Source organism: Kluyvera sp. (genome assembly GCF_965301105.1).
Window position 1 is genome coordinate 170,709 of record NZ_CBDKZX010000001.1, and the last position, 42,220, is coordinate 212,928.

Here is a 42,220-nt window from a genome sequence, read left to right on the forward strand (position 1 = left end):
CTGGTATGCGATGGGCGGCGTCTCCGGCCACGCAGGATTATTTTCGAATACCCATGATATGGCAGTGTTGATGCAGGTGATGCTCAACGGCGGCGGTTACGGAAAGGTGAAGCTATTTGACGCAAAAACGGTAGGCGATTTCACCCGCAGTTCAAAATCGGATGCTACCTTCGGCCTTGGCTGGAGGGTAAACGGCAATTCGTCGATGACCACCACTTTCGGCAGCTTAAGCAACCAACAGGTTTACGGCCATACCGGCTGGACCGGTACGCTGACGGCTATCGACCCGGTTAATCATATGGCGATAGTCATCCTCGGCAATCGCCCACACTCGCCGGTGGCTAACCCAAAAGCGAACCCCAATCAGTTCGTCAGCGGGCAACTGCCCATCGCCACCTATGGCTGGATTGTCGATCAGATCTATGGGGCATTGAAACAGTAAAGCGGCTTTGCAAAGGCATTCGAGACGCTACGCAGATTGACGAACGGCAGGATGATCTGCGTCGCGCATCGACGTAGAATTCGCCGCAAGCCGGGATTATCCGGTGAGGCGCAGTGTTGCGGGGGCTTGATCCCCGGTGGCGTTGTTGCTGGAAAGAGAAAACCCCCGCACATTGTTCGGTGTAAACCGGCAACATAACGGGGGCTAATCTTGAACCTCAACAATTCAAGGATAGCCGCGAACCGTTGCCATTGCAACCACAGGCGGCTGTATGACGCTAATGCAGTTTAGCGTTATTTTCTGGCACGATCTTGCCGCTCCTGTCATCGCTGGCGTTCTCGTTAGTGTGATTGTGAGCAGGTGGCGTAACCGGAAGTAACGCATTCTGATGGGCGTTATGATCCGCCACAATGGCAACATGCGCCCGAACCAGGCCGCAGGGGTAAACCTTGCGGCCTTTTTCGTCAACTTACGCCGTAATCTGCTCCATCGCCTGCAAAATACGCTTATCCGAAATCGGATACGGCGTCCCTAACTGCTGCGCGAAGAAGCTGACGCGCAGCTCTTCAATCATCCAGCGGATCTCCTTCACATCGTCATCCTCACGCCGTGACGGCGGCAGCTTGTTCAGCCACTGTTGCCATGACTGTTGAACACTCTCTACCTTCAGCATCTGCGCACGGTCGCGATGCGGGTCGACGGCCATTTTCTCCAGCCGTTTTTCAATTGCCTGCAGGTAACGCAGCGTATCGCCCAGGCGACGGAACCCGTTGCCGGTGACGAAACCGCGATAAACCAGACCGTTCATCTGCGCCTTAATATCCGACAGCCCCAGCGCCATGGTCATGTCCACGCGGCCTTTCAGTCGTTTGTTGACGTTAAATACCGCCGTGAGGATTTGCTCAACCTGTTTAGCAATCTCGACCACCGTCTCGTTAAGGTCGGCGCGCACTTTCTCATGCAGCGCGTTAAAGCCCGCTTCGGTCCACACCGGGCCGCCAGCCTCGTCGATCAGCTTATCGACACCGCAGGAGATGCAGTCATCAATCAGATCCAGCACTTTGCCGTAAGGATTAAAATACAGCCCCAGCTTGGCTTTGTTCGGCAACTTCTCGTGCAGATACTTGATCGGCGACGGGATGTTGAGCAGCAGTAAACGGCGCAGACCACGCCACATCGCCTGCTGCTGCTCCAGCTCGTTATCAAACAGCTTGATGGCGACACTGTCGCGTTCGTCCACCAACGCAGGCCAGGCTTTCACCTTATAGTTGCCACGCTTTTGTTCGTAGCGGTCCGGCAGGTCGCCAAAACTCCAGATATGCAGTCCATTCTGCTCGATACCATCGTCAGCCACCGCCGAGAGGGTCTCCTGCACTTTGCCCTTCAGTCCGTCCTTCAGCTCCTGCAAAGAGCGGCCTTCCTGAAGTTTTTTGTTTTTATCGTCCACCACGCGGAACGTGATTTTCAGGTGATCGGGCACCTGATCCCACTGCCAGGCGTCGCGGTCAACCGTCACACCTGTCATCCGTCGCAACTCACGCTCGAGCGAATCGAGCAGCGGTAACTCCAGCGGCGTGACGCGGCCTAAAAACGCTTCGGCATAGTTGGGTGCAGGCACAAAGTTGCGGCGCACCGGCTTCGGTAGCGATTTAATCAGCGCGATAATCAGCTCGCGGCGCAGCCCTGGGATCTGCCACTCAAACCCGGCCTCTTCCACCTGGTTTAACAGCGGCAGCGGAATATGCACCGTCACGCCGTCGGCATCTGCCCCGGGTTCAAACTGGTAGCTCAGACGCAGCTTGAGATTGCCCTGATGCCAGAAGTTCGGGTAGTCCAGCTTGCTGACCTGCTCCGCCCCTTCTTTGATCAGCATGCTCTTCTCAAAGTTGAGCAGATCCGGCGTTTCGCGGCTGGCCTGTTTCCACCACTTGTCAAAGTGGCGCGCGGAAATCACCTCATGGCTGATACGCTGGTCGTAAAATTCAAACATCGTTTCATCATCGACCAGAATGTCGCGACGACGTGACTTATGTTCCAGCTCTTCAATTTCGCTACGCAGCTTCAGGTTATCGCGGAAGAAAGCGTGACGGGTTTGCCAGTCGCCTTCCACCAGCGCGTGACGAATAAACAGCTCGCGGCACAGCGCCGGGTCAATCTGGCTGTAGTTGACCTTACGCGCGGCAACGATCGGCAGGCCATAGACGGTGACCTTTTCAGTGGCCATCACCGCGCCCTGCGCCCGCTCCCAGTGCGGTTCACTATAGGAGCGCTTCATCAAATGCTGGGCGACTGGCTCAACCCATTCCGGGTCGATGCGCGCAGCGATACGCCCCCACAGACGACTGGTTTCCACCAGCTCGGCAACCATCGTCCATTTTGGCGGCTTCTTAAATAACCCTGAGCCAGGGAAGATGGAGAAACGCGCGTTACGCGCGCCGGTAAACTCCTGTTTATCCGCGTCTTTCATACCAATGTGCGACAACAGGCCGGTTAATAGCGCGACGTGAATTTCACGGTATGCTGCCGGCTCGCTATTGACCGGAATGCCCAGCTCTTTCACCACCTGCCGCAGCTGGGTGTAGATATCCTGCCACTCACGCACGCGCAGATAGTTGAGGAAATCGAGCTTACACTGGCGGCGGAACTGGTTAGACGACAGCGCTTTCTGCTGCTCGCCGAGGTAGTTCCACAGATTAACGAACGCCAGGAAATCAGACTCTTTATCGTGGAAGCGGCGATGTTTTTCATCGGAAGCCTGCTGTTTGTCCATCGGGCGCTCGCGCGGATCCTGAATGGATAGCGCCGAGGTGATGATCATCGCCTCACGCACGCAGCCGTGTTTCTGCGCTTCCAGCACCATCCGCGCCAGACGCGGGTCGACCGGCAACTGACTCAACTGGCGGCCTAATGGCGTCAGCTTATAAGCGGTTTGCTGTTCGTCGGTGGTGATGGCGCTCAGCTCTTCCAGCAGACGCACGCCGTCCTGAATATTGCGTTTATCCGGCGCTTCGACAAACGGAAACGCCGCGATATCGCCCAGACCCAACGCGGTCATCTGCAAAATAACGGACGCCAGGTTGGTACGCAGAATTTCCGGGTCGGTAAACTCAGGGCGGGACAAGAAGTCGTCTTCTGAATAGAGACGAATACAGATCCCTTCAGAAACACGCCCGCAGCGGCCTTTACGTTGGTTAGCGGAAGCCTGCGACACTGGCTCAATCGGCAGCCGTTGTACCTTCGTACGGTAGCTATAGCGACTGATACGCGCAGTACCGGGGTCTATCACGTATTTAATACCCGGAACGGTCAGCGAGGTTTCCGCCACGTTGGTAGCCAGCACGATACGTCGCCCGCTATGCGGCTGGAAGACGCGGTTCTGTTCGCTGTTCGACAACCGCGCGTACAGCGGCAAAATTTCGGTATGGCGCAGATCGCGTTTGCTCAGCGCATCGGCGGTGTCGCGGATTTCGCGCTCACCGCTCATAAAGATCAGAATATCACCCGGGCTCTCCTGCCCCAATTCATCCACGGCGTCAAAAATCGCCTGTAGCTGATCACGTTCAGTATCGTCCGCCTCTTCCACGATCGGGCGATAACGCACTTCGACCGGATAAGTGCGGCCAGAAACTTCAATAATTGGCGCGTTGTTAAAGTGCCGGGAGAAGCGTTCCGGGTCGATGGTTGCCGAGGTGATGATCACTTTCAGGTCAGGGCGACGCGGCAGCAGTTCTTTCAGATAACCGAGCAGGAAATCGATGTTCAGACTGCGTTCGTGCGCTTCATCGATGATGATGGTGTCGTACTGCATCAGCAGGCGGTCCTGCTGAATTTCAGCCAGCAGAATACCGTCGGTCATCAGTTTGACCATCGTGTTATCGCTGACGTGATCGCTGAATCGCACCTTATAACCAATGCAGCCACCGGGTTCGGTTTTCAGCTCTTCAGCAATACGGTTGGCGACGGTTCGCGCCGCCAGACGACGCGGCTGAGTATGGCCAATCAGGCCTTTAATGCCGCGCCCCAGCTCCATACAGATTTTCGGTAGCTGAGTGGTTTTACCCGAACCGGTCTCACCGGCAACAATCACCACCTGGTTATCGCGGACCGCGTTGAGGATGTCCTGTTTTTTCTGGCTGACAGGCAGATTTTCCGGGTAGTCAATGACCGGGCGTGACGCTTCACGCAGCACAACCTTACCGGCAGCCTGTTCAATTTCCTGCGCCATCTCCTGGTAAATGGCCTGTTGAGCATCAGGATTTTTAACTTTCTTAACGCCATGCAGTCGACGGGCAAACCGCTGTTTATCCCGCAAGGTTAGCGCATCAAGGCGCTGACTAAGCATAGCGAAGGTTATTTTTTGTTGTTCTGTCATAGTCTTATTGGGCAGTACAGTGCCTGGAAAAACGCTTATCAAGTATCGCTCTATCATACCACATTCGGGCATTCTGAGCTTTGTTCAAAAAAACTGAATATAGAATTCGATATATTGCGCTATCCCTGTGGCAGGATTGTGAATAGAGTGTCACTAAGCAACAGGGCACAGCCCGTCAATCAAATATAAGGAATCACGTAATGAGCAAAGTATTAGTTCTGAAATCCAGCATCCTGGCAGGCTACTCTCAATCTGGTCAGCTGTCCGACTATTTTGTTGAACAGTGGCGTGAAAAGCACTCCGCAGATGAAATCACCGTACGTGACCTGGCCGCCAACCCGATTCCGGTACTGGATGGTGAACTGGTCGGCGCGCTGCGTCCGAGCGATTCCCCGCTGACTCCGCGCCAGCAGGAAGCGCTGAATCTTTCTGACGAACTGATTGCCGAGCTGAAAGCCCACGATGTGATTGTTATCGCCGCGCCGATGTACAACTTTAACATCCCGACTCAGCTGAAAAACTATTTCGACCTGATTGCCCGCGCTGGCGTCACCTTCCGCTACACCGAGAAAGGCCCGGAAGGCCTGGTGACCGGTAAACGCGCGATCATTCTGACCAGCCGCGGCGGCATCCATAAAGATACCCCGACCGACCTGATAACCCCGTACCTGAACGTGTTCCTGGGCTTCATCGGCATCACCGACGTGAACGTCGTCTTTGCTGAAGGCATCGCTTACGGCCCGGAAATGGCGACCAAAGCGACTGCTGAAGCCAAAGCAGCGATCGACAGCCTCGTGGCGTAATCGCCGTCTGACAGTCAAAAGCCCTGCACAAGCGCAGGGCTTTTTTTTGCCTTCCCGACAGCGTGCTACGGTTACTTTTTCTCGTAACGCAGGTAGCCTGCAATACCACCGCCGCCATCTTTCGGGTGGTGAACGCCGTCATGAACCTCCACACAGGCGAAATCAAACGGTGATACACCCTCAATACAGGCCACATTTACGCCATACTGCTGCGGATTCGAACGCCGCTGATGGAAGGTATAAATGCCGCACACCGAGCAGAAAAAGTGCGCCGCCTCACCGGTATTAAAACGATACTCGGTGAGTTTATCCTTCCCCCGTAGGATTTCGATTCCCGCCAGCGGCGCAGAAACGGCAACCGCCCCACGCATCCGGCAGTACGAGCAGTTACAGCGACGCACAGTGTTGAAGCCATCGCTCAATTCAACGGTAAACGCCACTGCGCCACAGTGACACTGGGCGGAAAGTTTGTTAGTCATCACGCCTCCCGTCAGCCTTTCGCGGCAATACCGTCAAGGGTCGCCAGCGTCTCAGCGGACAAGGTCAACTCCGCAGCCGCCATATTTTCCCGCAAGTGCGCCACCGACGAAGTGCCGGGGATCAGCAGAATATTCGGCGAACGGTGCAACAGCCAGGCCAGCGCAACCTGCATAGGCGTCGCGCCAAGCGAGTGGGCAACCTCATTCAACGTGGAGGATTGCAGCGGAGAAAAACCGCCCAGCGGGAAGAACGGCACATAGGCGATACCGTCACGCGCCAGCGCATCAATCAGCGCATCATCGCCGCGATGGGCAATGTTGTATTCGTTCTGGACGCAGACAATCGGCGCAATCTTGCGCGCTTCCGCCACCTGCGTCGGCGTCACGTTGCTCAGCCCGATATGCTTCACCAGCCCCTGCTGCTGGAGCTCAGCCAGCACGCTGACGCTGGCTTCAATCGAGCCTTCGCCCGGCCCATGACCATCGCCAATCATCACGCGCATATTGACCACATCCAACACGTCCAGCCCGAGATTACGCAGGTTGTCATGGACCGCCTGCTTGAGCTCTTCCGGGGAAAATGCCGGTAGCCAGGAGGCGTCATCGCCGCGGCGGGCGCCGATTTTGGTGACAATCGTCAGGTCGTCAGCATAGGGATGCAGCGCTTCGCGAATGATCTGGTTAGTGACGTGTGGGCCGTAGAAATCGCTCGTGTCGATATGATTAACCCCCAGTTCGAGGGCTTCGCGCAGCACGGAAATGGCCGCATGACGGTCTTTCGGTGGGCCAAAAACGCCGGGACCGGCAAGCTGCATCGCCCCGTAGCCGAGGCGATTAACAAATTGAGAACCAAGGGAAAACGTACCGTACTGAGTCATAACGTCCTGCCTGTAGCATCATGAAAGTGACAGACAGTATAGAAACGCTTTCCCGTTAGTAACTGTGCTTTTTATGCCATAACGACAAAAAAAGCTTATTGTCCTGCCACACTACGCTGGTGACGATTCATCAGCCAGAACACCGCTACGCCCGCCAGCACAATTCCAGGCGCCGAAGCTGCCATCACGCCGACGGTCCCGGTGCCCAGCGCCAGCATTTTTCCCGCCAGCAGCGGGCCGCTCATCGCCCCCAAGCGCCCTACTGCCACCGCGGTGCCAACGCCGGTGGCGCGGATTTCGGTGCGGTAGAACAGCGGCGCCAGCGCATAAAGCACGCTCTGCCCGCCGGTGGCGAACATCCCGGCCACGAAGCCTGCGGCCAGCATCATGCCGAACGAGCTGGCCGCACCAAGATAAATCAGCGATGCCAGCATGCCACAGTAGATCAGCAGCGACATTTTGATGGGGCTGAGTTTATCCATCAACGCCCCCAGCATCAGCGTACCGAGCGCCGCGCCGATTTGCAGGGCGAACATGACTCCGGCCGCCTGAGAACGGCTAAAACCCTGATCGACCAGCAGCATCGGCAGCCAGTTGATCAGCATGTAAACCACCAACAGCGTGAAGAAGTAGCACAACCACAACAGCAGCGTCGAAGAAGCGGTTCCGGAAGCGAAAATTGCCCGCAGCGGTGCGGGCGCCTCCTGCTGCTGGCTGCTGAACGCCTGTGACTCCGGCAGACGGAGCATCAGCAGCGGAACCAGTAACAGCGGCACCACGCCGCCGACCCAGAAGATCGTTTGCCACGCCTGCGTCAGGCCGCTAAAGCCCATCGCCGCCGCTAATGCCGCGCCAATCGGCACGCCGCAGTACATCAGGCTCACCGCCGTGCCGCGAAAACGCGGGCCTGCGGCTTCCGAAGTGAGCGCAATAAGGTTAGGCAGAGCGGCGCCTAAACCGGCCCCGGTCATAAAGCGGGCAAAGACCAGCGAGTGAAAATCCCACGCCAGCGCGGTGACGATGGAAAACAGACCAAACAGCACAACGGACCCCAACAGCACCTTCTTGCGCCCATGCCTGTCGGCGAGCATGCCACCGAACAATGCGCCCGGTAGCAAGCCGAGGATCCCGGCGCTGAAGATCCAGCCCATTTGCATTTTATCGAGTGAAAACGCCTGAGCGATGCCCACAGCGGCAATGCCCGCGGCCTGTAAATCCAGCCCTTCCATCAGGGCGACCAAAAAGCAAAGCCCGACGGTTTGCATCAGGCGAGCGGTGTTCGGCGGTGAGGAGACATGGGTAATATTCGACATAGTGCTACCTTCTGTAGAGTGCAGGTGTAAAGACGGCTGGTACATTGCCAGCCGCGTTTTTTTCTTTGCCATGCGTCCGGTCGATACATTGCCGACCGGATCGTTATCAGGCTTGCGCTTTCGCTTTCAGATCCAGCGCCACGTCGACGATCATATCTTCCTGACCGCCCACCATCCGGCGTTTGCCCAGTTCGACCAGAATATCTACCGCGCTCAGGCCGTAACGTGCGGCAGCCACTTCGCTGTGACGCAGGAAGCTGGAGTAAACACCGGCATAACCCAGCGCTAACGTCTCGCGATCGACGCGCACCGGACGGTCCTGCAATGGACGCACCAGATCGTCCGCCGCGGCCATCAATGCATACAGGTCGGTACCGTGCTCCCAGCCCTGCTTATCGGCCGCGGCGATAAATACCTCCAGCGGTGCGTTACCTGCCCCCGCGCCCATCCCCGCCAGGCTGGCGTCGATGCGGTCGCAGCCCTCTTCTACCGCCACCAGCGAGTTAGCGACGCCGAGGCTCAGGTTGTGATGCGCGTGCATACCGGTCTGGGTTTCCGGCTTCAATACCTCTTTCAGCGCGCGGAAGCGATCGCGGATGTCGTTCATGTTCATCGCGCCGCCGGAATCCACCACGTAGATGCAGGTCGCGCCGTAGCTTTCCATCAGCTTCGCCTGTTTTGCCAGGTTTTCCGGCGTTGTCATATGGCTCATCATCAGGAAACCCACGGTGTCCATACCCAGCTCACGGGCGTACGCAATGTGCTGTGCGGAAACGTCCGCTTCCGTACAGTGCGTCGCCACACGCACGACACGCGCCCCGGCCTGGTACGCATTTTTCAGATCGTGCAACGTCCCGATGCCCGGAATCAGCAGCGTGGCGATTTTGGCGTGCTGCACCACTTCCGCGGCGGCGGCAATCCACTCGATGTCGCTGTGCGCGCCGAAGCCATAGTTAAAGCTTGAGCCTTGCAGACCATCGCCGTGGGCCACTTCAATCGAGTCAACGCGCGCGTCGTCCAGCGCTTTAGCAATCTGGCGCATGTTATCGAGCGAATACTGATGACGAATCGCGTGCATGCCGTCGCGTAAGGTCACATCCGAGATATAGAGTTTTTTACCGTTCATGCGACTTCTCCTGCCACTTTCACCAGCGTTTCGGCCATTTTTTCTGCGGTCGACATTGCCGCAGAGGTCATGATGTCGAGGTTACCGGCGTAGGCCGGCAGATAGTGCGCCGCCCCTTCGACTTCCAGATAGACAGCGGTTTTCAGCCCGGAGAACTGCCCAACGCCCGGAATGTTGACCGGTTTATCCTGTGGAATCACTTCAAACTGGACTTTTTGTTTCAGTCGATAGCCCGGCACATAGGCCTGCACCGCCGCCGCCATCTCTTCAATCGACGCCTCAATCTCCGCCTGTGAAGCCGCTTCGCTCAGCACATAGACGGTGTCGCGCATCATGACCGGCGGCTCGGCCGGGTTGAGAATGATGATGGCTTTGCCTTTCGCCGCGCCGCCGACCACCTCAATCGCCTGCGAGGTCGTTTCGGTGAATTCGTCGATGTTAGCGCGCGTTCCCGGCCCGGCCGATTTACTGGAGATCGAGGCGATAATTTCCGCGTAGTGCACCTTCGCCACGCGTGAAACGGCGGCCACCATCGGGATGGTCGCCTGTCCGCCGCAGGTCACCATGTTGACGTTGCCCTGCGACAGATTTTTATCGAGGTTGACCACCGGCACGCAGTAAGGTCCGATGGCTGCTGGCGTCAGGTCAATCAGGCGAATCCCCGGTTTCGCCTTGCGCAACGCAGCGTCGTTTTTGACATGCGCGCCGGCGCTGGTGGCGTCGAAGACGATGTCGATGTCGGCAAACTCATCCATCGCCATTAAGCCGCTCACCCCTTCGTGGGTCGTGGCGACGCCCATTCGCGCGGCGCGGGCCAGACCATCGGAGTTCGGGTCGATCCCAACCATCACCGACATTTCCAGATGCTTGCCGTGGCGCAGGATTTTGATCATCAGGTCGGTGCCGATATTGCCGGAACCGATGATGGCGACTTTACATTTGCTCATGACTGACTTCCTTCTTGCTCTGAAAACGTCGCGGATACCGAGCCAATGCCCTCGATTACCGCCTCGAAACGATCGCCCGGCTTTATCGCCACCATCGGCCCCAGCGCGCCGGTGAGCACGATGTCACCCGAACGTAACGGCTCGCCCAGGCTGGCCATTTTGCGCGCCAGCCAGACGGCGGCGTTGAGCGGATGACCTAAGCATTCGCTCCCGCGACCGCTGGAAACTTGTTCATTGTTACGCGTCATGGTCATCGCGCAGTTTTTGAGATCCAGCGCGGCCGGACGCTGCGCCGGGCCGCCAACCACATACACGCCGCAGGAAGCGTTATCCGCCACGGTATCCACGAATTTGATTGACCAGTCACGCACGCGGCTGCCCACCACTTCCAGGGCCGGAACCACCCATTCGATGGCGTTGTACAACTCATCAAACGTGGTGTCGGCATGCGGCAGATCGCGCTTTAACACCAGCGCGATTTCCGCTTCAATTTTTGGCTGTAGAACGCGACCAAAGGGAATGGTTTCGTTATCGCCGTAACACATATCGGCAAACAGCGTACCGAAGTCCGGCTGGTCAACGCCCAACTGCTGCTGCACTTTCGGATGGGTTAACCCCACCTTACGCCCGACGATACGACGCCCTTGCGCCACCGCGTGCTCGACGTTAAGACGCTGAATGGCGTACGCCGCTTCCGCGTTATCAATACCAATCACCTCACGCAGCGGCTCAACAGCCACACCCGTCTGCTCGGCTTCACGCAATGCGGAAGCCAGCGAGGCCAGAGAATTTGTAGACATAGCGGCTCCTTATTGACGCGCGAGGAAGTTCAGCACCAGCTGGTTGAAGGCTTCCGCATGCTCCCACTGCGCCCAATGCCCGCAGTCGCGGTAAACGTGCAGTTCGGAACCGTTGATGCCGGAAAGCAGGCGCAGGCCCGCGTCCATCGGCACGAAACGATCGTTACGTCCCCATACCACCAGGGTCTGGGCCTTAATTTCCCCCAGACGCGGGCCGAAATCCGGGAACTGTTTCGGGTTGGCTTCCAGGCTCTTGATAAAGTTTTCCAGGTGATCGCGGCGCGACAGCATATTGTTCAGGCGCGCTTCAAACAGCGCCTCCGTCAGGTCGCTGGTGTCATAGACGAAAATACTCATCATTTTCTTGAGGTTTTCGATGGTCGGCTCACGGTACAGCCCGTTCAGCAGCTTGATACCTTCCGTCGGCATCGGGGTGAACAGGCTCATGCCGCCGGTGCCGCCGCCCATCAGTACCAGTTTGCCTACACGCTCAGGCCAGGTCAGGGTGAACGCCACAGCGCTGTGACCGCCCATTGAGTTCCCCAGCAGGTGAACTTTCTGGATATCTAACTGATCGACCACGCTTTTCAGAATGCGCGCATTCAGGTCAGAGCGAGAGCCGGTATTGACGATCGAATCGCTTTTGCCCCAGCCCGGGCAGTCCAGCAGGATCACGCGGTAGCCCGCTTCAACTAACGGGTCAATGTTGCGGCTAAAGTTGGCCCAGCCTGTGGCGCCCGGGCCTGAACCGTGCAGCAGTACGACCGTTTCATCGCCCTGACCGCAGTCGTTATAGTGAATGCGCAGCGTCTGTCCGGCTTCTTCAACGTTGAGGAAACGGCTGGTTGCGGCTTCGGTTTGAGGTTGATAGCTCATCATATTCTCCTGCTTAATCAATTCGTTGTGGTGGCGCTTAACGAGCCAAATCCGGCGATCCATTCAGGGATCGGGCGATAGTAACGGCCTTCCGTGCGGTAGCTGCCCATCGCGGAAAGCGTGGCGAACGCGGCGGCCCAGGTTTTCACTTCATGGGTCGATTTGCCGGCGATCGCGGAAAGTTCTTCATTGCTGATGGCGTCCAGTTCCGCCAGGCGGCCCTGCTCCAGCAGCGTCATAAACTGGTTGTCCCAAATCGGGTTCAGCGGATGCAGGGTTTTCTGGTCTTCCACAAAGCGTTCGGCAGCTTCAATCACGCGGCGCTGACGCAGTTCGCGCTCATCCGGCGGCAGTTGCTTGCCGCTGCCCAGCAGGCGGTCGCGCATATGGGCGTCGACTTTTGCCAGTTCAGGGACCGGCGGCTGATGCGACAGGCCGCCGGAGCCTAAAATCAGCACCCTTTTATTGAGCGTTGAGAGAAAACGGCCCATCGCTTCACCGAGCATGCGCGTGCGCTGGAAGCCCGGCAGCGGCGTGGCGACACCGTTGATAAACACCGGCAGCACCGGCACCTTGTCCAGCCCGCCGAGCAGCAGCTCCAGCGGCTGAGCAAACCCGTGATCGACCTGCATGCAGTAGGAGACGGCGAGATCGATGCCGCTTTTCATCACCGAATGGGCACAGGCTTCCGCCAGCTCCGTCGGGACCGGCAGCACGCCCGCGGCGGTGGAAAAATCGCCAATCGAGGTGGCGCCTACGCCTAAACAGAACGGGGGCATGACGTCATAGAAAAAGCCGTTGTAGTGATCCGGAGCGAACAACACCACCAGTTCGGGGTCAAACGCCGCAATACGCGCGCTGGCGGCGGCAATCACGCCGTCCACTTCATCCAGCACGTCCTGTGCCGGGTCGACATAGCCCACCAGCGGCGTGTGGGAGAGACAGTGGAGATAGGTATTCATCTCAGGCCACCTTTTCTTCATTAAGAGCCGATTCCACGCTCGTCAGCGCCATCACGTGAGCGAGCTGGTCAAGGGTTTTATTGAGGGTTTGCGGGATAGCCAGCGCGGCGACGAAACGGTCCGGACGCACCACCACCAGCGAAGCATTCTGCGCGGCAAACCAGGTTTTCAGGCGGTTCTGGGTATCGCCAAGGCGAATCACGCCGTCAAAATTGTCCTGCGGGGTACGAATCTGGACGTCCGGCACCACCTGGATAAAACAGGTTCCCAGCGCACGCCATTGCGCAATCTGACTCTCGCTCATCCCCCACAATGGGTTGCAGCCCCAGGCGATCACCGCGAACTTCGCGCCAATCACATCATCCAGCAGCACGACATCGCCGTTTTCGCGGGTCACTTTCGGTTGGATAAACATCTTGCCGACCGGAGACGCTTTCGCATCACCTTCCAGCAACAGCGCGCCTTCACGGTACTGTGGCATCGGCTTAAAGCGCATTTCGAGGAAGTAACGTTTCACCGGCGGAATGTAGTTCAGCAGCCAGGAGATACCGTCGCGTACGGTGCCATGCCAGCGTTTCGCCGGAGCCAGGACGTTACCGGCGGTTACGGAGAGATCGATCATCGCTTTGGCGTGGTCACGACGCTCTTGTTGATAGCTATCGAGCAGCGAATCACCCGCTTTGCCGTTCACCACCATCGCCAGTTTCCACGCCAGGTTAAAGGCATCGCGCATGCCGCTGTTGTAACCCTGCCCCTGCCACACCGGCATGATGTGGGCTGCGTCACCGGCCAGCAGGACGCGATCAACACGGAAGCGTTCGGCGATGCGCGCGTTGTGGGTGTAGACGCGCTGGCGGATCAGCTCTACGTTATCCGGGTCCGGCAGCACCTGACTGAGTAAGCGGCGCATGTTTGCCGGTTCGCTCAGCTGCGCTTCGGTTTCGCCCGGCATCACCATAAATTCAAAGCGACGTACGCCGTGCGGCAGCGCCGCCGAAACATAGGGGCGAACCGGGTCGCAGCACAGATAGATATGCGGCGTCGCCAGCGGGTCATTAGCGATGTCGATAACGATCCACTGGTTTGGTGCGGTTTTCCCTTCAAACGGCACGTTTAACGTGCGGCGGATAAAACTCGCGCCGCCGTCGCAGGCCACCAGCCAGTTCGCCTGCACGGTTTCACGTTCGCCATCCGGCCCTTTAAGATTGATCGTGACAGTGTCACCGTTTTGACTAAACGCTTCCAACTCGCGAGAGAACAGACAGCGGACGTTTGGAAAACGGCGCAGCCCCTGGTACATCACCTCATCCACCTGCGGTTGAATAAAGGCATTGCGGCGCGACCAGCCAAACTCGTCGGTCATCGGCTGAATGTCAGCAAAGCAGCGGCCTTTCGGTGTCAGAAAGCGCATAGCGTGCCACGGCGTGGTGTGCGGCAGCACTTTATCCACCAGCCCGACGGACTGCATGGTGCGCAGCGCTTCGTCATCAATACCGATGGCTCGCGGGTAGTCGATCAATTTATCCAGCTTCTCGACCACCAGCACCTCAACGCCCATCTGCCCCAGGTAATTGGCCATCATCAGCCCCACCGGGCCGGCGCCAGCAATAGCCACCTGAACCTGATGTTGAACGGCGGGTTGGATATCCGGATTGGATGTTGTCATTTTCAATACCTCACGACTCGGACCAGGCGCGTTTGTTGTGTTACAACACAAGCGCGCTTGTTAATTTGATGTAAAAATATTTTTATAATGAGCGCAGTATATGTCCGGGAATTTAGGCTACAATCAAAACAGACCAGGATGTGCACCAGGTGCACAACGTTGTTTTAGATATAAAAATGTCAGGAAATATGAAGAATAACGATGCGACCGATTACAAAACCGTGCGGGGTTTAACGCGGGGTTTATTGTTGCTGAATTTGTTAAATAAATTCGACGGAGGCGCGTCAACCGCGACGTTGGCGGAGTTTAGCGGCCTGCACCGTACCACCGTCAGAAGGCTGCTGGAGACCCTCCAGGAAGAGGGGTATGTGCGACGCAGTTTGTCAGATGATAGTTTCCGTTTGACGATGAAAGTGCGGCAGTTAAGTGAGGGATTTCGTGACGAACATTGGATTTCTGCACTTGCGACACCGTTACTTGGAGAATTATTGCGCGAGGTCATTTGGCCGACCGATTTAACCACGCTGGACGTCGACGCCATGGTGGTACGTGAAACAACCCACCGTTTTAGCCGCCTTTCCTTTCACCGTTCGATGGTGGGTCGCCGTCTGCCGTTGCTGCTGACCGCTTCCGGCTTGACCTGGCTAGCCTTTTCGCCGGAACACGAGCGTCAGCCCATTATTGAGATGCTGGCAGCGAGGCCGGAAGAGGAATACCAGTTGGCCCGTGAGCCGGATAAACTGCACGCGATTCTCGAGAAGACGCGCAAAAACGGCTACGGTTCAAACTTCCAGGGCTGGCAACTGGAGCAGAAAATCGCCTCTATCGCCGTACCGGTCCGTAGCCAGGAGCGCGTGATTGGCTGCCTGAACCTGGTGTATATCGCCAAAGCGATGACGATTGAACAGGCGGCGGAAAAACATCTGGCCGCTCTGCTGCGCGTTACCCGGCAGATTGAGGAGCGAATGGAAGAGGAAGAAATTTTTTATGAGCACCGTTAAACGCGGGATTTTCGCAGTTAACGTATAAGTGTTATCGCCGCAGCCGGGTTTTTCTTATCAGCCGTTGTTTCTACTATCCGGGTATTGCCAGTCCATACCCGGAGACATCATGAAAGCATTTGCGATTACCCGCGCAGCCACCAACGGCAGCAACATTGCGTATATCAACGAAATTACCCTCCCCGTCCCGCAGGCTCAGGGACATGACTTATTGGTAGAAATCAAGGCGATTTCCGTTAACCCCGTCGACACCAAAGTGCGTGCCGGTTTCTCTGCCGACACACCGCGTGTGCTGGGCTGGGACGCCGTTGGCGTGGTAAAAGCCGTGGGTAATGACGTCACCCTTTTTGCCCCTGGCGATGAAGTCTGGTACGCCGGCGCGTTAGGCCGCCCCGGCAGCAACAGCGAATTCCAGTTAGTTGATGAGCGTATTGTCGCGTTAAAACCACGCTCGCTGGATAACGCGTCTGCCGCCGCGCTACCGCTGACCGCCATCACCGCATGGGAGCTGCTGTTCGACCGATTGGGCGTAACACGCGACGGTAACGAAGGCGATACGCTGCTGATCGTCGGCGCGGCAGGCGGTGTGGGTTCCATTCTGACCCAGCTAGCCAGCAAGCTGACCAAAATGACCGTCATCGGTACGGCCTCACGTCCGGCAAGCCAGCAGTGGGTTCGCGAAGCCGGTGCGCATCACGTGATTGATCACAGCAAACCGCTAAGCGAAGAGCTGGCGCGTATTGGCGTCAAAGAAGTGACCCACGTTGCCAGCCTGAACAATACCGAGGCGCATTATTTATCACTGATCGCCGCGCTGGCCCCGCAGGGCAAACTGGCGCTGATTGACGATCCGCAAAGCCTTGATGTGGTGCCCTTGAAGCTGAAAAGCATTTCGCTGCATTGGGAGTTTATGTTTACTCGTTCCATGTTTGAAACCCGCGACATGATTGCCCAGCATCAATTGCTGTCTGAAGTGGCGACGTTAATTGATAACCAGGTGATTAAAACCACGCTCGGCGAGCATTACGGCGCGATCACCGCCGAAAATCTGCAAAAAGCGCACGCACAGCTGGAAACCGGTCGTGCGGTCGGGAAAATTGTGCTGGAGGGGTTTTAAGATGATTTCCATTATTGCGGTGCTGAAAGCGCGCCCTGGTAAAACGGAATCCTTGCGCGACGCGCTGAAAGCGCTGTTGCTGCCCACACGTCAGGAGCCCGGCAATCTCGACTATACGCTCTTTCAACTGCGTGATGAACCAGAGACGTTTTACATGCGGGAATCGTGGCGAGATGAGGCGGCGCTGGAGGAACATATTGCGTTGCCGCACTTTCAGGCTTTTATTGGGCAGATGGAGAGCCTGTTGGCGGAACCGCTACGGCTGGATTACTTAACGCCGATTGAGGCTGACTAACGATGAATATGCACTCTCTTCTGAAGAAGAGAGTGCATCGTCTTACACTACGGCGGTCGTCAACCGCGAGGAGCAGCAGAGCTGCCCCTGCTCGTCAAAGATCTCAATTTGCCAGACCTGATGGCGACGCCCGGCATGCAGTGCTTTACACACTCCCCGTACTCGCCCGCTGCGGACAGAACGAATATGGTTAGCGTTAACCTCCAGCCCGACCACACGCTGCTCGCCTTCAGTACACAGGTACCCGGCAACAGAGCCCAACGTTTCGGCCAGCACGACAGATGCGCCGCCGTGCAGCAGGCCAAACGGTTGATGCGTGCGGCTATCCACCGGCATCGTCGCTTCCAGCGCATCGTCCCCCAGGTGCGTAAACTGAATATCCAGCAGCCCCACCATATTACCTTCGCCCATGGCGTTAAGCGCCTCAAGCGTGGTTTGCCGTCTCCAGATCATCCGATAATCTCCAGTAAAGCCTGTAATGGATGGCGCACGCCGTTACCCTCAACGCGCTTAACCTGACTGCGGCACGAGTAACCTGTTGCCAGGCAGCGATTGCGCGGAAGGCGCTGCATCGCCTGCTGCCACGACAATTCGTAGATCCCCAGCGAATTAGCGTGGTTCTTCACCTCGTGGCCGTAGGTTCCCGCCATACCACAGCAGCCCACGCTGACGTTTTCCAGCGTCGCGCCAAAGCGGGCGAAGATTGTCGCCCACTGCTTCGGCGCCGTCGGCAGCGCGGTCACTTCGGTACAGTGACCAAACAGATACCAGGACTCACCCGATGGCGACACGCTTTCACGTTGCTCCACCGCCTGCGGCAGCCATTCGTGCACCAGCATAACGTTGAAGTCGCCGCGCTGGTCGCCCAGCACCTGCTTGTACTCGTCGCGATAACACAGCACCAACGCCGGGTCGACGCCCACCATCGGCATCCCGAGCGCCGCAACACGGTTCAGATAATCCGCCGTTTTCTGCGCGGTTTTGGTAAAGCGAGTGACGAAGCCCTTAATATGCTGCGCCTTACCGTTCGGAGAGAACGGTAGCAGCACCGGCTGATAGCCGAGTTTATCAATCAGGCGAACAAAATCGGCCACCACCTGCGCGTCGTAGTAGCTGGTGAACGGATCCTGCACCACCAGCACGGTTTGCGCTTTTTGTTCCGGCGTCAACGTTTCCAGCTGTTCGAGCGTCATGTTGGCCGAGCGATGGGTAACCATCTGTTTTTGCAACGATGGCGCGGAAAGCAGCGGTAAATCGACCATGCCGATGTGTTTTTCCGACAGCTTGCGCACCAGCGGTTGGCTCATAAAGAAGTTAAAGGTCTTCGGCGCGCGGGCCATCAGCGGAGCATAGCTTTCGACCGTTGCCACCAGATGATCGCGCACCGGGCGTAGATAACGGGTGTGATAAAGCTGAAGGAAACGTGAACGGAACTCCGGCACGTCGATTTTAATCGGACACTGAGTTGAGCAGGCTTTACAGGCAAGACAGCCTGACATCGCCTCTTTCACCTCATGAGAGAAGTCATATTCGCCCTTACGCGCGTGCCAGCTGTTGCGCGTGCGCTCAACCAACGAACGCAGGCTGGCGCGTTTCTCCGGCAGCTCTCTTTCCAGTAACAACGGGTCAACGCCGCGATCCGCCAGCAGACGCAACCACTCGCGCACCAGCGTGGCGCGGCCTTTCGGCGAGTGCATGCGGTTATTGGTGATTTTCATCGACGGGCACATCGGGCTTTTGGCATCGAAGTTGAAGCACAGGCCGTTGCCGTTACACTCCATCGCGCCGCGCCAGGATGAACGCACGGTCACCGGGATTTGTCGGTCGTAGGTGCCGCGTTTCACCGCATCCACCTTCATCATCGGGGCATCTACGCCTTCCGGCGGACAAATTTTGCCAGGGTTAAGGCGGTTTTCAGGGTCAAAGGCCGCCTTCACTTTGCGCAGCTCAGCGTACAACTGCTCGCCGAAGAAAGCCGGGCTGTATTCCGCACGGAAACCTTTTCCGTGCTCGCCCCACAGCAGACCGCCATATTTAGCCGTCAGCGCCACCACTTCGTCGGAAATCTGCTTCATCAGCACTTCCTGCTGCGGGTCGCACATATCCAGCGCCGGACGGACGTGCAGCACGCCCGCGTCGACGTGGCCAAACATACCGTAGCTCAGGCCATGGCTATCGAGTAGCGCGCGGAATTCCACAATATAGTCGGCGAGATGCTCTGGCGGCACGCAGGTGTCTTCAGCAAACGGGATCGGCTTAGCCGCCCCTTTGGCGTTACCCAGCAGGCCTACCGCTTTTTTACGCATAGCGTAAATACGCTCGATGCCGTCCAGCTCGTTACAACGCTGCCAGCCAATCAGCCCACCTTCATTGTGTGCAATCAGTTCATCCAGACGTGCACACAGCGCGCTGACCTGGCCTTCAATCAACGCTTCATCGTCGCCAGAGAACTCAACGATATTGAGCCCGAGCATCTCTTTATCGGGAACGTCAGTAATCAGCTCACTCACCGAATGCCAGACGATATCTTCCCGCGCCAGGTTCAAGACCTTCGAATCGACGGTTTCAACCGACAGGGCGCGCGCTTCCACCATAAAGGGCGCATTGCGCAGCGCGGAGTCAAAGGAGTCATACTTAATATTGACCAACCGACGAACCTTCGGCAGCGGCGTAATATCGAGCCGCGCTTCGGTAATGAACGCCAGCGTGCCTTCCGAACCGGTGAGAATACGGGTCAGGTCAAACTCAGTCATCTCATCGTTAAAAACGTGGCGCAGGTCATAACCGGTGAGAAAGCGGTTCAGTTTCGGGAATTTGTCGAGGATCAGCTGACGGTTGTCGCGACAGCGTTCAAAGACGGTGCGGTAAATACGCCCCGCTGCCGACTGCTCTTTGGCTAACGTCTCGGCCAGCGCGACCGGCACCGGCTGCGTATCGAGAATATCGCCTCCCAACAGCACGGCGCGCACGCCCAGCACGTGGTCGGAGGTTTTGCCGTACACCAGCGACCCCTGTCCGGAGGCATCGGTATTGATCATCCCGCCCAGCGTCGCGCGGTTGCTGGTCGACAGCTCCGGGGAGAAGAAATAACCGTAGGGTTTCAGGTACTGGTTAAGCTGATCCTTAATCACGCCCGCTTCCACGCGCACCCAGCCCTCTTCAGGGTTGATTTCAATGATGCGGTTCATATAACGGGACATGTCGATAATAATGCCCTGATTCAGCGCCTGGCCGTTGGTGCCAGTGCCGCCACCGCGCGGGGTGAAAACCAGGGATTGAAAGCGTTCTTCTGCCGCCAGACGAGCCAGCAGCGCGACATCCGCCGTGGAGCGCGGGAACACTACCGCATCGGGAAGAAGCTGGTAGATACTGTTATCGGTCGCCATCGTTAGCCTGTCGGCATAGCGGGTGGCGGTATCGCCGGTAAAGCCTTGTTGCTCCAGTGCCTGCAAATAATTCAACACCAGCTGAACTACGCCAGGTGCCTGAGAAATCTGTGGGATCATTACGTTTGACCCTTTCTGAATGTTGTGTTGTACGCACAGGGTCCGCCGGTTTGCGCTCAGGCGGCACACTGTGGATAGATAATTAATCGTTTGCGTCGTGCCGTTATCGTTTTATCACATTTTTTTCTTATACGCCCGGGAGTTTTTGTCGCAGAATCAGCGCCGGGAATTTATTGATATTATTATCAATGAACGATTTACGCTGCGTCAGCGCTCTGACGAGCAACAGAAGGTAAAACTCATTTATGAACACGATCCCTCGGCCTCGTGATATTCCACAAATACTGCTATCGGTGCTGTTTTTAGCGTTGATGATCATCGCCTGTTTATGGATTGTTCAGCCGTTTATTCTGGGCTTCGCCTGGGCGGCGACTATCGTGATTGCCACCTGGCCTGTGCTGCTCTGGTTCCAGCGCCTGCTTTTCGGTCGCCGTTCGCTCGCCGTACTGGTGATGACGCTTTTGCTCTTTTTACTGTTTGTTATTCCCATCTCTCTGTTGGTCAACAGCCTGGTTGACGGCAGTACCCCGTTGGTGCATGCCATCACCAGCGGCAATTTGACACCGCCGGACCTGGCCTGGTTAAACAGTATTCCGTTTATTGGCGCGAAGCTCTACATCGGCTGGCATAGTCTGCTGGACATGGGGGGCAGCGCGCTGATGGCGAAAGTTCGCCCTTACATCGGCACCACAACCACCTGGTTTGTCGGCCAGGCGGCGCACGTCGGCCGTTTCCTGATGCACAGCGCGCTGATGCTGCTGTTTAGCGCCCTGCTGTACTGGCAGGGGGAGAAAGTCGCCTTCGGGATGCGCTACTTCGCTACGCGCCTTGCCGCCAAGCGCGGCGACGCGGCGGTGCTGCTGGCGGGACAGGCCATCCGCGCCGTGGCGCTCGGCGTGGTAGTCACCGCGCTGGTCCAGGCGGTACTGGGCGGGATTGGCCTTGGTATTTCCGGCGTACCCTACGCCACGCTGCTGACGGTGGTGATGATCTTCTCCTGCCTGGTGCAACTGGGACCATTGATTGTTTTAGTCCCGAGCATTATTTGGCTGTACTGGACCGGAGATACCACCTGGGGCACGGTGCTGCTGGTGTGGAGCTGCGTGGTGGGCACGATGGATAACGTGATTCGCCCGATGCTGATTCGTATGGGCGCTGACCTGCCGATGATTCTGATTCTCTCCGGCGTTATCGGTGGTCTGGTCGCCTTCGGCATGATTGGCCTGTTTATCGGCCCGGTGTTACTGGCTGTCTCCTGGCGTCTGTTTGATGCCTGGCTACACGAAGTGCCACCGCCATCGACCGACCCGGACGACGTGCTGGAAGAACTCAACGAGCTGGAAAAAGATAACTATCCGAAACAATAAGATAGATAAATGGCGGGGAAACCCGCCTTTTACTTAAGTACCGCTGATTTATTTCCTCTTTTTTGCTCCTGTAGCGCCCTCTCTCTGCGACATACCGCGGAAATCATTCACATTTATTTAACTATTGAGACGAATCCGATCGACGCAAAAATCGGCCATGCCTACTATAAGGACCAAGGCAATAGATCAACCCCTTGATTTATATATCCCCTGAGTGAAACAACGAATTGCTGTGTGTAGTCTTTGCCCATCTCCCACGATGGGCCTTTTTTTTGCCTGTTGCACAGCAATCCCCGGATGCATCACACCCGGGTTCGCGATTAACGTCCCACTTCGCAGCGGCTCATCATTTGCCAGTTGAAAGGCAGAACGCGGGTCTCACCGGTTACCCTCGCCGTCGCGCGGCCATGAATGTCCGCCGAAGAACTCCCCACCTGCAGTTCAAACTCGCCGGGCTCAACAATGCGTTGGCCTTCGTAGCTGGTGAAGTTGAGCATATCGACCGGCAGCGTGAAGATGAGCGTCGCCTGTTCACCCGGCGCAAGCGTAACGCGCTGGAACGCTTTCAGTTCCTGAAGTGGGCGAACCATTGAGGCGACCTTATCGCGGACATAGACCTGAACGACTTCACTGCCGCTGCGTTCACCGTGGTTTTTCACCGTCACACGTAGCGTGATGTCACCGTCGATAGACACTTCTGACTGCGTTAACTGCGGCTCACCGTAGTGGAAATCCCCCCAGCCTTTGCCGTAGCCAAATGGATACAGCGCGCCAAAATGGAACGCAAACGGCGTACCGCCGCTCTTCAACTTGTGGTTGTAGTAAAACGGCATCGCGCCCGCGCTTTTCGGTACGCTCACCACCAGACGCCCCTGAGGTTCAGCGCGGCCGGTAAGCACATCAGCAATCGCCCAACCGCCTTCCTGCCCCGGTGCCCAGGCCAGCATTAGCGCCGCCACTTTTTTCTCCAGCCCTTGCAGGTTATATGGGCGTCCGCCGGTCATCACCACCACCACCGGCTTGCCGGTATCCACCAGCGCCTGTAGCAGTTGTTGCTGAACGCCTGGCAGATTCAGGCTATCGGTATCCGACCCTTCCCCTACCGTCCCACTCTGGAACAGACCCGCCAGATCGCCGACACAGGCGACGATCACATCGCTGTCCTGCGCAGCACGCACCGCGTCGGGAATCAGGCTGAGATCCTGTGACACCGGGGAGGACTGCATCGGTTTGCCGGAGCTGTCGCCGGGGAAAACCGGCGCACCGGCCATTCTCTGCTCGATGATGTGACAGCCTTTGGCATAACGTACATGGCTGTCGCCAAGATAGTCACGCAGCGCCGTCAGCGGCGTGGTGACCTGCGAGGTATTGTCGACCATATCGCTGATAATCAAATGCACCGGGAAGCTATAGCCGCTAAGCAGTGCCAGCGGGTCGTCCGCGGTTGGGCCAACGACCGCAACGCGTGAATTTCCGGCGATTGGCAGCGCATTGCGATTCTCCAGCAACGTGATGGATCGGGTAGCCACCTCTCTGGCCACCTGTCGCGTTGCGTCGGACTGTAACGAGATAGCGTTTTCATCAACGTAAGGATGCTCAAACAGACCAAGACGGAATTTTTCCGTTAAGGTACGCGAGACGATTTCGTCGATTTTTTCCGGGGTGATTAGCCCACGCGCAACCGCCTCTGCCAGGTGACGCGCACAGTCATCCTTCGGCAGCTCAACGTCCAGCCCAGCGTTAAACGCCAGCGCCGCCGATTCCGCCGCATCCTGCGCCACGCCATGGTGCTGATGCAGCAGGCTGACGCCGCCGTAATCGGCCACCACAATGCCGTCAAAGCCCCAGCGTTCACGCAATATGGTGGTCAACAGGAAGCTGTCGCTGTGGCCGGGTTGGTTATCAATGTCGTGATAGGCCGGCATCACCGAACCGGCGTGCGCACGTTTCACCGCCATCTCAAACGGCAGCAGGAAGGTGTCATTCAGTTCACGAAAGCCGAGATGCACCGGCGCGTGGTTACGCGCTCCTTCGCTGAAAGAGTGGCCGACATAGTGCTTCAGCGTCGCCAGCACGTCGCGTTTCTCGCCCTGCAGGCCTTCAACATAGGCGCAGGCCATCACGCCCACCAGCCACGGGTCCTCGCCAAATGTCTCTTCCGTGCGCCCCCAGCGCACATCGCGTGAAACGTCCAGTACCGGCGCCAGCCCTTGCTTACAGCCCGTGGAGCGAGCCTCTTCCCCTATTTGGCGGGCCGCGCGTTTCACCAGTTCAGGATCCCAGGTGGAACCATAGTTTAGCGACGAAGGAAACAGCGTTGCATCCTTGCACAGGAGCCCCACCAGACATTCTTCATGGAACAGTGCGGGAATCCCCAGACGCGTTTCTTCCATCATCATTTTTTGCAGGCGGTTAGCCGCGCGCACGCCGGTTTTGGCGTCGACAATATGGGTACCCAGCGGGCGGGTGATCTGCCCGACGCCCATCTTTAAACGTTCACTCAGGGAAGTTTGCTCACTGACGCCCGCAAACTCATCGCTCATGTCGGTACGCTCACGATGGTTGCCATCTTCCGACAGCACCAGCCACCAGGCATGCATCTGGGCGTATTTCTCTTCAGGCGTCATTCGCGCCAGTAAGTCGGCGACGCGTTCCTTAATGGGACGTTGAGGATCTTTGTAAATCGGGGTCATAGCCATTCTCCTGATTCGCTGATAAATAGCCGAAAATATTCCGCTAAGCTTGTGGTCCAGGTAGCAGTATTCAGAAGTGACGGATGGGGAACAATTGTTGAAATTGCCTGAAGATTTACGATATTTGGTTTTCTTTGCGGAGTGTGATCGCCCGCAACTCTTGTAGCATGATTACAGGCATTTCTTAGCGCTATGCCGCGCGTTCAATGGTTTTCTTCGGCATATTGTTTACGGTATTGCAAAGGGGACTGGCCCAACATTTTTTTAAAGCAGGTAATAAAATAGGTCATATCAGTAAAACCTACGGTATGGGCAATTTCCGTCACGTTCAGTGACGAATAGCGCAACAAATCGCAGCTTTTTTTAATCCTGCGCGTCAGAATATACTCTTGGATCCCTCCTCCCGTTTGTTGGCGGAAAATTCGCGAGGTGTAGCTGCGTGAAAATCCCATGTCCGATGCCAGCTCATCCAGCGAAAATTTCTGCTGATAATGTTCTTCCACCCAATGCATGATGCGGGCAGCGATCGTCTGCTGCTGATGGGCCTCGCCTTGCAGTTGTTCAGGGAGAAAATCCAGTAACTGCATCACCAGAAAAGCGACATCGCTGGCGGAGTTATAGCCTTTACGCTCCAGCGCTTCGAAGCGATCGAGGATATGAGCGACATAATCTGCATGTTCGCTGAGATCGTGAATTTGCGCAGGCGCGTGCGTGCCAGACAGTGCAGCAAATTGCGCCTGCTGACGTGGGAACATTCGCAAGGCACTATTCACTTCATTGTGCTCAATATGCATTGCCGTGCGATAAGAAGGGTTGTTCTCTGCCACCTCAACCTGCACCTTATGCAGGCGAAATGGCGGGAAGATAAAAAGCCGGCCGGGCCTGGCCGTGTAGTGCTGCTTGTCTACGACAACAATCCCATAACCCTTTGAGATATATAGAAACTCAACACACTGATGCCAGTGATAATAATGAGCGCTTGACCCCATTGGCCTCTGAAACGACACCACCTCATTTCCTAGCGCAATTCTTTCCAGCTTTTGCGGTTCACTCATTTTTCACCATGACAATAAAATTAAGCTTTACTGCTATACATTGCAGATATTGCTTAATGTTTGAACATAAATCTAATCAAACTTAAAAATGACAATAATTCTGTGAACATGCTCACGCTAGCACGGGAAATAAAGACGCTAATCTCCGTCCGTCAGCATCCGGGTTGTGCTTTCAGGCCTTATCCTATAAATATCTATCAACACGGCAGGAAATTATGATTACGACAGAATATGTTATGCTTGTTCCGTACTCTGATGATTACCCAATTTATACTGGAGTCGCATCATGAACACGATGTTATTGACCCGTATAGCACAGTTCAAAATGAGCAGTTTTATATTTCTCTATTTTTTTACCTGGTCTTCCAGCTTTGGGTTATATGCCTTATGGTTAAGTCAGAAAGTTGGATTGGATAGCGTCACTATTGGTACTGTATTCGCCGTCAATGGTGTCTTTGCCGTAGTATTAAAGCCAGTATACGGTTACATCATGGACAAAATAGGGATGAGCAAGTGGTTGCTCTATTTTGTTTGTGCCACATCAGCTTTAATGGCACCTTTTTTTGTTTTTATTTATCAACCTCTACTGCTAAGCCATACGCTGCTGGGAATTATTATAGGGGCATTTTATTTAAGCTTAGGCTGGTATGCCGGTGTGGCAGCCGCCGAGTCGTATGCCGATCGCTTCAGTCGCCTTTACGGTCTGGAGTTTGGCCGTATCAGAATGTGGGGCTCGCTTGGCTGGGCGCTTGCCGCCTCGGTGTCGGGGGTACTTTTTAACTATACGCCCGCGGCTAACTTTCTGCTGAGCAGTACGACCTCTTTAGTGATGCTGGCGGTGTTGTTGAGTTTGAAGATAGGTGACGAACAGCTGCGCAATAACACCGTTATCTCCGATAACAAGATTGTTTTTGCCGATGTCATCGCCTTGATGCAAAGCCGTAAATTCTGGATGTTTAGCCTGTATGTCGCCGGCGTTGCGTGGATGATGTTTGTCGCGGAGCAACAGTTCCCGCGCTATTTTGTCTCCTTCTTTGCCACCAAAGAGCAAGGTAATGCCTGGTATGGTTACCTGGGGACGCTACAGGCCGGTATCGAATTTCTGATGATGATGTTTATTCCGGCGTTAGTTAACTATTACGGGGCCAAAAAAGGATTATTGCTCTGTGGGTTAGTGGTGGGTTGCCGTCTGATTCTGTCTGGCTTGACCGTCGACCCTATTATGATTTCGATTATCAAACCTTTCTATGGTGTTGAAATCGCGCTGCTCTTAATATCAGTTTTTAAATACATCGCGGAGCATTTCCACAAACGGGTCAATGCCACCATGTATTTATTAGGTTATCAGGCCATGGTCTATGTAGGTTCCGTTGTCGTCGCACCACCGGCGGGTTATTTATACGATAAAATAGGTTTCTCTCACACATTTTTAATCATGGGCTGCTGCGCGTTATTATTCACAGCCATCTCGGCTTTTACCTTATCCAGCAGCATTGCGGGAAAAAAGACATTACCAGCCCGCGCTGAAAGCGCGTAATCAAGAATTATTTAAACACCCAAGTAGTAATTACAGGATAATTTATGACTCGTAATAAAACGGCGCATGTCGTTACTGAATCCCTGCGCCCATTCGATAACGCACCGATAGATCGTCAGGTATTAAAAATAAAAGTGGATAATGCTCTTCAGCATATTACCTCACGGATTGACCGCACGCTATTTGCGCTGGGCGATAAGTTTCCTAATGAAGCCTGCGAAGGAGGGAAATGGCAACCGGCAGAAAATAATCAGTGGACCAATAGTTTCTGGACCGGCCAGCTTTGGCTACTCTGGGAGATGACCGGCCACGATAAATATCGTCAGGCGGCTGAGCGATTTATTCTCTCTTTTGCTCATCGGCTGGCAAACCGGGTTGAGACGGATACCCATGACCTTGGTTTTCTCTATAGTCTCTCCTGCGTAAACGCATGGCGTCTGACCGGCAATACCCGTGCGCGCGATATCGCGCTGCATGCGGCGGAAATGATGATGCAACGCTACAACCCCACGGCGGGGATTATCCAGGCCTGGGGCGATCTGACGGACCCGGAGCAACAAGGGCGGATGATTATCGACTGCAATATGAACCTTCCGCTGCTCTACTGGGCTAGCGAGCAGACGGGTAACCCTGCCTTTGCCCAGGCGGCATTGTCCCACGCCACGCAGGCTGCAAAATATATTGTCAGGCCCGATGCTTCGACGTATCACACCTACTATATGGACGTGAACACCGGCGAACCGCGCTATGGCAACACGCACCAGGGCTATAGCGATAGTTCCTGCTGGGCGCGTGGACAGGCGTGGGGAATTTACGGGTTTATGCTCAGCTACCTGTATACCGGCAAAAGCAGCCTGGTCGACCTGACGCGTAGCCTGAGCCACTACTTTATCAACCGTTTGCCAGAAGACTTCGTCTGCCACTGGGATCTGGCGCTCGTTGATACCGACGCCGTGCGCGACAGTTCCGCCGCCGCTATTGCAGCCTGCGGGCTGCTGGATCTGACGAAAGCGCTCCCTGCAACCGATGCGCATCGGATGCAGTATGAAGAGTGCGCACTGCACATTATTCATTCATTAACGGAGCACTATCTTTCTACCCATGACGAGAACTGTGAGGGACTGCTGATGCATTCGGTTTATCATATGCCGGCCGGTAAAGGTGTTGATGAATGCTGTTCCTGGGGAGATTACTTTTACCTTGAAGCTCTGATTCGCGTACGTCAGTGCTGGAAGCCTTATTGGTAACTCAGGTGAGAATCGCGCTAATTGAACGTTTGGCGCTCATAGCCGTAACAGTATGACTCACCATAAAAAAATCCGTAATCTCTGTGAGATTACGGATTTCTATATCACCGCTTTGCCGTCACCCAGGCATTAACTGAACGCCCGGGATCTCAGCAGAATGGTCATCACTTTTTCAGCTCGGCCAGACTCAGCCAGGTCTGCACGACGGTATCCGGGTTCAGCGACAGGCTATCGATTCCTTCATCCATCAGCCAGGCAGCAAAGTCTTCGTGATCGGACGGCCCCTGGCCGCAGATACCGACATACTTGCCCTGCTTCTTGGCTGCGCGAATCGCCATCGACAGCAGCGCTTTCACCGCCTCGTTACGCTCATCAAACAGCGCGGAAACGACGCCAGAGTCTCGATCCAGGCCCAGCGCCAGCTGCGTCATGTCGTTTGAGCCAATGGAGAAGCCGTCAAAGTGTTCAAGGAACTGCTCCGCCAGCAGGGCGTTGGACGGAATCTCACACATCATGATGATCTTCAGCCCGTTTTCACCGCGCTTGAGGCCCTGACGCGCCAGTTCATCCACCACCGCTTTCGCCTGATCCACGGTACGTACGAACGGTACCATGATTTCGACGTTGGTCAGTCCCATGTCGTTACGCACGCGTTTCACCGCTTCACACTCGAGGGCAAAGCAGTCACGGAAGCTGTCAGACACATAGCGACCAGCACCGCGGAAGCCGAGCATCGGGTTCTCTTCTTCCGGTTCATAACGTTCGCCGCCGACCAGATTGGCGTATTCGTTCGACTTGAAGTCAGACAGACGCACAATCACGCGTTTCGGATAGAACGCCGCGCCCAGCGTGGCGATCCCTTCCGTCAGACGGCCAACGTAGAACTCTTTCGGCGAATCGAACCCTTTCATCATTTCACGGATTTCGTTTTGCAGTTTTGGTTCCTGGTCGTCGAATTCGAGCAGTGCACGTGGGTGCACGCCGATCATACGGTTGATGATGAACTCCAGACGCGCCAGACCCACGCCTTCGTTTGGCAAGCAGGCGAAGTCAAACGCGCGGTCCGGGTTGCCGACGTTCATCATGATCTTCAGCGGCAGATCCGGCATGGTATCCACGCTGGAGCTTTTCACGCTGAAGTCCAGCAGGTCGGCGTAAACGTAGCCGGTGTCGCCCTCGGCACAGGAAACGGTGACCTTTTCGTCATCCTTCATGCGCTCGGTGGCATCGCCACAGCCCACCACCGCCGGGATCCCCAGCTCACGGGCAATAATCGCCGCGTGGCAGGTACGTCCGCCGCGGTTGGTGACAATCGCCGCCGCTTTTTTCATGATCGGTTCCCAATCCGGGTCGGTCATGTCGGTGACCAGGACATCGCCCGGCTGGATGCGATTCATTTCGCTGATGTCATGAATGACTTTAACCGGGCCCGCGCCAATACGGTGACCGATGGCGCGGCCTTCCGCCACGATACGCCCTTGCGAGTGCAGCGTATAACGTTCCATCACCTGCCCGCGCGAACGTACCGTCTCAGGACGCGCCTGAACGATAAACAGCTTGCCGGTATGACCGTCTTTTGCCCACTCGATGTCCATCGGACGACCGTAGTGTTTTTCAATTTGTACTGCCTGCTTCGCCAACTCCTGCACTTCGTCGTTAGTCAGCGAGAAAATATCGCTTTGCTGCTGCGGCACGTCTTCAATGCGCACTTGTTTGCCATGCTCCTGGGTCGGCGCATAGACCATACGAATTTTCTTCGAGCCCATGGTACGGCGAACAATCGCCGGGCGACCGGCGGCGAGGGTCGGTTTGTGAACGTAGAACTCATCCGGGTTCACCGCGCCCTGCACCACCATTTCCCCCAGGCCCCACGCGGAGGTGATAAACACCACCTGGTCAAAGCCGGATTCGGTATCGATGGAGAACATGACGCCAGAGGAAGCGAGGTCGGAACGCACCATCAGCTGTACGCCCGCGGAGAGCGCGACGCCGCGATGGTCATAGCCCTGATGCACGCGGTAAGAAATAGCGCGGTCGTTGAACAGTGAAGCGAACACGTGCTTCACCGCCACCAGCACCGCGTCATAGCCCTGGACGTTAAGGAAGGTTTCCTGCTGACCGGCGAAGGAAGCGTCCGGCATATCTTCAGCTGTTGCGGAAGAACGCACGGCAAAGGAAGCATTGGCGTTATCAGCGGCCAGCTGGTTATACGCTTCGTGAATTGCCTGTTCCAGTTCGCTCTGGAAAGGAGTGTCGATGATCCACTGACGGATCTGCGCGCCGGCTTTCGCCAGGGCGGTAACGTCGTCAATATCGGTGTTATCCAACAGTTGATAAATCTGCTGGTTTACGCCGCTCTGGTCGAGAAACTGATTAAACGCATCGGCAGTGGTGGCAAATCCGTTGGGCACAGACACACCCATTCCGGACAGATTAGTAATCATTTCACCCAAGGAGGCATTTTTGCCTCCAACTCTGTCTACATCATTCATGCCGAGTTGGTTGTACCAAAGCACCAGCGGTGACGAGCCATTGTTGGACATCGAGACAATCCTTTTTTGATTTAAAGAAGCAGTGATAAGAAACGACTGACTACTTAAAATATCCTCGCATATTTAAACGGCCGAAAAAAACGGTGAATCGTGTAAGCAAATTATTTTTTTACTTTTTAGGATTGATTCCTGTTTATTCATAACCTACTGATTAGCCTGAAAAGGCACAAAAACATGCGGTCTATTGACCTCTTTTGGAAATTGAAACGACCATTTCATTAAAAATAAAAATACCGTTTCATTTTTAAATTTAAGACAAATACGTCTGGCTTGTGTTTAAATTTAATTTACCCTTTCAGGCAATTAACGGGAGTCAAGCAATATGGATAACGCAGTCGACAGGCAGGTATTTTATATTTCTGACGGAACCGCGATTACGGCGGAGGTGCTCGGCCACGCGGTCATGTCGCAGTTCCCGGTAGCGATAAACAGCATCACTCTGCCGTTTATCGAAAGTGAAAGTCGCGCGCGGGCGGTGAAGGAACAGATCGATGCTATCTACCAGCAAACGGGCGTACGGCCTCTTGTGTTCTATTCGATTGTGATCCCCGAAATTCGTGACATTATTCTACAATGTGAAGGTTTTTGTCAGGATATTGTGCAGGCACTGGTCGCGCCGTTGCAGGAAGAGCTGAAGCTTGACCCAACGCCGATTGCTCACCGTACCCACGGCTTAACCCCCGGTAATCTGACCAAATACGATGCACGTATCGCCGCCATTGACTACACCCTGGCACACGACGACGGCATCTCGCTGCGTAATCTCGATCAGGCGCAGGTGATTTTGCTGGGTGTGTCGCGCTGCGGTAAAACGCCGACCAGCCTGTATCTGGCGATGCAGTTCGGCATTCGCGCAGCCAACTACCCCTTTATTGCCGATGATATGGACAACCTGGTGCTGCCTGCCTCGCTCAAACCGCTGCAGCATAAGCTGTTCGGGCTGACAATCAATCCTGAGCGTCTGGCGGCCATTCGTGAAGAGCGGCGGGAAAACAGCCGCTATGCGTCAATGCGCCAGTGTCGAATGGAAGTGGCCGAGGTCGAGGCGCTTTACCGCCGTCATCAGATCCCATGGCTGAACAGTACCAACTACTCAGTTGAAGAAATTGCCACGAAAATCATGGATATAATGGGATTAAGTCGCAGAATGTACTAACACACTAGTACAATGCAGCAAATTTGGTTATCATAGCTTTGTGATTGAGAGCACATTACCTGCCACGCTTGAATTAAACCCAGATTGGTTTATCGTGATGTGCATCACTTCCCAGCATCTTGACTGGTGAAGCAACAAATTTCTGAGACTTCCATGAATAAGACCGATGAATTGCGTACCGCTCGAATTGAGAGCCTGATTACGCCTGCTGAACTTGCTCAGCGCCACCCTGTATCACCGGACGTTGCGGCCCACGTCACCGCCTCACGCCATCGTATTGAAAAAATCCTCAACGGTGAAGACCGTCGCCTGCTGGCGATAGTGGGCCCCTGCTCCATTCATGACCTCGATGCCGCGATGGATTATGCTCGTCGCCTTCAGGTGCTGCGTGAAAAGCATCAGGGCGAGCTGGAAATCGTCATGCGCACCTATTTCGAAAAGCCGCGCACCGTGGTGGGCTGGAAAGGATTAATCTCCGATCCCGACCTGAACGGCAGCTACCGCGTTAACCACGGTATTGAGCAGGCACGCAAGCTGCTGTTACAGGTCAACACGCTGGGTGTACCGACGGCGACCGAATTCCTCGATATGGTGACCGGTCAGTTTATCGCCGATTTAATCAGTTGGGGCGCCATTGGCGCCAGGACAACGGAAAGCCAGATCCACCGTGAAATGGCCTCTGCGCTCTCCTGCCCGGTAGGTTTTAAAAACGGCACCGACGGCAACACCCGCATTGCGGTTGACGCTATTCGCGCGGCGCGCGCCAGCCACATGTTCCTGTCGCCGGATAAAAACGGTCAGATGACTATCTATCAGACCAGCGGCAACCCGTATGGCCATATCATTATGCGTGGCGGCAAAAAACCGAACTACCATGCCGACGATATCGCCGCGGCCTGCGACACGCTGCATCAGTTTGATCTCCCCGAGCACCTGGTGGTTGACTTCAGTCACGGCAACTGCCAGAAGCAGCATCGCCGTCAGCTGGAAGTGTGCGACGATATCTGCCAACAGATCCGCAATGGTTCCTCGGCTATTGCCGGTATTATGGCGGAAAGTTTCCTGCGTGAAGGGACGCAAAAGATCGTCGCTGACCAGCCGCTAACCTACGGTCAGTCGATTACCGATCCGTGTCTGAGCTGGGAAGATACCGAACTGCTGCTGGAAAAGCTGGCAGCCGCAGTCGCCACTCGTCTCTAAGCCTCCCCCGCCCACCGTTCAGCGGTGGGCCATTGCCCCTACCCGATCTAGTGGTAAATAACGCTTGCGGTTGTCTCGCCAAAAATCGATAATAATTCTCATTGTTATATTGATTTTCATTATAAATTTAGCAAATGGATAGCTGCGCAAAACAGGAAACCAAGAAGGATAATACCCCCCATCCTCTTCCTCAGGATCGGCGGATCGACAGCCAGACGCTGTTAGGCAATGAGGGTCGTTTAATCATTGAGCATGGAGAGCAGCAGTATCTGCTACGGCAAACCCAGGCAGGAAAGCTGATATTGACCAAATAGCTGCGCCATTGTCATAGCGCAGCCTGAATACATTAGCTTGAACAGCTGACTTCCAGTCTCTTACCCCAGTCAGGCGGACGTCGACTGTAGTCATCATCCCGATCGCGCCACGGATCGCGCAGCGCTTCATGCAGGCGATAGAGCTCCCGATAGTCGCCTTTCTCCGCTTGCTCAATCGCCCGTTGCGCCAACCAGTTTCGCAGGACCATGGCCGGGTTGGCGAGTTTCATTGCCTGCTGGCGCGTCGCGTCATCCACTTGCTCCAGCTGTAAACGCGCGCGGTACTGAGTAAACCAGCTGTCAAAGGCTGCGCGGTCAATAAACTCATCACGCAGCGGCGACGCGGCGCTGTGCTGCTCCGTTTCACTGAGCAAGCGGAAGGTACGTGTATAGTCACTCCCTTCTCGTTCCATCAACGCGTACAAGCCGTTAAGCAGATCGTTATCGCCTGTTCTTTCACTGAACAGCCCGAGTTTCTGACGCATTCGCTGCCCGTATTCACGGAACAGCACCGCCTGATAGCCTTCCAGCGCAGCGTTAAGCGTATCCACCTCAATCAAAGGTGACACCGCCTGCGCCAGACGCTGAAGGTTCCACAGACCGACTGCAGGCTGATTATCGAAGCGATAGCGACCCTGATGATCCGAGTGATTACAGATAAACGCGGGTTGATAGTCATCGAGGAAACCAAACGGACCGTAGTCAAGCGTCAGACCCAGTATCGACATGTTGTCGGTATTCATCACGCCATGTGCGAAACCCACCGTTTGCCAGCGGGCAATCATCTGCGCCGTACGCGCCACGACGTCCTGGAACCACAGCGCATAACCATCGGCCTCATGCTGCAACTGCGGCCAGTAATGACGGATCGTAAAGTCCACCAGCCTACGTACGCTGTCGATATCGCGGCGGTAGTAGAAATGTTCGAAGTGGCCGAATCGGATGTGGCTTTCGGCAATGCGCATCAGCATCGCGCCAGATTCTACCGTTTCGCGGTAGACCGGCGTATCACTGGTCACTATCGCCAGCGCCCGGGTGCCCGGAATGCCAAGATAATGCATGGCTTCCGAGGCCAGACTCTCACGAATCGTCGAACGTAGTACCGCTCGCCCATCGCCCATTCGTGAATACGGCGTGAGTCCAGCGCCCTTAAGATGCCAGTCGACCGTTTTGCCGTTTTCTAACTGCTGTTCGCCCAGTAAGATACCGCGCCCGTCGCCCAGTTGCCCTGCCCAGGCGCCAAACTGATGACCACTGTATACCTGTGCTAACGGCGACATACCGGGCAGCAGCGTTTCGCCACCCCAGACGCCTGCGCCATGTTCAGGCGTGAAAAGTGATTCGGGAATCGCGAGCGCTTGCGCCAGCGGCGCGTTGTGCCAGATCACGCGGGCGTTATGCAGCGGCGTGGGCTGTAGCGCACTGTAAAATCCTGGCAGCTCATCGCGCCAGCGGGTGTTAAATGACAGGTTCATGGTTCCTCCTGCCCGTAGTGTATTGGGTTACTGTACGTTAAACACCCGGGTAAGTGCAGGGTTATTGTTGCACTAATGTTGTTAAGGAAGATTCTGCCACTACCGGCCACAGGCTGCCAAGCATCCCACTGAACCCGAAGGACGCTACGCGCTGACGCGTGTGCTCGTCATCCACACCGGAGATCATAATACCCTGACAGTAAGGCTGGATCTGCGTCACGATCGCACGCAGAAACGGTTCAAAAGACGCGGATTTTGACTGGCGCTGGACAAAGCTTCTATCCAGAACAATGCGGGTGAACAGCCCGGCGAATACCGCGCGGGTGGAGGCATCACCGGAACCAAAGTCACTGAGCACTAAAGGGAAGTGTTGACACAGGTGGGCCAAAGGATGATTTTCATCTACCTGATTGAGGCCAGGATAGCTTTCGCTAACGGCCAACTCCAGAAACGGAAAACGCTGCGCGCTGGCGACGAGCTCATCGTCGGCAAGCAGCGCCGTAACAAGCCCCGGTGGCGCAGTGATCCACGCTTTGAGGTTGTGCTGACGAAAGAACAACTGACAGTTATTCAACAGCGCCAGTTTTTCCTCAAATAAGGTTATTTCTTGTTGTGGAGTCAGCCGCGGCAGCACCAGACCAGTGGGAATGCGTATGTGATTATCAAGACCGCTAAATTGGCTGACGATTTTCAGGCCGACAAGACGCCCGTCGCTATTTCTGGCGGGAAGGAAAAACAATTGAGAACAATACGTATTATCCAGCGATACAATCATTGCGACTGCCCTTCACTAAAAGTCATGTCCGGGTTTCCGACGTCACAAAGCAAAAAACCTACGGTAATGAATACTGCTGTTATTCCTTTCATCGGTTCCTTTTATTTTTGTGGTCCGTCACTGGATCATAATGATTGTAATCGAAAGTAATGGATTAACACAATCAACCTTAAGTTCTATGATCTCACCTGACAAAATCGGCATATTGTCGGCTATTTATTTAAAATGTTGTCGTCTATAAAAAGAAAAGGAGGCATTTCGCCTCCTTTTCTTTTTGATTAAATTCGCCTGGCCTGCCAGAAGTTTTTTCGCCAGTAGACATTATCGAGCGATGACCTCGTGACGCCCTGGCTGGTGGAGGCATGAATAAACTGGTTGTCGGTATCGTAAATACCCACGTGCAGCCCGCTCTCGCCTGCGCCAGTCTTAAAGAACACCAGGTCGCCGGGCAGCAGTTCATCTTTATCTATTTCGGTGCCGATCTTCGCTTGTTGCCGTGTTTCCCGAGGAAGCTGCATTTCGAATTTATCGCGGAAAGTCATCAGCACAAAAGCGGAACAGTCCACGCCGCGGCGGTTCATCCCACCATAGCGATAAGGCGTACCGTGCCAGTTTTGCAACTGATCGTTTAAGCTTGCGATAACGGTAATAGAATCCGAAAGCCGGGGATTGGGCGGCGGCGCGCGATGGCTACTACACCCTGCTAAAACGAAAGCCACGAGAAAAAGAGTCCAGAAACGCATATCCAGCGAATCCTCATTTTTTTATTCAGCCAGTAAATTATATCTATTGCGGTTTGGCTGGCAAGCAATCACCGCCATTTCAAGCGGAGTTGGATTAATTTTCGCCGACATAGTCATAAATGAGCATTTGGTGCCCTGCAATATCCAGTCGCTGAAAGCGCATATTATACGCGGCAGATAAATGCGCGGGCTGCATAACGTTCTCGGTCTCACCGCTGGCGATCAAACGCCCCTGACATAATAGCCAGACACGTCCGGCATGGCGTAGCGTATAGTTCAGGTCATGGCTGCTCATCACGATAGCGACGCCAGCCCCCCTCAGTTCAGCCAACAACCTATCCAGCGCCGCCTGCTGAGCGACATCAAGACTGTTCATCGGCTCATCCAGTAGCAGAAGCTGACCATCTGGATTATCGTCAGGATGAATTTGCAGGATGACGGCCGCCAACCGAACTCGCTGCCATTCGCCGCCGGAGAGCTGGCTGACGTTACGTCCGAGCTTATTACTCAGATCCAACATCTCAGTCACGTGAACGGCGAGCGCCGATTGCCGCTCGCCTTGTTGATGCAACATCAGAAATTGCCAGACAGGCATGGCGAAGGGTGGCGTCTGGTGCTGAGAAAGATATGCGCGATGGCGCGCCAACGCCTGCGCTGGCCATTCATCCAGCGGCTGCGCATTCAACGTGATGGCGCCCTTCCCGCTACTCAGACCGGCCATTCTGGCCAGCAGCGTACTCTTGCCAGCCCCGTTTGGCCCAACAAGATGAATGATCTCACCGGGCTCCACCCTGGCACTGAACGCATGAAGGCGGCTGCCTTCAGCGACATGCTGAAGCTGCATCAGCGGCATCATGGCTGAGCAAGAGCCTGCTTGATGGCCGAAGTCAGGATCGGATCATCCGGCGTCATATCCGGAGAGAAACGGTTAATGATTTGACCATCACGACCAATCAGGAACTTTTCGAAATTCCACAGAATATCGCCCGGATGCGCAGGGGCGCGTCCTTTGCTGGCCATACGTTCATAAAAGCCGCTGCCTTCCGGCGCTACGGCTTTCGGCGCAAGACGGGTCAACAGGCTATACAGCGGATGACGCGTGTCGCCGTTCACGTCGATTTTGCTAAACAGCGGGAACGTTACGCCGTAAGTCGTACTGCAAAACGTTTTAATCTCTTCTTCGCTACCCGGCTCCTGGCCCAGGAACTGATTACACGGGAAGCCGAGCACCGTAAAGCCTTCGTGCTGTAAAGACGTCTGTAGCGCTTCTAGCTGCTCGTACTGCGGTGTAAGGCCACATTTAGAGGCAACGTTAACAATCAGCAGTACCTTGCCTTTGTAGCCTTCCAGGGTTGTTTTCTCGCCGTCGATAGTCGTGACTGGGGTGTTCAGTATGGTGGTTTGCATAGCATCCTCTTTTCAGCGTGTTTGGGTCTTATCGCCCGGTCTTTAATAATAGCCAGATACGCTGGCACGACACCAAAGCTTTTTAATCAGGACGTTGCGTTAGTCGCGACCTGACTTAAGCAACAACCAGATAAACACCGGTGCCCCCAGCGTCGCGGTCACTACGCCAATCGGCAACTCAGCGGCCGACAGCGCCAGTCGCGCGATAATATCAGCAAACAGCAGCGTGCTCGCCCCCGCCAGCGCGCTGGCCGGTAGCAGCACGCGATGGTCAGTCAGGCCGCACAGGCGCAGCATATGCGGCACCACCAGTCCAATAAAACCGATAGCACCCGCCAGCGCCACACTGACACCCACCAGCCAGCCGGTAGCCATCACCAGCAGCTTACGCCAGAAGGCGATGGGTACGCCCAGTTGGCGAGCAGAGGTTTCCCCTAGCGCCAGCAGATTTAACGGCTGAGCTTGCAGACCAACCCAGACAATCACCGGCAGCAGCACCACCATCAACCCTGTCTGCTGCCAGTCCACGCCGCCAAAGCCGCCCATCATCCAGTACATCAGTTGGCGAAGGTCGAACGACGTCGAAAAATAGACCGCCCACGTCATCAACGCGCTACAGATAATGCCCAGCGCCACGCCCGCCAGCAGCAGGCGGCTGGTGGAGAGATGGCGTCGTGCAAAGCGCATTAGTATTCCGGTTATCACCAATGCGCCCGCAATGGCCGCCAGCCCTGGCGCCCAGCCCGGAAGATGACCCTGGCCCAGCATAATTGCTGCAATAAGCCCGACGCCCGCGCCGTTAGAGACGCCAAGCAATCCCGGTTCGGCAAGCGGATTTTCAAACAACGCCTGCATCACCGCCCCCGACAAGGCCAGCGCCGCGCCGACCAACAGCACCGCAACGGTACGCGGCAGGCGAATCTGCCAGATAAACAACTGACCTTTGGCCGTGAGCCATTCGCCGGGAGGGATCCACTGGTCGCCCGCGCACAGGCTGATGGTCAGCATCGCCAATAGGGCCAGAGACAATCCGGTAAGCCAGCGACGATTACGCCGCTGCTGTTGATCTACATAAACCTGCATAGTTATCCGTCGCCCGTGGAGAAGCGTTTGATTTTACGGTGACAACGCCGCCCAGAAAAGAAAAAGGCCGCATCAGCGGCCTTTTTAGTTAGATCAGAATTACTCTTCTTTGGGTGTTGCGTTTTCGACCCGGCTTTTTAACTTCTGTCCTGGTCTGAAGGTCACCACACGCCGGGCTGTAATGGGAATATCTTCACCCGTTTTTGGGTTACGTCCCGGGCGTTGATTTTTGTCACGCAGATCAAAGTTGCCAAAACCGGACAGTTTAACCTGCTCACCGTTTTCCAGAGCACGACGGATCTCTTCAAAAAACAGTTCCACCAGTTCTTTGGCATCCCGCTTGCTAAGCCCAAGCTTATCAAACAGATATTCTGACATTTCAGCTTTTGTAAGCGCCATAGGTTCAATCCCTCAATGATGCCTGGAATCGCTCTTTTAATGCCTCTACACATTTGGCGACGGTAGCGGCAATCTCCTCTTCTTCGAGTGTACGGCTGGTATCTTGTAGGATCAGGCTGATAGCAAGGCTCTTATAGCCTTCCGCAACACCCTTACCACGGTACACGTCAAATAAGTTTACGCCAACTACCTGATTTACGCCAACTTTCTTACACTCGTTTAAAATATCCGCTGCCGGCACATTTTCAGCGACCACAACGGCGATGTCACGGCGGTTTGCCGGGAAGCGAGAAACGTCGCGCGCCTGAGGAACCACGCGGTCTGCGAGCTTGTTCCACTCCAGTTCAAACGCCAGTGTACGGCCGTTCAGATCCAGTTTACGCTCCAGTTCAGGGTGGATAACACCAATGAAACCAATGCGTTCACCGCGCAGATAAATCACGGCAGACTGGCCCGGATGCAGTGCCGGGTTGGCTTCTGCCTTGAATTCAATTTCAGATAATTTACCGGTCAGATCGAGAACAGATTCCAGATCGCCCTTCAAATCATAGAAATCAACGGTCTCTTTTGCCAGATTCCAGTGCTCATCGTAGCGGTTGCCGCAGATGACCCCACCCAGCATCACATCCTGACGGATGCCCAGCGGTGCCTGAGTGTCCGGAACGAAGCGCAGACCAGTCTCGAAGATACGGACACGGTTCTGCTGGCGGTTCTGGTTGTACACCACCGTCGACAGCAGGCCGGTCAGCAGAGACAGACGCATGGCGGACATTTCGCTGGAGATTGGGCTTGGCAGAATCAGCGCTTCTTCACCCGGGTGAACGAGCTGCTGAACCTTCGGGTCCACGAAGCTGTAGGTGATCACTTCCTGATAGCCTTTATCGTTCAACATGGTTTTCACGCGCTTGAGCGACAGATTGGCTTCTTTATGGCTGCCCATCACCAGACCGGCCTGTACCGGCTCGTTCGGGATGCTGTTATAGCCATAAACGCGCGCCACTTCTTCGACCAGGTCTTCTTCGATTTCCATGTCGAAACGCCAGCTTGGAGCAACCGCCTGCCATTGGTTGTCACCGACCGTCACTTCACAGCCCAGGCGAGTCAGAATATCGGTCACCTGATCATCAGCAATGTGATGACCAATCAGGCGATCCAGCTTACTACGACGCAGCGTAATGGTCGCACGCTTCGGCAGCGCGGCTTCATGAGTCACATCGATGATTGGACCCGCTTCGCCGCCGCACAGTTCGATCAGCAGCGCGGTAGCACGCTCGATTGCTTTGTACTGCAGCGCCGGATCCACACCGCGCTCGTAGCGGTGAGAAGCATCGGTATGCAGACCATGACGACGCGCACGGCCGGTGATGGACAGCGGGCTGAAGAAAGCAGATTCCAGCAGCACGTTTTGGGTTTCGTCATTCACGCCAGAGTGCTCGCCGCCAAAGATACCGGCCATCGCCAGCGCTTTGTTGTGGTCGGCAATCACCAGGGTGTCGGCACTGAGTTTGGCTTCAGAACCGTCCAGCAGGACCAGGGTTTCGCCCTCTTTCGCCATCCGCACTTTGATGCCGCCTTCAATACGATCTTTATCGAACGCATGCATCGGCTGACCCAGTTCCAGCAGGACATAGTTAGTCACATCAACGACCGCATCAATGGAGCGAATACCGCAGCGACGCAGTTTCTCTTTCATCCACAGCGGCGTTGGCGCTTTGACGTTGATGCCCTTCACCACGCGGCCCAGATAGCGCGGGCAGGCGTCGGCGGCTTCAACTTCGATTGGCAGCACGTCCGCGATGGTCGCCGCCACTGGCGCGATTTCCGGCGCGTTCAGCGGCAGCTTGTTCAGTACCGCCACGTCACGAGCCACGCCGATGATGCCTAAGCAATCGGCACGGTTTGGCGTGACGCTGATTTCGATAGTGTTATCGTCTAACTTCAGGTATTCACGGATATCGGTACCCAGCGGCGCGTCGGCCGGCAGTTCGATAATGCCGCTATGGTCGTCGGAAATACCCAGCTCGGAGAAGGAGCACAGCATGCCTTCAGACGGTTCGCCACGCAGTTTTGCCGCTTTGATTTTGAAATCACCCGGCAACACTGCGCCGATGGTTGCCACGGCCACTTTCAGGCCCTGACGGCAGTTCGGCGCGCCACAGACGATATCCAGCAGACGTTCACCGCCTACGTTCACTTTTGTGACACGCAGTTTGTCGGCGTTCGGATGCTGACCACACTCAACGACTTCACCGACCACCACGCCGTTAAAGCTGCCAGCCACGGCTTCAACGCCGTCGACTTCCAGGCCCGCCATGGTGATTTGCCCCGACAGCGCTTCGCTGTCGATAGCCGGGTTAACCCATTCGCGTAACCACAGTTCACTGAATTTCATTATGTTGTCCTGCCCTTATTTAAACTGTTTGAGGAAACGCAGATCGTTTTCGAAGAACGCACGTAAATCGGTGACACCGTAACGCAGCATGGTCAGACGCTCCATGCCCATCCCGAAGGCGAAGCCGGAATACACTTCCGGATCGATGCCTACGTTGCGCAGAACGTTCGGGTGCACCATCCCGCAACCCAGCACTTCCAGCCATTTGCCGTTTTTACCCATCACGTCAACTTCAGCGGACG

General features: G+C 55.6%; 36 protein-coding genes and 1 other RNA gene (1 of these 37 running past the window's edge). 13 read left to right on the top strand and 24 right to left on the bottom strand.

The window, feature by feature from the left end:
* Together pbp4b and ACW14G_RS00805 are read left to right on the top strand one after the other, a co-directional pair.
* On the top strand, positions 1-442 hold the 3' end of the coding sequence (gene pbp4b, locus ACW14G_RS00800; protein WP_419058018.1) for a penicillin binding protein PBP4B. Its footprint begins 860 nt before the window's first position; only the last 442 of its 1,302 coding nucleotides appear in the window; its start codon lies off the left edge, out of view; its stop codon occupies positions 440-442.
* Between the two features lie 271 nt (positions 443-713).
* Positions 714-821, top strand: coding sequence for a type I toxin-antitoxin system toxin Ldr family protein (locus ACW14G_RS00805; RefSeq protein WP_163446480.1), 108 nt, complete (start codon positions 714-716; stop codon positions 819-821).
* A gap of 90 nt (positions 822-911) precedes the next feature.
* On the opposite strand, the gene hrpA is transcribed toward ACW14G_RS00805, so the two are convergent.
* Positions 912-4,814, bottom strand: a complete 3,903-nt coding sequence (gene hrpA / locus ACW14G_RS00810; protein WP_167575740.1) for an ATP-dependent RNA helicase HrpA — start codon at positions 4,812-4,814, stop codon at positions 912-914.
* 200 nt (positions 4,815-5,014) lie between these two features.
* On the opposite strand from hrpA, the gene azoR reads away from it, so the two are divergent.
* A complete protein-coding gene (gene azoR, locus ACW14G_RS00815) occupies positions 5,015-5,617 on the top strand; it encodes an FMN-dependent NADH-azoreductase (protein WP_064545170.1) in 603 nt (200 codons plus the stop codon).
* Positions 5,618-5,688: 71 nt separating this feature from the next.
* Here the strand turns inward: azoR and ACW14G_RS00820 are convergent, their stop codons facing one another.
* The 9 genes from ACW14G_RS00820 to ACW14G_RS00860 form a co-directional block, all read right to left on the bottom strand.
* Entirely contained in the window at positions 5,689-6,099 is a 411-nt protein-coding gene (locus ACW14G_RS00820) for a GFA family protein (RefSeq protein WP_249023212.1), read from the bottom strand.
* A gap of 8 nt (positions 6,100-6,107) precedes the next feature.
* Entirely contained in the window at positions 6,108-6,974 is an 867-nt protein-coding gene (locus ACW14G_RS00825; protein WP_163446483.1) for an aldo/keto reductase family oxidoreductase, read from the bottom strand.
* Between the two features lie 95 nt (positions 6,975-7,069).
* Complete coding sequence (gene mhpT, locus ACW14G_RS00830) at positions 7,070-8,287, bottom strand: 3-(3-hydroxy-phenyl)propionate transporter MhpT (protein WP_249023211.1); 1,218 nt, start codon at positions 8,285-8,287, stop codon at positions 7,070-7,072.
* A gap of 106 nt (positions 8,288-8,393) precedes the next feature.
* On the bottom strand, positions 8,394-9,413 hold the full coding sequence (gene mhpE, locus ACW14G_RS00835) for a 4-hydroxy-2-oxovalerate aldolase (protein ID WP_249023210.1): 1,020 nt from the start codon (positions 9,411-9,413) through the stop codon (positions 8,394-8,396).
* Positions 9,410-10,360, bottom strand: a complete 951-nt coding sequence (mhpF, locus tag ACW14G_RS00840; RefSeq protein WP_223802699.1) for an acetaldehyde dehydrogenase — start codon at positions 10,358-10,360, stop codon at positions 9,410-9,412. The genes mhpE and mhpF overlap by 4 nt, the downstream gene beginning before the upstream one ends.
* Positions 10,357-11,160, bottom strand: coding sequence for a 2-keto-4-pentenoate hydratase (mhpD, locus tag ACW14G_RS00845; RefSeq protein ID WP_249023209.1), 804 nt, complete (start codon positions 11,158-11,160; stop codon positions 10,357-10,359). The genes mhpF and mhpD overlap by 4 nt, the downstream gene beginning before the upstream one ends.
* 9 nt (positions 11,161-11,169) lie before the next feature.
* Positions 11,170-12,036, bottom strand: coding sequence for a 2-hydroxy-6-oxonona-2,4-dienedioate hydrolase (gene mhpC / locus ACW14G_RS00850; RefSeq protein WP_064545153.1), 867 nt, complete (start codon positions 12,034-12,036; stop codon positions 11,170-11,172).
* Between the two features lie 17 nt (positions 12,037-12,053).
* Complete coding sequence (mhpB, locus tag ACW14G_RS00855) at positions 12,054-12,998, bottom strand: 2,3-dihydroxyphenylpropionate/2,3-dihydroxicinnamic acid 1,2-dioxygenase (RefSeq protein WP_163446489.1); 945 nt, start codon at positions 12,996-12,998, stop codon at positions 12,054-12,056.
* Between the two features lies 1 nt (position 12,999).
* Positions 13,000-14,664 (bottom strand): bifunctional 3-(3-hydroxy-phenyl)propionate/3-hydroxycinnamic acid hydroxylase, encoded by a 1,665-nt coding sequence (locus ACW14G_RS00860; RefSeq protein ID WP_249023208.1) that lies wholly within the window; start codon positions 14,662-14,664, stop codon positions 13,000-13,002.
* Positions 14,665-14,852: 188 nt separating this feature from the next.
* On the opposite strand from ACW14G_RS00860, the gene ACW14G_RS00865 reads away from it, so the two are divergent.
* From ACW14G_RS00865 to ACW14G_RS00875, 3 genes are all read left to right on the top strand, one after another.
* Positions 14,853-15,665, top strand: coding sequence for a DNA-binding transcriptional regulator (locus ACW14G_RS00865; RefSeq protein WP_249023207.1), 813 nt, complete (start codon positions 14,853-14,855; stop codon positions 15,663-15,665).
* Between the two features lie 109 nt (positions 15,666-15,774).
* Complete coding sequence (locus tag ACW14G_RS00870) at positions 15,775-16,782, top strand: zinc-binding alcohol dehydrogenase family protein (RefSeq protein WP_249023206.1); 1,008 nt, start codon at positions 15,775-15,777, stop codon at positions 16,780-16,782.
* Between the two features lies 1 nt (position 16,783).
* Entirely contained in the window at positions 16,784-17,077 is a 294-nt protein-coding gene (locus ACW14G_RS00875; RefSeq protein WP_163446493.1) for a putative quinol monooxygenase, read from the top strand.
* 42 nt (positions 17,078-17,119) lie between these two features.
* Here ACW14G_RS00875 and menI read toward each other — a convergent pair whose 3' ends face one another.
* Positions 17,120-17,530, bottom strand: coding sequence for a 1,4-dihydroxy-2-naphthoyl-CoA hydrolase (menI, locus tag ACW14G_RS00880; protein ID WP_163446494.1), 411 nt, complete (start codon positions 17,528-17,530; stop codon positions 17,120-17,122).
* Positions 17,527-20,583: a D-2-hydroxyglutarate dehydrogenase YdiJ gene (gene ydiJ / locus ACW14G_RS00885; RefSeq protein WP_249023205.1), complete on the bottom strand. Its 3,057-nt coding sequence runs from the start codon at positions 20,581-20,583 to the stop codon at positions 17,527-17,529. The genes menI and ydiJ overlap by 4 nt, the downstream gene beginning before the upstream one ends.
* A 245-nt stretch (positions 20,584-20,828) precedes the next feature.
* On the opposite strand from ydiJ, the gene ydiK reads away from it, so the two are divergent.
* Together ydiK and rprA are read left to right on the top strand one after the other, a co-directional pair.
* The gene (gene ydiK, locus ACW14G_RS00890) at positions 20,829-21,950 is read left to right on the top strand and encodes an AI-2E family transporter YdiK (RefSeq protein ID WP_249023204.1); all 1,122 of its coding nucleotides are present in this window, start codon (positions 20,829-20,831) and stop codon (positions 21,948-21,950) included.
* A gap of 175 nt (positions 21,951-22,125) precedes the next feature.
* An RNA gene (gene rprA / locus ACW14G_RS00895) (antisense sRNA RprA) lies at positions 22,126-22,225 on the top strand.
* A 45-nt stretch (positions 22,226-22,270) separates the two neighbouring features.
* On the opposite strand, the gene ACW14G_RS00900 is transcribed toward rprA, so the two are convergent.
* The gene (locus tag ACW14G_RS00900) at positions 22,271-24,643 is read right to left on the bottom strand and encodes a glycoside hydrolase family 3 N-terminal domain-containing protein (protein ID WP_249023203.1); all 2,373 of its coding nucleotides are present in this window, start codon (positions 24,641-24,643) and stop codon (positions 22,271-22,273) included.
* A gap of 203 nt (positions 24,644-24,846) precedes the next feature.
* Complete coding sequence (locus ACW14G_RS00905) at positions 24,847-25,698, bottom strand: helix-turn-helix domain-containing protein (RefSeq protein ID WP_163446498.1); 852 nt, start codon at positions 25,696-25,698, stop codon at positions 24,847-24,849.
* Between the two features lie 286 nt (positions 25,699-25,984).
* Between ACW14G_RS00905 and ACW14G_RS00910 the strand changes: the two genes are divergently transcribed.
* Together ACW14G_RS00910 and ACW14G_RS00915 are read left to right on the top strand one after the other, a co-directional pair.
* Positions 25,985-27,235, top strand: a complete 1,251-nt coding sequence (locus ACW14G_RS00910; protein ID WP_249023202.1) for an oligosaccharide MFS transporter — start codon at positions 25,985-25,987, stop codon at positions 27,233-27,235.
* Positions 27,236-27,279: 44 nt separating this feature from the next.
* Complete coding sequence (locus ACW14G_RS00915; RefSeq protein ID WP_455648417.1) at positions 27,280-28,482, top strand: glycoside hydrolase family 88 protein; 1,203 nt, start codon at positions 27,280-27,282, stop codon at positions 28,480-28,482.
* Positions 28,483-28,646: 164 nt separating this feature from the next.
* Here the strand turns inward: ACW14G_RS00915 and ppsA are convergent, their stop codons facing one another.
* A complete protein-coding gene (gene ppsA, locus ACW14G_RS00920; protein ID WP_223802708.1) occupies positions 28,647-31,025 on the bottom strand; it encodes a phosphoenolpyruvate synthase in 2,379 nt (792 codons plus the stop codon).
* Positions 31,026-31,356: 331 nt separating this feature from the next.
* Here ppsA and ppsR point away from each other — a divergent pair, with 331 nt between their 5' ends.
* The 3 genes from ppsR (at position 31,357) to hemP (ending at position 33,704) form a co-directional block, all read left to right on the top strand.
* Positions 31,357-32,190: a posphoenolpyruvate synthetase regulatory kinase/phosphorylase PpsR gene (gene ppsR / locus ACW14G_RS00925; protein WP_035896136.1), complete on the top strand. Its 834-nt coding sequence runs from the start codon at positions 31,357-31,359 to the stop codon at positions 32,188-32,190.
* Between the two features lie 153 nt (positions 32,191-32,343).
* The gene (aroH, locus tag ACW14G_RS00930) at positions 32,344-33,390 is read left to right on the top strand and encodes a 3-deoxy-7-phosphoheptulonate synthase AroH (protein ID WP_163446502.1); all 1,047 of its coding nucleotides are present in this window, start codon (positions 32,344-32,346) and stop codon (positions 33,388-33,390) included.
* Between the two features lie 134 nt (positions 33,391-33,524).
* Positions 33,525-33,704, top strand: coding sequence for a hemin uptake protein HemP (gene hemP / locus ACW14G_RS00935; protein WP_163446503.1), 180 nt, complete (start codon positions 33,525-33,527; stop codon positions 33,702-33,704).
* A 32-nt stretch (positions 33,705-33,736) separates the two neighbouring features.
* On the opposite strand, the gene selO is transcribed toward hemP, so the two are convergent.
* The 9 genes from selO to ACW14G_RS00980 form a co-directional block, all read right to left on the bottom strand.
* The gene (selO, locus tag ACW14G_RS00940; protein WP_249023200.1) at positions 33,737-35,179 is read right to left on the bottom strand and encodes a protein adenylyltransferase SelO; all 1,443 of its coding nucleotides are present in this window, start codon (positions 35,177-35,179) and stop codon (positions 33,737-33,739) included.
* A 61-nt stretch (positions 35,180-35,240) separates the two neighbouring features.
* On the bottom strand, positions 35,241-35,954 hold the full coding sequence (locus ACW14G_RS00945; protein ID WP_249023199.1) for an EAL domain-containing protein: 714 nt from the start codon (positions 35,952-35,954) through the stop codon (positions 35,241-35,243).
* Between the two features lie 278 nt (positions 35,955-36,232).
* Positions 36,233-36,697 carry a C40 family peptidase gene (locus ACW14G_RS00950; RefSeq protein ID WP_163446506.1) on the bottom strand — a complete coding sequence of 155 codons (465 nt, stop codon included), beginning with the start codon at positions 36,695-36,697 and terminating at the stop codon, positions 36,233-36,235.
* A gap of 94 nt (positions 36,698-36,791) precedes the next feature.
* Positions 36,792-37,553 carry a vitamin B12 ABC transporter ATP-binding protein BtuD gene (gene btuD, locus ACW14G_RS00955; RefSeq protein WP_249023198.1) on the bottom strand — a complete coding sequence of 254 codons (762 nt, stop codon included), beginning with the start codon at positions 37,551-37,553 and terminating at the stop codon, positions 36,792-36,794.
* Complete coding sequence (locus ACW14G_RS00960) at positions 37,550-38,104, bottom strand: glutathione peroxidase (protein WP_167575724.1); 555 nt, start codon at positions 38,102-38,104, stop codon at positions 37,550-37,552. The genes btuD and ACW14G_RS00960 overlap by 4 nt, the downstream gene beginning before the upstream one ends.
* A 99-nt stretch (positions 38,105-38,203) precedes the next feature.
* Positions 38,204-39,187, bottom strand: coding sequence for a vitamin B12 ABC transporter permease BtuC (gene btuC, locus ACW14G_RS00965; RefSeq protein WP_249023197.1), 984 nt, complete (start codon positions 39,185-39,187; stop codon positions 38,204-38,206).
* Between the two features lie 99 nt (positions 39,188-39,286).
* A complete protein-coding gene (ihfA, locus tag ACW14G_RS00970) occupies positions 39,287-39,586 on the bottom strand; it encodes an integration host factor subunit alpha (RefSeq protein WP_003030571.1) in 300 nt (99 codons plus the stop codon).
* 4 nt (positions 39,587-39,590) lie between these two features.
* On the bottom strand, positions 39,591-41,978 hold the full coding sequence (gene pheT / locus ACW14G_RS00975) for a phenylalanine--tRNA ligase subunit beta (protein ID WP_249023196.1): 2,388 nt from the start codon (positions 41,976-41,978) through the stop codon (positions 39,591-39,593).
* A 15-nt stretch (positions 41,979-41,993) separates the two neighbouring features.
* A partial coding sequence (locus tag ACW14G_RS00980) for a tRNA ligase subunit PheS family protein (protein ID WP_455648418.1) occupies positions 41,994-42,220 on the bottom strand: 227 nt, incomplete at its 5' end.

Bases quoted from the DNA above. Each gene is read 5' to 3' on its own strand.
- ACW14G_RS00805 (WP_163446480.1), top strand. From the start codon at position 714: ATGACGCTAATGCAGTTTAGCGTTATTTTCTGGCACGATCTTGCCGCT.
- hrpA (WP_167575740.1), bottom strand. From the start codon at position 4,814: ATGACAGAACAACAAAAAATAACCTTCGCTATGCTTAGTCAGCGCCTT.
- azoR (WP_064545170.1), top strand. From the start codon at position 5,015: ATGAGCAAAGTATTAGTTCTGAAATCCAGCATCCTGGCAGGCTACTCT.
- ACW14G_RS00825 (WP_163446483.1), bottom strand. From the start codon at position 6,974: ATGACTCAGTACGGTACGTTTTCCCTTGGTTCTCAATTTGTTAATCGC.
- mhpT (WP_249023211.1), bottom strand. From the start codon at position 8,287: ATGTCGAATATTACCCATGTCTCCTCACCGCCGAACACCGCTCGCCTG.
- mhpE (WP_249023210.1), bottom strand. From the start codon at position 9,413: ATGAACGGTAAAAAACTCTATATCTCGGATGTGACCTTACGCGACGGC.
- mhpF (WP_223802699.1), bottom strand. From the start codon at position 10,360: ATGAGCAAATGTAAAGTCGCCATCATCGGTTCCGGCAATATCGGCACC.
- mhpD (WP_249023209.1), bottom strand. From the start codon at position 11,160: ATGTCTACAAATTCTCTGGCCTCGCTGGCTTCCGCATTGCGTGAAGCC.
- mhpC (WP_064545153.1), bottom strand. From the start codon at position 12,036: ATGAGCTATCAACCTCAAACCGAAGCCGCAACCAGCCGTTTCCTCAAC.
- mhpB (WP_163446489.1), bottom strand. From the start codon at position 12,998: ATGAATACCTATCTCCACTGTCTCTCCCACACGCCGCTGGTGGGCTAT.
- ACW14G_RS00860 (WP_249023208.1), bottom strand. From the start codon at position 14,664: ATGACAACATCCAATCCGGATATCCAACCCGCCGTTCAACATCAGGTT.
- ACW14G_RS00865 (WP_249023207.1), top strand. From the start codon at position 14,853: ATGAAGAATAACGATGCGACCGATTACAAAACCGTGCGGGGTTTAACG.
- ACW14G_RS00870 (WP_249023206.1), top strand. From the start codon at position 15,775: ATGAAAGCATTTGCGATTACCCGCGCAGCCACCAACGGCAGCAACATT.
- ACW14G_RS00875 (WP_163446493.1), top strand. From the start codon at position 16,784: ATGATTTCCATTATTGCGGTGCTGAAAGCGCGCCCTGGTAAAACGGAA.
- menI (WP_163446494.1), bottom strand. From the start codon at position 17,530: ATGATCTGGAGACGGCAAACCACGCTTGAGGCGCTTAACGCCATGGGC.
- ydiJ (WP_249023205.1), bottom strand. From the start codon at position 20,583: ATGATCCCACAGATTTCTCAGGCACCTGGCGTAGTTCAGCTGGTGTTG.
- ydiK (WP_249023204.1), top strand. From the start codon at position 20,829: ATGAACACGATCCCTCGGCCTCGTGATATTCCACAAATACTGCTATCG.
- ACW14G_RS00900 (WP_249023203.1), bottom strand. From the start codon at position 24,643: ATGACCCCGATTTACAAAGATCCTCAACGTCCCATTAAGGAACGCGTC.
- ACW14G_RS00905 (WP_163446498.1), bottom strand. From the start codon at position 25,698: ATGAGTGAACCGCAAAAGCTGGAAAGAATTGCGCTAGGAAATGAGGTG.
- ACW14G_RS00910 (WP_249023202.1), top strand. From the start codon at position 25,985: ATGAACACGATGTTATTGACCCGTATAGCACAGTTCAAAATGAGCAGT.
- ACW14G_RS00915 (WP_455648417.1), top strand. From the start codon at position 27,280: ATGACTCGTAATAAAACGGCGCATGTCGTTACTGAATCCCTGCGCCCA.
- ppsA (WP_223802708.1), bottom strand. From the start codon at position 31,025: ATGTCCAACAATGGCTCGTCACCGCTGGTGCTTTGGTACAACCAACTC.
- ppsR (WP_035896136.1), top strand. From the start codon at position 31,357: ATGGATAACGCAGTCGACAGGCAGGTATTTTATATTTCTGACGGAACC.
- aroH (WP_163446502.1), top strand. From the start codon at position 32,344: ATGAATAAGACCGATGAATTGCGTACCGCTCGAATTGAGAGCCTGATT.
- hemP (WP_163446503.1), top strand. From the start codon at position 33,525: ATGGATAGCTGCGCAAAACAGGAAACCAAGAAGGATAATACCCCCCAT.
- selO (WP_249023200.1), bottom strand. From the start codon at position 35,179: ATGAACCTGTCATTTAACACCCGCTGGCGCGATGAGCTGCCAGGATTT.
- ACW14G_RS00945 (WP_249023199.1), bottom strand. From the start codon at position 35,954: ATGATTGTATCGCTGGATAATACGTATTGTTCTCAATTGTTTTTCCTT.
- ACW14G_RS00950 (WP_163446506.1), bottom strand. From the start codon at position 36,697: ATGCGTTTCTGGACTCTTTTTCTCGTGGCTTTCGTTTTAGCAGGGTGT.
- btuD (WP_249023198.1), bottom strand. From the start codon at position 37,553: ATGATGCCGCTGATGCAGCTTCAGCATGTCGCTGAAGGCAGCCGCCTT.
- ACW14G_RS00960 (WP_167575724.1), bottom strand. From the start codon at position 38,104: ATGCAAACCACCATACTGAACACCCCAGTCACGACTATCGACGGCGAG.
- btuC (WP_249023197.1), bottom strand. From the start codon at position 39,187: ATGCAGGTTTATGTAGATCAACAGCAGCGGCGTAATCGTCGCTGGCTT.
- ihfA (WP_003030571.1), bottom strand. From the start codon at position 39,586: ATGGCGCTTACAAAAGCTGAAATGTCAGAATATCTGTTTGATAAGCTT.
- pheT (WP_249023196.1), bottom strand. From the start codon at position 41,978: ATGAAATTCAGTGAACTGTGGTTACGCGAATGGGTTAACCCGGCTATC.